The sequence below is a fragment of the Vibrio sp. 10N.261.51.F11 genome (assembly GCF_041471665.1).
GTDB classification, from domain to species: Bacteria; Pseudomonadota; Gammaproteobacteria; order Enterobacterales; family Vibrionaceae; genus Vibrio; species Vibrio crassostreae_C.
Window position 1 is genome coordinate 1 of sequence record NZ_JBFROW010000021.1, and the last position, 51,936, is coordinate 51,936.

General features: G+C 45.4%; 30 protein-coding genes. 17 read left to right on the forward strand and 13 right to left on the reverse strand.

The window, feature by feature from the left end; genetic code table 11:
- Nucleotides 1-98 precede the first annotated feature (98 nt).
- Nucleotides 99-1,625 (reverse strand): methyl-accepting chemotaxis protein, encoded by a 1,527-nt coding sequence (locus tag AB4351_RS07590; RefSeq protein WP_229649685.1) that lies wholly within the window; start codon nt 1,623-1,625, stop codon nt 99-101.
- A gap of 418 nt (nt 1,626-2,043) precedes the next feature.
- Entirely contained in the window at nt 2,044-3,099 is a 1,056-nt protein-coding gene (locus AB4351_RS07595) for a DUF1254 domain-containing protein (protein WP_372125547.1), read from the reverse strand.
- 403 nt (nt 3,100-3,502) lie between these two features.
- On the opposite strand from AB4351_RS07595, the gene AB4351_RS07600 reads away from it, so the two are divergent.
- From AB4351_RS07600 to AB4351_RS07630, 7 genes are read left to right on the forward strand one after another with little or no spacing between them, the layout of a single operon-like run.
- Nucleotides 3,503-4,471 (forward strand): MoxR family ATPase, encoded by a 969-nt coding sequence (locus AB4351_RS07600; protein WP_076645339.1) that lies wholly within the window; start codon nt 3,503-3,505, stop codon nt 4,469-4,471.
- A 14-nt stretch (nt 4,472-4,485) separates the two neighbouring features.
- Nucleotides 4,486-5,418, forward strand: a complete 933-nt coding sequence (locus AB4351_RS07605; protein WP_050648640.1) for a DUF58 domain-containing protein — start codon at nt 4,486-4,488, stop codon at nt 5,416-5,418.
- Nucleotides 5,419-5,437: 19 nt separating this feature from the next.
- The gene (locus AB4351_RS07610) at nt 5,438-5,977 is read left to right on the forward strand and encodes a DUF4381 domain-containing protein (protein WP_108155940.1); all 540 of its coding nucleotides are present in this window, start codon (nt 5,438-5,440) and stop codon (nt 5,975-5,977) included.
- Nucleotides 5,970-6,995, forward strand: a complete 1,026-nt coding sequence (locus AB4351_RS07615; RefSeq protein WP_372125549.1) for a VWA domain-containing protein — start codon at nt 5,970-5,972, stop codon at nt 6,993-6,995. The genes AB4351_RS07610 and AB4351_RS07615 overlap by 8 nt, the downstream gene beginning before the upstream one ends.
- Nucleotides 6,988-7,968 (forward strand): VWA domain-containing protein, encoded by a 981-nt coding sequence (locus AB4351_RS07620; protein ID WP_108099116.1) that lies wholly within the window; start codon nt 6,988-6,990, stop codon nt 7,966-7,968. The genes AB4351_RS07615 and AB4351_RS07620 overlap by 8 nt, the downstream gene beginning before the upstream one ends.
- Nucleotides 7,962-8,681 (forward strand): hypothetical protein, encoded by a 720-nt coding sequence (locus AB4351_RS07625; RefSeq protein WP_102453650.1) that lies wholly within the window; start codon nt 7,962-7,964, stop codon nt 8,679-8,681. Before AB4351_RS07620 ends, AB4351_RS07625 begins: the two co-directional genes overlap by 7 nt.
- Nucleotides 8,668-10,044 carry a BatD family protein gene (locus AB4351_RS07630; protein ID WP_372125552.1) on the forward strand — a complete coding sequence of 459 codons (1,377 nt, stop codon included), beginning with the start codon at nt 8,668-8,670 and terminating at the stop codon, nt 10,042-10,044. Before AB4351_RS07625 ends, AB4351_RS07630 begins: the two co-directional genes overlap by 14 nt.
- Nucleotides 10,045-10,088: 44 nt before the next feature.
- On the opposite strand, the gene AB4351_RS07635 is transcribed toward AB4351_RS07630, so the two are convergent.
- From AB4351_RS07635 to AB4351_RS07660, 6 genes are all read right to left on the reverse strand, one after another.
- Nucleotides 10,089-11,039, reverse strand: a complete 951-nt coding sequence (locus AB4351_RS07635) for a LysR family transcriptional regulator (protein ID WP_108180379.1) — start codon at nt 11,037-11,039, stop codon at nt 10,089-10,091.
- 141 nt (nt 11,040-11,180) lie between these two features.
- On the reverse strand, nt 11,181-11,807 hold the full coding sequence (locus AB4351_RS07640; RefSeq protein ID WP_371721820.1) for a LysE family translocator: 627 nt from the start codon (nt 11,805-11,807) through the stop codon (nt 11,181-11,183).
- A gap of 235 nt (nt 11,808-12,042) precedes the next feature.
- Nucleotides 12,043-12,906, reverse strand: coding sequence for a delta-class carbonic anhydrase (locus AB4351_RS07645; RefSeq protein WP_017072180.1), 864 nt, complete (start codon nt 12,904-12,906; stop codon nt 12,043-12,045).
- A gap of 356 nt (nt 12,907-13,262) precedes the next feature.
- Nucleotides 13,263-13,724 carry a hypothetical protein gene (locus AB4351_RS07650; RefSeq protein ID WP_372125555.1) on the reverse strand — a complete coding sequence of 154 codons (462 nt, stop codon included), beginning with the start codon at nt 13,722-13,724 and terminating at the stop codon, nt 13,263-13,265.
- A 226-nt stretch (nt 13,725-13,950) separates the two neighbouring features.
- On the reverse strand, nt 13,951-14,751 hold the full coding sequence (locus AB4351_RS07655; RefSeq protein ID WP_372125557.1) for a hypothetical protein: 801 nt from the start codon (nt 14,749-14,751) through the stop codon (nt 13,951-13,953).
- 254 nt (nt 14,752-15,005) lie between these two features.
- Nucleotides 15,006-16,337 (reverse strand): D-serine ammonia-lyase, encoded by a 1,332-nt coding sequence (locus AB4351_RS07660; protein ID WP_372125559.1) that lies wholly within the window; start codon nt 16,335-16,337, stop codon nt 15,006-15,008.
- A 133-nt stretch (nt 16,338-16,470) separates the two neighbouring features.
- Here AB4351_RS07660 and AB4351_RS07665 point away from each other — a divergent pair, with 133 nt between their 5' ends.
- Nucleotides 16,471-17,664, forward strand: coding sequence for a CynX/NimT family MFS transporter (locus AB4351_RS07665; RefSeq protein ID WP_136978136.1), 1,194 nt, complete (start codon nt 16,471-16,473; stop codon nt 17,662-17,664).
- 29 nt (nt 17,665-17,693) lie between these two features.
- Here the strand turns inward: AB4351_RS07665 and AB4351_RS07670 are convergent, their stop codons facing one another.
- Together AB4351_RS07670 and AB4351_RS07675 are read right to left on the reverse strand one after the other, a co-directional pair.
- Nucleotides 17,694-18,491, reverse strand: a complete 798-nt coding sequence (locus AB4351_RS07670; protein ID WP_372125561.1) for a helix-turn-helix transcriptional regulator — start codon at nt 18,489-18,491, stop codon at nt 17,694-17,696.
- Nucleotides 18,492-18,547: 56 nt separating this feature from the next.
- Entirely contained in the window at nt 18,548-19,081 is a 534-nt protein-coding gene (locus AB4351_RS07675; RefSeq protein ID WP_372125563.1) for a YbhB/YbcL family Raf kinase inhibitor-like protein, read from the reverse strand.
- 243 nt (nt 19,082-19,324) lie between these two features.
- On the opposite strand from AB4351_RS07675, the gene AB4351_RS07680 reads away from it, so the two are divergent.
- From AB4351_RS07680 to AB4351_RS07695, 4 genes are all read left to right on the forward strand, one after another.
- Entirely contained in the window at nt 19,325-20,734 is a 1,410-nt protein-coding gene (locus tag AB4351_RS07680; protein WP_372125565.1) for a DUF3404 domain-containing protein, read from the forward strand.
- Nucleotides 20,712-21,359 carry a response regulator transcription factor gene (locus AB4351_RS07685; RefSeq protein WP_372059019.1) on the forward strand — a complete coding sequence of 216 codons (648 nt, stop codon included), beginning with the start codon at nt 20,712-20,714 and terminating at the stop codon, nt 21,357-21,359. Before AB4351_RS07680 ends, AB4351_RS07685 begins: the two co-directional genes overlap by 23 nt.
- The gene (locus AB4351_RS07690; RefSeq protein ID WP_017060501.1) at nt 21,359-22,171 is read left to right on the forward strand and encodes a DUF2861 family protein; all 813 of its coding nucleotides are present in this window, start codon (nt 21,359-21,361) and stop codon (nt 22,169-22,171) included. The genes AB4351_RS07685 and AB4351_RS07690 overlap by 1 nt, the downstream gene beginning before the upstream one ends.
- 103 nt (nt 22,172-22,274) lie before the next feature.
- Nucleotides 22,275-24,623: a glycoside hydrolase gene (locus AB4351_RS07695; RefSeq protein WP_372125567.1), complete on the forward strand. Its 2,349-nt coding sequence runs from the start codon at nt 22,275-22,277 to the stop codon at nt 24,621-24,623.
- Between the two features lie 68 nt (nt 24,624-24,691).
- On the opposite strand, the gene AB4351_RS07700 is transcribed toward AB4351_RS07695, so the two are convergent.
- On the reverse strand, nt 24,692-25,594 hold the full coding sequence (locus tag AB4351_RS07700; protein WP_372125569.1) for a LysR substrate-binding domain-containing protein: 903 nt from the start codon (nt 25,592-25,594) through the stop codon (nt 24,692-24,694).
- Nucleotides 25,595-25,722: 128 nt separating this feature from the next.
- Between AB4351_RS07700 and AB4351_RS07705 the strand changes: the two genes are divergently transcribed.
- The 5 genes from AB4351_RS07705 (at nt 25,723) to AB4351_RS07725 (ending at nt 31,857) form a co-directional block, all read left to right on the forward strand.
- Nucleotides 25,723-26,787, forward strand: a complete 1,065-nt coding sequence (locus AB4351_RS07705) for an HlyD family secretion protein (protein WP_017072190.1) — start codon at nt 25,723-25,725, stop codon at nt 26,785-26,787.
- A 3-nt stretch (nt 26,788-26,790) separates the two neighbouring features.
- A complete protein-coding gene (locus tag AB4351_RS07710; protein ID WP_017060506.1) occupies nt 26,791-28,341 on the forward strand; it encodes a DHA2 family efflux MFS transporter permease subunit in 1,551 nt (516 codons plus the stop codon).
- 289 nt (nt 28,342-28,630) lie between these two features.
- Entirely contained in the window at nt 28,631-30,220 is a 1,590-nt protein-coding gene (locus AB4351_RS07715; RefSeq protein ID WP_017064673.1) for a response regulator, read from the forward strand.
- Nucleotides 30,214-30,546 (forward strand): Hpt domain-containing protein, encoded by a 333-nt coding sequence (locus AB4351_RS07720; protein ID WP_017060508.1) that lies wholly within the window; start codon nt 30,214-30,216, stop codon nt 30,544-30,546. Before AB4351_RS07715 ends, AB4351_RS07720 begins: the two co-directional genes overlap by 7 nt.
- A gap of 414 nt (nt 30,547-30,960) precedes the next feature.
- Nucleotides 30,961-31,857 carry an RNA polymerase sigma factor RpoD/SigA gene (locus AB4351_RS07725; RefSeq protein WP_372125571.1) on the forward strand — a complete coding sequence of 299 codons (897 nt, stop codon included), beginning with the start codon at nt 30,961-30,963 and terminating at the stop codon, nt 31,855-31,857.
- Between the two features lie 222 nt (nt 31,858-32,079).
- Here the strand turns inward: AB4351_RS07725 and AB4351_RS07730 are convergent, their stop codons facing one another.
- Both AB4351_RS07730 and AB4351_RS07735 read right to left on the reverse strand, forming a co-directional pair.
- Entirely contained in the window at nt 32,080-32,433 is a 354-nt protein-coding gene (locus AB4351_RS07730; protein ID WP_017060510.1) for a hypothetical protein, read from the reverse strand.
- A gap of 189 nt (nt 32,434-32,622) precedes the next feature.
- On the reverse strand, nt 32,623-51,936 hold a 19,314-nt coding region (locus AB4351_RS07735; RefSeq protein ID WP_372125573.1), incomplete at its 5' end, for a tandem-95 repeat protein.

Here is a 51,936-nt window from a genome sequence, read left to right on the forward strand (position 1 = left end):
CCATGCTCGGCGCACAAAAAATAGCGCTCATGTATGACATAAGCGCTATTAAATAACTGGAGGCTCAACACATCTCTTAAAGAGGTATGTTGGGAAACCTAGATTTTAAATGAACCGACATAACGATCGAGAACTTGTGACAACTCTGCCAACTGCTGGCTTGATTGCTCTAATTTCTCACTTGCGCTCAAACCGTTTTTGACTGAGCTATTAACCGTATCCATGTTCATATTAATTTCATTCGCTACCGCTGACTGCTGCTCCGTTGCCGTTGCGACTTGCGTATTAATATCAAGAATAGCCAAAACTTGCGTGGAAATTTTTTCCAAAGCTTGGCGAGCCATTTCAGTTTCAGTCGTACCCTCTTCAATTAAGTTCTTGCTATTACTCATCGAGCTAACAGCATTCTTAGCTTCGGTTTGAAGTTGGTTGATCATAGTGTCAATTTCATCGGTCGACTGTGCTGTTTTTGTCGCAAGGTTACGAACTTCGTCAGCAACAACCGCAAAGCCTCGACCTGCTTCACCAGCACGGGCAGCTTCAATTGCAGCATTAAGTGCCAGTAAGTTCGTTTGCTCAGAGATACCTCGAATAACGTCAAGAATAGTACCGATCGACTGAGTATTATCAGCAAGGCTCACAATGATGTCAGAAGCACTATTCATTTCGGCTTCAAGGTTCGAAATTGAAGTCGTGGTCTTCTCAATCGTCTTATGACCTTCTTGAGTTTCACTCGCTGCCATGTTTGCCGCACTTGCAGCACCAGCTGCGCTAGATGCAATTTCATTAACCGTGGCAATCATTTCATTCATAGACGTCACGACCAACATGGTTTGTTCGTTCTGTTCTTGCCCTCTTTGCAATGCTTGCTGCGACTGTTCACGAAGCCCAATAGCGGTCTTATTTAATTCGACACCCGTATTCACTGTTTGCGTAATTATCTCGTGCACCTTGCCAACGAACACATTGAAAGCCGATGAGATTTGAGCAACTTCGTCATTCCCTTTGATTGGCAAGCGTACTGATAGATCACCATCGCCTTCAGAAATATCATGCAATGTATTTTTCAATACCAAGAGAGGTTGCATCAGTTTGCTAAGAAGAAGTGATAGAACAACGAGACAAACAACAAAAATGAAAACCATTGAAGCGAGCTGGTAGCTAATAATACCGTTCGTTGCTTGGCTAACCTCTGTGATAGGAATGCCGATATCAAAGGTGCCGTACAGCTCACCGTTGACGTAGATAGGTGCCATGATGTCAAACACCCATACTTTTTGAACATCAGCGTACCATTTTGAATACTGTTGTACGCCTTGGGTTGCACCTTTAACTGTATAGCTATCTTCGTAAACCTTATTAAGTTTATTTTTATCGCTGTGAGCAATAGCACTTACGTTACTATCAATAACAATGGCATAAGTGACATCAGATCGCTGTTTCAGCTCACCCACCAGCTTTTGTAAATCTTTAACTGGATTATCCGAATTCTCTAAGATATACCCAGCATTTCCAGCCAAGAATTCAGCTTGAACTTGAGATTTGTTCAATATTATTTCATCGATTTTTTCGCTTGAAATGAAATAGGTTGACGCCATACTCGCAGCGACTGCAATGCCAAACATAATAAAAACGGCAAATAGGATTGTTTTCTTCATTTAGGTTGTCTCGACGCAAGTTTGTTAAAAATTCTCTGAAGGTTTCAATAACTGAAACCAAAGCTCGCACGTTCTGTCTCGTGTTAGAGCTCCCACTAATCCTTTATCTGTCAAAATCTCGATAACTTTAGCTAAATTATATGAGAAGCGTATGTTAGTCACACTTACATAACATATGGCGTATATATCGCGGAGTTTACACTGGGAAATCCGATCAACAACTAATGAAGTCGCTTAGACAAACACGTGTGAATACACAGCAATAGGCCAGAGACACTGCTATCGAATAAATAAAAAAGCGCGTTACTGCCGGTGGCAATAACGCGCTTCTTGAATCGATATTTTACGATATCGTTTTAAGCTATTCCGTTTAAGTTATATCGTTTTAATTAATCACTTTCACATAAGGAAGCACTCGGAATCCATCGCGTACTTTTTGGCTTGGAATGTAATGGCGGAAAGCCAAGTTAAACACACCAGAATCGTTCTCTGTTTTGATGTTGTTCACCGCATCTTCGCCACAACCAAAGCTTACAGTGTAAGTACCGTCTGCATTTTTCTCAGCCGTGTTTGAGCTTACGTTCGCCACTTCACCAAACATGAAACCTTGCTTGTTGTATACCGTTACCGACCAAAACGCTTGGTTCTTAGGATCATCAAAGGTTGCTTGATGACAAGTGTCTGCCGGGAAGTTGCCAGAGACTTCGTAGATATTGTCATCTAACTGCGCGCCACCCCAACCGATAGCCGCACCCACCGCGTACTTCTCTTTGGTAAACATCTCTTTTGAAGCATCTTCAGGGCTGGTAAACATACCAAACGTCGCCTGAGCACCATCGCGTTTCAGTAGTTTTGGCATTTCCATCTTAAGGTTTTTCTCTACCTCATCGAATGATTTCTCATCCACTTGCATTGCCATGAATTCGCCATCTGCTTTTGCATCTATGCTCATCTGATCTTGGATTTTATGAACTTCATCTTTGGTGAACGTCGCATCGGTACGAACGATGACATAAACGTGGTCACCACTGTGTGTAGAAAGATCAAACGTACCAGAACCGTATTGCATTGGCTGAATGCGGTGGTCTTCTGTAATCACCTCCATCGACATGTATTTACCTTCAGGAATCTCAGGTAGCGTAATCGTCGCGCCTTGCGAAACGTTAATCACAGCCATTGAGTAGTATGTGTCTCGGTTCATTCGAACCACAGGCTGTTTATCAGTTGGCGTTAGCTCGCGTTTGTGTAGGAATTTATTAACGCCAACAAGCTCTTGGTTTTTCAAATATTGGCGTGACGTTTCGTACACCGCGTAATTGTCGACGGTAGTCACTTCACCATCGGCATTGAAGAACTCTGTCAGAGTTGAAACTTCTTCAGCTGCGTAAGAAGAAAGAGAAACTGCGCTTAAACCTAAAACTACTAATGCTAATTTTTTCATTGTTGACCTCTAATAAAATCGATAACGCTAAATCAATACATAGTCCATTTGTTTTTGTTCGAACAGTTAGTTCGTTAACCGCTCAACTTGTGAACAATGTTATCAAGGCAGCATAAATTCACAAATGACATCGCCGTATAAGAGATATGCAGCGAAGTAATGTTACTTATCAACCTTTATTCTTGATTAAAATACAAACAATACAGTAGCCTATTTATAGACCATGCAATTCAGTATTTCCAAGGTGAGTCGTTAACAAAGATATGTTGATCGCGTATGTCGAAATTATTTTCGACTACCCTTAGCAAAGGTGATTTAAATAATTGCTTTAACTAACAATATTTATCTTTTCGCCATCTGGTGACCTGAATCTCACTTGATTAATTAGTCAATAGGTAAGCAAATGAACCCAACTTTAGACTCTATAAACCAACTAAAGCAGCAGATGGAATCCTCTGTAATTGGCCAACAACATATGGTTGACACATTACTGGTTGCACTACTTACAAATGGTAATGTTCTGCTTGAAGGATTACCCGGAACAGCAAAGACTCGTTCTATCAAATCATTAGCTTCTGCCCTACAAGTTGACCTTGGTCGTGTTCAATTCACTCCAGATTTGTTGCCTTCGGACGTAACAGGCACAGAGGTGTATCAAGATGTAGACGGCAAACCGACGCTTACCTTCCAACCGGGCCCCGTTTTCAACAATCTATTACTGGCCGATGAAATCAACCGCTCCCCAGCAAAGGTACAAGCTGCATTGTTGGAAGCAATGGAAGAGCGTCAAATCACTGTAGCTGGTAAGACTTACCAACTTCCTGATCTATTCATGGTTTTAGCGACACAAAACCCGGTTGAACAAGAAGGTACTTATCCGCTGCCAGAAGCGCAAATGGACAGATTTATCATGAAAATAAATCTCGATTATCCAGATGCGGATGCCGAAGAGCAGATCATTAAGATGGTTCGCAGTGAGGAAAAACCAAGCACTGAGAAGCCCGCCCCCATTGATCCGCAGTGTATTTTTGATGCTCGCGATCAACTGCGCGACATACATTGTAGCGACGCGGTTCTTAAATACATTGTCGCGATAGTGGTGGCAACAAGACAACCAGAGTTGTACCCAGAGTCACCCCTTTCACAATGGATTGGTGTTGGTTCAAGCCCGCGTGCAACCATCGCGTTAGACAAGTGTTCACGAGCGATGGCATGGCTAAACGGTAAGGACTTTGTCGACCCTGATGATGTTCGTAACGTGGTTCATGGGGTTCTGCGCCACCGCCTGATTCTATCGTACGATGCATTGGCTGAAGGCGTCAGTTCAGACAGAGTCATCGATGAGATTTTGTCTCAAGTTGCAGTAGCGTAACGCGAGAGGTCACCATGGAGACGAAACCAACACTTGATCCCGATATCTATACCGATCTAAAGGCATTGCGATTGTTGAAATACAAGGCGCATGGCTTTGACTTTCTACCTAATCAGCCAATCAACAGTGCGTTAACAGGTCGCCATGTTTCGAAGCTACGTGGGCGAGGATTGAACTTTGAAGAGATGCGTCACTATCAGATTGGTGACGATATTCGCACCATGGATTGGAAAGTGACGAATAGAACGGGCAAGCCACACGTCAAAATATTCTCTGAAGAGCGCGAGCGTAACGTTTATGTCATGGTCGATCAGCGCACGAGCATGTTCTTTGGCAGTACAGGTCGAATGAAATCTGTAGTTGCTGCAGAAATCGCAGCTTTGATTGCCTGGAAAGTCATAGACAGTACCGATCGTGTGGGCGCCATTATTTACAACGACAGCACTGCTCTGCCTATTTCACCGCAACGCAGCGCAAATCACGTACTCAAAATACTCAATGAGATTGCGAGTAAGAATCAGCAGCTCAAAGCGGGAAAGGCTCAAGACACCCAATCCAATTCCTTCGCTAAATTGTTTCATCAAGCGCAGAGGTTGGTTAAGCATGATGGGTTAGTGATCTTGATTACCGATGGCTACGGCTATAACGAGCGTAGCGAAGAGCAAATCAAGGCGCTCTGTCAGCACAACGATGTGGTGTTGTGTCATGTTACCGACCCTCTTGAGCATGATTTAGCCACGCTTAATAAGATGGTGCTCAGTGACGGGCAATTGCAATTATCCGTATCAGGCCAAGAAGCACAGTTACGCGATGCATTTGCCAAAGACGTGGTTCAAGCCATTGATAATTTCACGGCAGTGGCGAAGAAATATCGAATCCCTGTATTGCCTTTCAACACCGTCGATCCAACCGATGTTCAGCTTAGAAAAGCACTCGGCGCGAGTTAAATAACTGAGAATGCAGACTATGACGACTAACACTGGGCTTGAGCCTTTACAGCCAGAAAATGTGAATCCATTAATGGCCTCTTTGTCTGAGCCTTCTTTGCCAGAAAGTATCTCGTGGCTACCGAATGCTCCAGGCTGGTACTGGCTACTCTTGTTGCTGTTTTGTTTCGCTTTATATCGTGTCTATTTAGTTATTCAAAAGTACCTAGCAAACACATACCGACGCGCTGCTTTAGTAGAACTCGAGCAGCTCTCTTTAGAGGCTCAATCTGGTGAGTTTTCATCATTTCAAAAGCTACCACAACTGCTACGAAGAACCGCATTGTACGCCTTTCCTCGCGCAGAGGTCGCACCTATAACCGGTACAGATTGGGAAAAATGGTTAGACGACCATTGCACCAAGCGTCAATTTTCAACCGAGTTCTCTACATCAGAACTCTCAGGCGTACTTGCTCAGCTCGCCTACTCTTCAGCAGCGACATTAACGGGAGAAAAACGAAACGCCATCATGGAGAACGTTGCACTTTGGATAAAACATCACGAGGTGTCACATGATTGAATTTGAATACCCGATAGCGTTTACATTACTTTGTTTACCGTTTGCCGTGTATTGGTTATTGCCAGTTTACAAAGAGTCAAAAAGCGCGATTCAAGTGCCCTTTTTTGATCGCCTGATTGCCGTGTCTTCACAAGAGCCCTCTGAAACCGCGGTCAAGATGAGCCGTCGCAAAGTGCAATGGCTATTAGTCATTATCAGCTATCTCGCTTTAGTCGTCGCGATTGCTAAACCGATGTGGGTGGGAGAACCAATAGAACAAAAGAAATCCGCTCGTGAAATTATGGTCGCACTTGATCTGTCAGGTTCGATGTCAGAAGAGGATTTTGCCGATAAACAGGGCAACAAACACGACCGTTTAACGATTGCAAAGCAGGTATTGCGTGAGTTCGCGGCCCAGCGAGAACATGACCGCTTAGGGTTAATCTTGTTTGCCGACTCTGCTTATGTTCAAGCGCCATTTACTGAGGATATTAACGTATGGCAATCGCTGCTCGAAGACGTTGAACTTGGCTATGCCGGATTTCAAACCGCTTTTGGTGATGCGATTGGCTTATCAATTGCCGTATTCGAACAAGAGCAGAGCCGTCAAAGAGTGATGATTCTGCTTACCGATGGTGATGACACCCGCTCGAAAATGCCTCCTGTCAAAGCCGCGGAAATCGCCGCCAAATATGGCGTGAAGATTTACACCATTGCAATTGGTGACCCGAGTACCAAAGGTCGCTACAAGATGGATCTTCCCACTTTAGAGAAGGTATCAGCCGCAACTGGCGGGCAGATGTTTCATGCCATGGACCGAAAGCAACTCGAACAAGCTTACGCAACGATCGACGAACTAGAACAGCAAGAGTTCGAACTTTTATCTCATCGTCCGAAACACAGCTTGCACCACTATGCATTTGGCGTATGTCTGGTGAGCAACCTACTCGCCGCCTTAATCGTATTTGGTGCAAATCTGCGTCGTAAAAAAGAAATAAAACGCGTTATTCGCCGTAGAGAGGAGCTAACCAATGACTGATTTCAATACATTGTTTGGTGGCGATATCACCCAGTTTCATTTCATACGCCCATTATGGTTGTTAGCACTGGTCCCGTTCGTGTTGTTTTATCGCGCACTCGTTCAACAAGACGATTTGGTCGCACAGTGGCAGCCTGTGATGTCTAAAAACATGGTGGAACATCTGTCTCTCAACCAAAATCGAGCGCGTATGGTTTCTCCTAATCGATTGTTTTTGGTGTTTGCGGTTCTCGCCACGCTCATTATGGCGGGTCCAACGTGGCAGCAACAACCTTCACCATTTTTTGAAGACAATTCCGAGCTGGTGATCGCCTTGGATGTCTCTGATTCAATGAATAAAACCGATATTCAGCCGTCACGATTAGAGCGTGCTAAACAGAAGATCAATCAGCTTGTTGAACTGCGCGGCGACGCAAAAACTGGTTTAGTCATATACGGCGGCAGTGCGCATGTCGCTATGCCTGTCACCAAAGACAAAGAGTTAACGCGATACTTCCTCGATGTATTGGATGGAAGCTTGTTGCCAGATAACGAGAGCAAACCGGCTTCAGTGTTAAAGCCAACACTCGAGCTAATCTCACAAGCAAAAGCACCATCAACGGTTTTGATACTGACTGACAAGACCAATGACCAAGCGATAGAAGAATTCACTAAAGCGTTTGAACAACAGCAACACCAAGTGATCGTTTGGGCGATGGGCGAAAACCCACAAAGTGGCGGAAATGGCACGGCAGGTTTAACAGAAACTCAACTCGCTTCACTGTCACAACTGGCGCAAGCAGGTCATGGAAACATGGTTTCATTCACTCACGACGCTAGCGATGTAGAAGCGGTTTATCAAGGCATTCAAAACAACCTGTTTGCGGTCAGCGATAACGCCCTACCTTGGTTAGACGCGGGCTATTGGTTGCTGTTCTTGTTGCTGCCAATTCAATTGATGTGGTTTAGAAAAGGGTGGACGCTACAGTGGTAAATAATAAACAGGTAGTGAATCATAAGTTCGGTAATCTAACGAAGCCAACCTCTTCGACTCCGAACCAATCCAGTCGTTTAGCTTGGTTATCCAAACTTAAGCCAATGCACTTGTTGCTTGTGCTTATTGCAGGAAATCTGATTTGGGGAATAGCCGATAAGCACTCATTTTTTGATTTTTGGCTATCCAACGATCAACACGCTTATGTCGAGTTCAAACAAGGCAACTACGCGCAAAGTGCCGCTCTGTTCGATGATCCAACATGGAAAGCCTACAGTCGTTATTTATCTGGTGATTTCCTTGGCGCGATTGACCAATTAAGCACACAAGTAAGTAAACAAGGTGGCAAATCGGCAGCGCTGACTGATTTCGCTAAATTTATCGTCGCGAACAGCTACGCTCATACAGCCCAATTTGATAAAGCCACGGCGCTTTACAACAAACTATTGAACAACGAAAAGTATTTAGAACAAGCGACCAACAACCTAGCCGTTGTGGAAGCGGCGATAGAGAAGATCAAGAACACACCACCGACAAAACAAGATTCAGAAAAAGTCATTGATGATAGGAAATTGGTCGACGACGAACCAAAAGAAGGGAGTCAGAAGGAGCTGGTGATCTCTGACCAAGTCTGGCTAAAACAGGTCAGACAAAATCCATCTAAGTTTCTAAGACAAAAATTTCAGCAGGAATACAGCAATGAACAAAACTAAATCGACAGTCCGAGCATTCGACCTTCTGAAATATTGGTTTGCTGTCTTATCAGCGATGATGCTTTTAATTTCAATGCCTGCCAATGCTATTAATCTAGACCAGCTCGTCAGTGACGGTGAGTTGAAGCTGAATGTTGAAATTAAAGCTCAAGATGTCGCAGTGAAACAGCAAGTCGCACTCGACGTTGAAGTATTGAGTACCCGCCCCTTTCAAGAAGAGTTGGTATTACCTTACTTAGATATACCCAACACAGTCGTAAAGAAAGATGAGCAGAAAGTTGCTCGTTCAGCACGCACAATTGAAGGCATTAAGTGGTTTACACAAAAAGCACGTTACTACTTATACCCAATGCAAGCTGGCGAGTTTACCGTCCCTGAATTGAAGATTCCCGTTAGTGTAGAGCTGACCAGCGAAACAGTTGTTGAGGGCGTGATTCAATCGCAACCCATTAACTTTACATCCAAAATGCCCATAAGCAACATTGATGCAGACGCGTTGATTGTTAGCCCAAATGCTGAGCTTTCAATATCAACTGATCGTCCGTTAACCGACGAATTCGAAGTTGGCCACGCTGTCACTGCAACGTATACATTGAGCGTGGCAAACTCACACATGATGTTGCTACCGGAGATCAGCATCCCGGACATATCTGGCGTTGAGTTGTATCGCAAACCAGCAGTCAAAGAAAACGTGTTTAATCGCCTGAATAAAAGCAATACCGCGACACTCAAACAACAGGTAACGTTAATTCTTCAAGAACAAGGGAAAATCGTCTTACCAAAACAGACCATGACATGGTGGAACACCAAGACCAAACAGCTGCAATCGTTGACTGTAGAGCAGCAAACGCTTCAAGTCGGTGACGCAAAGTTATTAGACTCACTAAGCAACACTTTAGGATCGAACGACGGGGTTCAAACCTTATCGAATTGGCTAAGCCAATATTGGTATTACTTGGTCATTGCGGGAATATTCCTCGCTGCGATTGCTCGCCTAATCGGAAAGCATTTTATTGATTTAAAGCGTTATTTTGTCGCACGCCAGCAATTGAATACCAAAAAGTTGAATATTCAATTCTGTCGACACGTTGAAGAAAAGCAGTACAGCAAAGCGGTGCAAACTATCTATGAAATTACGGGGCGAACAACCTTGTCGAAAGGCACGCTTCAACTGCCTCTAGATTCTGAATCAAACGACATATGGAAGAAGTTATTGAAGCTTGGCTACGCAAAAAATACTGAAGGCTCGGTTTCAGCTTCCCTCTCAGTTTCGCTAGCAGAAGCAAAAACACTGTTAAAAGCCATCAATGACTCACCCAAAACCCGAAGAACACCTTTTAGGTTTAATTGGAATCTGAACTAAGCGGTGAACTTAACTTAGGCCGAGGGTTAACACAGACGTTGGGCTCAACTTTCACAAACAACGTCTTCAATCACGGACACGACTAAGTTCTTAAACCATTGGTGTGCTGGGCTGGTAACGGTTCTCTTATGCTCAATCAAAAACAGTTCGAACATTAATTCGGGAACATTATCTAGAGAGAATATCGGCACTATCTTGTCGCCTATTCCCTCTAGCTCCGTCAATTTGTGGGTCGCAACCAAAATTGTATCCGAACTCTGCATCACTTCCACCAGCGTAAGAAGCTGTCCGCTTTTAAAGGCAATATCTCTCTGCATTCCATTCTTAACTAAGTAAGTGTCTACAGGGTGTTGCAGCCCGTAATTCGAGCGAATATCGAGCGTGAGGTCAACAAAACGAGATTCGAGGCACTGCTCAAGTGTGACATTTTTCGCTTTCGCTAAAGGGTGATGTTCAGAAACATAAAATACCGGATAGATCTGCCCAAGACTCACGTATGGAAATTCGATTGGATTGCTAGGGGCTTCGATGTGAATAGTAAAATCTACATCTCGTGACAGCAGTTGACTGGTGGGCGTTTTCGCAATGGGATATTCGATAAGACTGGCGTTTGGAGCATCGTGCATGAAGCGTTCAGCAAGGGGAACAGAAAGCATCCGACTCATTAATGGCGGTACAGAGACAACAAAGGTTTGAACACATTCAGCAGGATCAAACGCAGATTTCGTTACTAGGCTTCGCATAGCCAATAGCAACTCTTCTAAAGGTGCTTGTAGCTCTAGCGCTTTTTGCGTGGGCACTAAGCCATTAGACTCTCGATAGAACAGTGGGTCATCAAACAACTCTCGCAAGCGACTTAAGGTACGACTCATCGCAGGCTGAGACAGATACAAGGTATTGGCAGCTCGCGTTACGTTCCTCTCTTTGATTAAAACACTTAACGACACCAATAAGTTTAGATCCAGCCGAGAAAGCTGTTGTTCGATAGTCATCATAAGACATGCATCTGAGTAATATCACTCCTTAAATAATTGCACCATTGTGACTAACAAACAAGTCTCTGTTTAAACGATGGCATTTATATCCAACTAAAAAGGCGAACCCATCGGTTCGCCTTTTTGTTTAAAGATTCGTATTTATCGATTGATCGCCAAATATGAGCCAGCAGCAATCATTATTCCACCAGCACTTTGATTTAGTCTTTTATGTGCGCGTGGCGTTTTAAGTAAACTCGCCATTCTGCCCGCACCCATCGCAATCAGCATTACACCAGACATCAAAGCAACAAATGCTAAAACGGAAACCAAGACGATATCTTGTGAGCGTAAAACCGTCAAATCAATGAAAGTCGGCAAGAACGAAATATAAAACAGAATCACTTTAGGGTTTGATGCTGAAATCAAAAAGCCTTGCGCGAAACTCGCGAGTTCGGATTTCTGACTCTGTTTGGCGGCGAGTTCAGCTGAGCCTTGCACTTCAGGTAAGATCTTAAACATCTTATAGCCCAAGTAAATCAAATAAGCTGCACCAACGTAGCGAATCACCTCAAACGCAATCGACCAATTCTCGGCAATCGTTGCTAGACCGAAACAGGCAAGCGCAAGGTAAATAAGATCACTGCATATCATACCTAACGAAAGCGTGACGCACTTTCGCCATCCTTGAACCATAGCACGAGCTAAAATGGCAAAGACGCCAGGCCCCGGAGTAATACCAAATACAAACATGGCAATAAAGAATGTAATCGCACTTTCTAATGACATTGGACTGTCCTTTTCTATAACCCAACATAATTGATCATGAACGTATCATGGAGCTTCGATTCTGGTAAAGAACGTTTTTGACTAAGTTCTATTTACACAACTCATGTTTTGAATAAGTGTCGCACGTAATTTACCCACCAGACTTAATTAAACCTAAAACCTAAGTGCTTTTCGTTAGGGCATAAAAAAGGCGAACCTATTGGCTCGCCTTGATCATTTTATTCGTCAGAACCGTTTAGTCATTACGAATAGGTGATAACAGCTCAGGGTTAACCACCAAGTTTCTCACACCGTGGGCGTGATCTTCGTTAAAGTCATTGCCTTCACACCAGCTACCTACTGTCGCGATATTTACTTTCGCGACTTGTGGTCTAACGCTCCATGTTACTTGGAAAGGTGAACCTTGCTCATTATAACCAGGACCCGTTGTAGAGCCTGCGTATTGGATCGCTGAGCCCGTATCTTGTGGGATGTTTGGTGCTTGGTGTAAGCCGTTCACTTTTGAATGTTTAGCGAGCGCTTCAAAGTCGGGTGCTTTGTCGTCATTCACTAATACGTAAACTTGGGTTTCTACACGCAGTTGCGGGTTGGTAATCGCATCGTTAAAACAAGCACCCAGTGTTTCACCCGGTTCAACTTGCGCCGTTGAATAAACATAGTGAACTTCAATGGTGTCACCCGAATGCAAAGAACCATGCTCGCTCGGACAAACCTTGCCCTCAAATGGTTTCAGCTCAGCAGAACTCAGCTTGCCTGTGTATTTAAAGCCACTCTGGAATCCCTTACCATCACCGTTACCAGCGTATTGAGTAAACTCTCCACCTTTATGCTCAGCATTTTTATGGAAGTGAATATTACATAAGTTCATCGCTGTTGAATCAGGGGCATCCGAGAACAGCCTAGTATTTTTACCTTCTAATGAACCCAAATCTCGTGGAGCTTGCGGTCCAAAACCTTGTCCTTGGGTATTTTCAGAAAGCTTCGCTCTTTGTTCTGCGATAACTCCATCTGATACAGACTCATGGTTCGCATCTGATGCATTTGCATGAGCTGACAACATCACCAATGCGGCACTTAAAAACACACTCTTATTCTTCATTTTTCTTCCCTAGAATATTGATAACTAAACCTAAACCTACTTAACAGCAAACATCTTACTATGCTCGTAAGTGAATATAAGAGTTGTCTTTGTAAGATTAGATTTCATTGCTTACTTTGGGATGAGTATTAGAACCCTTGATGCATATAACAAGTCAAACAGGGTAAATTCGGCGACTCCCTTCCAGAACTAATAATTCCTATTTTCGTTAACCGTCGCCTGACTCAGCGCTCAGATAAGTGAACACGATTCTTAGGAAGAATGGTGGCCAGATTTAGAAGACCAAAAAAGGCGAACCATCTGGCTCGCCTTCACGTTTCATTCTATCTATTAGGTTGTCGTTCTAGGTTAACGATTTAACCGTTACCGGTGGCAAATATCCCAAACGTCATGACGTTCAATGCATCTGTCACGCCCTCTAGTGATTTAATCACCGTCTTAGTCGGTTTATTATGACGAATAAAATAGCTTCCGATGCCTTTTTCACCGCCACTCTTAGCATCGCTTTCAGTTGTTTCTGTCGCTTCTATTTGAGGGGGCTCCACTGATTCTGGCTCTGCATTGGCGTGAGCTATCGTGTCTTTATTTGAATCAAGGTTAGTGAGTGGTTGATGATTAACGATTGAATCATGGGAAGAATCAACGCTGGTCTCAGCGTTTGTATCCTTTGAAGTCTCGAGATTACTCTCTCCCTCTATACTTTTCGACATAGCGTCTTCGTTGCTCAATGTCTCGTCGTCTAGCTGATGATTACTCGTTGAAGAACAGGCTGTTAAGAAGAACAGGCTAACGATGAATATGAGTAAGTTTCTCATCATAATGATAAAGCACGAATTAATAAAACATTGTTCGATTGTATTTTATTTGGCTGACGACATCCAGTGATAAGCGGAGTAAACACGAACAGTCACGGTCTTGAAGAGTAAACAAAAGCGTACGGGTTTAGTGCTTAAGAATAATAATTCGAGAGCTCAATTAGGTTGCCCGCCGCTTATCATCTGAAAGGTGGTGTCAGTTAGGCTTGGGGATTCACACGCTATAAGCTTAATCTTTACTGGAACACAGTTCAGAGATTCGGTCACACATGGCTTGGTTGACTGCGAAGTGGGTGTTGAGGAATGCTAGTTGGGCAAGTGCCGATTCAGCGGTGCGCTCGTAGCCTTGGGTAAAGGTTGGTAGCAATTGGGCAAACTTAGGGAAGCGTGCTTCTAGCCTTCTATCCGACATAAATTCATCAACGAATTCAGGCTCAGATTGTTCAGTTTGATCCACAAGATCAATCAAACGATCGAGTGCGTAAGATTGAACGAACCGACTGCCCGATAGCTTTTCGCCTCGGTTATAACGAGACATACCCACATAAAGATTGGTTAGTGCCTCACCAATGATCCACTCTTGGGAGTTTGCGTGTGCCTCCCCTTTTACTGGTGGGATACAGCACTGAGTATCAAATTCAGGTTGCTGCCAAACAATGCGCCCTTCAGCAAATGGAATATGCGCTAACTCGTGGGATTCAAACACCGCAAATTCGCAAAAGATTCCGTCAGCGTATAAGACTTTATAGCCATCGACGGTGTTTCTCACCGCGTAGTCGATTGGGTGAATATCAGATAGCCAATGCAAGCTGTCTAAGAAATACTGCTTATGCCCCGTTTGTACTATCGCGAAAAAATCGACATCTGAATACTGATCAAGTCGTTCTGTTTCAATACCTACCGAGCCCAATCCCAGTAAAGCATGAGCCTTACCCGATGCTTCCAAAGACTCCCCAATCGCATCTAAACGCTGTAGTAATTTTTCTGGTGTGTTTATATGTCTTGTCTGCATCACTTTATCCGTTTGCATTGCTAAACCCCTATCAAGTTGAATGCCACTCAACCTAACTGATAGTTAGAACATCTAAGAAGCTTAATTTATAAAATATGTGTTTTGGATAACGATCTGCGCAAGTTATTGTTTGAATAACAACAGGATTTCGGAGTAAAAAAGAGTGCGTTCAACCGATAAACAACACTCTTCTATCATGACTTACCTTTTTAACCGCTGATCTTTTTAACAGCATATATTTTAAAAAATCTTAGCCTATAAAATCTTTAGGGTTAAACCGATGACTTCGCTAAGTAAGCTGCCATTTCTTGTGGTGGCACCATGCCTCCGCCAGTCGCCCACACAAGATGCGTTGCATTCGCTAGCGTCGACTCATCAATTTTTAGGCGATCAAGATATTCTCTATTCTGCTCAACATGAATCACACCTGGCATACCCGCTAATGCTGAAGGTTCAAGTTGAATACCCTCCACTTGGTTCAGTTCGCCTAGCAATTGATACATACGTTCATCGGTTAATGTGTAATAACCATCAAGCAAGCGCTCCATAGCGCGACCCACGAAACCTGAAGCTCGACCCACCGCCAAACCGTCTGCGGCGGTGAGGTTATCGATACCAAGATCTTGCACCGCAATCTCATCATGCAATCCCGTATGAACACCGAGCAACATGCAAGGCGAATGGGTCGGCTCAGCAAAAATACAGTGCACGTGATCACCAAAAGCCATCTTCAATCCAAATGCAACACCACCGGGGCCGCCACCCACACCACATGGCAAGTAAACAAACAAAGGATGCTGTTCATTAACCACAATCCCCTGTTGCTCGAATTGCTTCTTAAGCCTTTCTCCAGCCACAGAGTAACCAAGGAACAGTGTTTGTGAGTTTTCATCATCTATAAAGAAGCAGCGTGGGTCTTGCTCCGCTTCTTTACGTCCTTGTTCTACCGCAACGCCATAGTCTTGTTGATACTCGACCACGTTAACACCGTGCTCTCGCAGTTTACTTTTCTTCCAAGCTCTCGCATCTGCCGACATATGAACAGACACTGTAAAACCTAGCTTGGCACTCATGATACCGATCGACATGCCTAGGTTACCCGTTGAACCTACCGCAATGCTGTATTGTTGGAAGAAGTCACGGAATTCAGGTTCGAGCAACTTGCTGTAGTCATCGCTCTCACACAGTAACCCCGCTTCAATCGCAAGCTTTTCGGCATGCGTTAGTACTTCATAGATACCACCGCGCGCTTTGATTGAACCGGAAATCGGTAAATGGCTGTCTTTCTTCATCATCAAACGCCCTTTTATTGGCTGCCGATAATGAGTTTCTAATGCTAACTTCATTGCAGGGATATCGATAAGCTCAGATTCGATGATGCCATTCGTCACATGAATTTCAGGGAATGCCTTCACCAGATAAGGGGCAAACCTTTGTAACCTCAAACTCGCATCATGAATATCTTGTTCGCCTAAACCCACATAAGGCAAACCGCGCTCCAGAGTCGTCACATTTGGGTTAAACCAAACCACTTCTTCCAATGCAATCAATTGTTGAAGCAGTGGGAAGTCCGAGATGAGCTTGTCGATATTTAATACAGTCATGGGTGACCTTTTCTGGCTAAGCGCGTACTGCGCAGGTTCAATCATTAGTAAACCTATTTAAACGGTATTTGTGTAATCATTCAATGATCTGTAGGCTAGCCTGTCTTCTCATAAGCAAACAGTAGAACAACCTATGAGCGCCTCTCTTCGTAATAGCATTTTCGTCATGTTAGGGATTCTATTCCTAGCACTTAACCTTCGTGGGCCTTTTACGAGCTTGGCTCCTGTGCTTTCTCAGGTTATGGAAGGCCTCAACCTTACGTCGTCGGCTGCTGGCTTCTTAACAGCTTTGCCACTGTTAACTTTTGCCTTATTTTCACCATTAGTCACCAAGATATCCCAACGAATTGGTCTAGAACCAAGCTTGCTCTTAGGCTTAGTTTTGATCACTACGGGTATTACACTGCGCTCTTTTGGAGCAATTCCGACGTTATACATCGGCACAGTAATGATTGGACTTGGTATCGCGATTGGTAATGTGTTGTTGCCTGTAGTAGTGAAAATTAGCTTCCCGACACGCATCGCTACTGTGACTTCTCTGTACATTTTTACGATGGGCATCGGTTCGACGTTAGGCTCAAGTTTGATGGTGCCGTTTTCAAATCTAACCTTATTTACGATCACGGGTTGGCAATTAGCGCTGTTAATGAACTTGGTATTTCCAATATTAGCTTTGATGATCTGGTTGCCTAAAATCAGAAAACGCTCATCTTCGGCCAGCAATAACAAGCAACAAGACAAACCTCTGCCGATGAAACAGATGATTAAAAGCGGCGTAGCGTGGCAAGTAACGTTAGCGCTTGGGCTTAACTCATTTACCTTCTACTCTTTGGCTGGCTGGTTGCCACAGATATTGAACGATCTTGGCTACAGCGAAATCGACGCGGGCTACATTTATGGATTTCTGCAATTTTCGACTATGGTTCCAGGGCTGCTGTTACTGCCATTCTTAGCCAAAAGTGACAATCAACAATGGCTCATCACTCTGTGTGCATCGAGTGTATTTGTTGGATTGATTGGTCTTCTGTATTTGCCTGAGTTTGCGATCTTTTGGGTGGGACTGTTTGGATTAGCCAACTGCTCGACATTTATTATCGCGCTCTCTTTTGTTGGCTTGCGTACATCGAATAGCAGCCAAGCCGCATCATTGTCGGGTATGGCTCAGGGAATCGGTTATGCGTTGGCAGCCACTGGCCCAACGCTGGTGGGTAAGCTTCATGCTCAGACAGATTCTTGGAGTGTGCCGATTCTGTTGGTCGCATCTGTTGCCTTTGCGTGCACGATTTTCGCGGCATTGGCAGCACGAGATAAGAAAGTGAGCGTTTAGGCAAACAGAATGATTATGGTATCGCGACTTTATTTGCTCGCGACTCTATGGCTGACGACGGTTTTGATGTATTCACTTGGCGACAAACCAAATTTGCCTTTAAAGCGCTGACTAAAACGCCCTTCCGATTGGTAACCGCAAGACTGAGCCAACATCGCCACATTCTGCTGTCCGTTTTGCATCAGATAAAGCGCGTGACTCAAGCGAACTTCAGCCAGTACCTCTCGATATTGCATGCCTTCCAGTTTGAGCTTCCGAATCAATGTCCCTCGGCTCATCGCAAATCGCTCCGCCACCGACTCTAGCGGATGCTTCTCATCTGGTGAATGAGAAAGGTAATGGCTGAGCTTTTGGCTAAACGAGACGTTGGCACTGGCAAACAATCGATGCAATACCCCTTTTTCGGCTAATTGCTGGTACAAGCCCTGCAACCAAAACTGTTGAGTCTCTTTGCTCATGCTCTGTGTATCAAAAGAGAACAGAGCATTGAGTGAGTCTTGTAAGTTTCGATCCACTTTTACTGTAGGCAGTCCCAGATCATTCGACCGTTCCTCACTTAAATCAAGCATCGCCTGAGAAGGTTGGAATTGAAAGCTGAACACTCGCGACAAGAAGCGCCCTTTGTGGGGCATGTTCTCAAAACTTAGTGAAGCTGATGCCTCACACAACAACAGCTCAGAATGTGAGAGCTCAGCCGCTGAATCTTTCCAAAACAGGCGCTTACTGCCTGTAATAATCTGAATGATACTAGGGGATAGAATCCTCACATTACGCAGTTTTTGTAACTGCTCTGCACGAAAGATCGTCACTTGATATTGATGATTCATCTCATCCCCTTGTTTACTTATTATGCACGTGTATAAGCTTTAACGTACATAAGCTATTAACGTGTATAAGTTGCGGTCAGTTTAGCTTTGTCTAAAGCCATGCTGTTCAACGTGAATCCAACCACAGCCGACGGCGTATTTTCGTCGAGGTTAAGTTTGTCCGCTGGTAATGCCCAAACCGTGAACTGGTAACGGTGCATACCATCTTTTTCTGGAGGACAAACGCCACCGTAGCCAACTGTACCGTAATCAATGCGACCTTCTTTGCCACCGACTTTAGAGATGTCGACACCGCGAGGTAGCTCGTTCACAGTTGCAGGGATATCAAACGCAACCCAATGCCAGAAGCCACTTTCAGTCGGTGCATCTGGATCATAAGCTGTGATAGCAAAGCTTTTGGTACCTGCTGGTGCATCTTTCCACATCAATTGTGGTGATTGATTATCGCCGTCACAACCCCAACTAGAGTATTCAAAAGTCTTTGCCATTGGGTGACCTTCTTGAATATCGTTGCTGGTTAATTCGAACGCATGAGCAGAGCCTGTAGCCAAAATACTGATTGCCAATACTGATTTGATGATGAGTTTCATGATGGTTCCTCTTATTAGGTATGAGCCCAGTATAGTCCCCACATTTCGCCCAATAATGACAGTAAGTACACAATTATCTATTTTATTTCAAATAAATGATACTTACTGTATTTGTACTTTATTATTTAAAAGCATGACCCACTCGACAATTTGTTGTTAAAAGAACACTTGTTGACATTCAGGTTACAAATCGCGCCCAAAACTCTTTAGACTCGCCCCACGACTTTTAACGAGAATGATTGGATGCGCAGGTTTACATTAGCTCTTTGCTTGATCTTTTGGCTCCCAACCCTAGTCAATGCCCAAAGTTTGCAAGATAAGTGGCAAACTCTGTATCAACTGAGCTGGCAATCATCCCCACTCTTAGTATCTCAACAAGAGTTGGCTCAGTATCCGAAAGTTCTGCTCCATGAAAATAGCCGCTATCCTGATTTCAACCAATTCAGTTGGGACGACATCGCAGCGTTAGCGTCAATACAAGATCACTGCCAAGCGATTGAAAGCAGTAACCCTTCATTACATGAAGCCATCGAGTTCGAGCTCGCTCTGTGTCAGCAACAAACATTGGATTCGATTTGGTTTGCAGCACACTCCAAACGTCACCCTGCCGGTGGCAGCTTTGCTGGTCGTTATTTAGCCGCTTACCCAGATGTGACCGAGCAGATACGCCCATTTTTGAGTCTTACCAACCCTCAGCACCCTTTATATAACAAGCTAGAAAACCTAAGCGCACAAGGCAGAGAAGCACTGCTCAGTGGATACCGTGCTTGGCAACAAGATGATGTGCTTTGGTTAAGTGGCGAACAAGGCTGGAAAGCCATTCCCTTAAATGTTTGGCAACCTATTGCAGAGCGACAAGAGGTATCTTTGACGGGTGAAACCTGTACTTTTCGTTACAGCAACGTGTGCTTAAGCGAGCCTAGCAATGACAATCTGATCATGAAAACCTTGATCTTTACATTGCTGTTAACGTTGCTTTCCGGGCTCGCTAGAGTCTTATACCTAAGAACAAAACAACGAAAAGAGAGGCAGTTCGTTTTACAGCTTCTTACTCATGAACTGCGCACGCCTATTACTAGCCTAGGCTTAACCGTCGAAATGTTTAGAAATCGCTACGATGACTTTTCTGATGAAACTCAAAGTGCGGTTTGGCGTTTAATATCTGACTATCAAAGGCTTTCTCAGCTCACCGAAAACAGCAAAGTGTACCTAAGTTCGGATCAGTCAGAGCCTTTGTTGAAGCAAAACGCTTCATTAGAAGAGTGGCTCGATCATGTCTGTGAAAAGCACAATATTTCTTATCAATGTGAAGCGCGTGAAGTTGAACTGAACCTTCCCTATTACTGGCTAACCATCTGCTTGGATAATCTAATCAAGAATGCCAAACAACATGGTAAAGGTGAGGTTTTGGTAAAGGTCGAACTCGGTGACAAGCTGACGATTGAGGTACAAGACGAGGGGCACTTCCCTTCACCGATACAACGGCTCATGTCTGGTGTCACGCCAAGTGAAACGCACGAACTGGATAACATGGGCATTGGCCTGACTATTGTCGAGCACTTGATGAAGCAAGCGAATGGCCGCCTCATTATTCTTCGTAACCCAACCCGATGTATTTTGGAAATTGCTTATGAACACCCTACTGCTGATTGAAGACGACCAACTGCTTGGACAAGGCCTCGTCAGCTTCTTTGAATCCAATGGTTACCAATGCCTTTGGGCGAAGGATTCAGAGAATGCCAGTAAGAAATGGTTTCGAGCCGATCTTGTGATACTGGATCGACAGCTTGAAGATGGGGACAGCTTGCAACACCTTCCAAACTGGTTGCTCCTCAAAGCGCTGCCTGTGATTGTGTTGACCGCTAAAGTAGAAGTTCAACAACGTGTTGAAGGTTTAATGGCGGGTGCCAAAGACTATGTGACTAAACCATTTTCGAACGACGAATTACTCGCTCGAGTCATTACCCAGCTACGTCCGTTAGGTGTGAGCCTCTTAACTTACGCAAATATCCAAATCAACTTGTCGGAACGGATCGCTTATCTGGATGAAAGCCCTGTAACACTAAAACCTAAAGAGTTTCAGCTATTGGTACTGTTTGTTCAGAACCAAAGTCGTGTGTTTCACCGAGATGAATTACTCAATAAGATTTGGGGATATCAGGCTTTTCCTAGTACCCGAACTATTGATAATCACATACTGCGCTTACGCCAGAAGCTGCCAACATTGAATATAGAAACACATCGTGGCGTTGATTACCGCTTGGCCGGGGAATCATAATGAAAGTTACTTCGTTAACCGCACTGATCTACACATTGCCGCTCGCAAGTCATGCGGCATGGTTTACCGACACGCCATTGCAGCACACCTATCAATCTCTACTTGATGACCAACCTCAAGTTGCGTGGCAAGAGCTGCAAATCGCACTCGATCACAAATCACTCGATAGTGAGCTTTGGCTGCCAGTCAAACAAGAGATCCTGAGCCAGACTCAATGTGGAACCTTACTCAAACAAAGTGCTGAGCCAAAACACCACATCCAAGTCAGCTTCATTCGACGCTATGGCCTGTCGTCGCACGGTTATCAAATCAAAGTCTCTGCCGAGCAACTCAGCAAAGGCTCAGAAACTCAAACTCTTTCTTTGGTATCGCCTAAAGGTAAAGTCCTTCTCGATGGACAACTCGCTTCCAATAATGAGTATCAAGAGATTGAAACCAATGAAATGTTCATCAAACCCGAATCTGGTGTTTATCAACTAAAGATAGGTTCAAATCACTACCCTATTATTGTCGCTTTAAATAACAGTAATCGATGGCTGACGCTCGAAAGTAAACTCAGCGAACCACATATCGTGCTCTCGCCTCCAAAGGTGATCGACAACTGCCCCGACGCTAACGTGAGTTGGCAATGGTTTGATGAAAACTACAACCTGCTGGGTTACAAAGTGCCAATCAAAACAGCGCAAGCACCCGTTCCCACAGAAAGTCCACTTGGAACCAAAGCCAAGCACTTGAGTGCTTCGGTTGAAATGTTTGAATACCAAGGCGCTATTGAAGTCCAATATGTGCAGCGCGTCGCCGTGCCTTTCTAATGGAAAACCACTAAAGCCAAACAGAAAATAGAGACATATAGGTGACAAAGCACTAGCGCTACTTAGGTGTAATAACCGTAGTTACCCTTTACGGAATCTAAATATGCTCAGCGTACGTCACCCACTCAATCTTTCTAATTTTGCCATTGTGGCTTTAACAACAGCTTGTCTGTTTTCATCCAACGCACAAGCGAGCCAAATAACGCTCACCAGTAACAACAATACCGTCGCTACCTCATCGAATACTTTAGAGGTCGATTGGAACGGCTTAAGCGTTAACAGTGCTGCTCTCACCGTTGATAGCCAACCACAGAAAGCGACCAATCTGGTCATTGGCTTTTCCGATAAAGCTGACTCAGCAAAAATCGCCACTTGGACCTTAGTACCCAGTGGAATAAACGTTAAGGCAGAGCTTAATCAAGACCAGCTCACTTTTCAGTTCAGCTTACCTTCAAATATACAGGTGAAACGAAACAAACCCATCGAATTGGCGTGGTTTGATCTTGCCGAACAACAAACTCAGACACTATTTCTTCCGTTTAGTGAAGGTATGCGCGTGCCTACTGACAACAAGCTTTGGGCAAGTTATCTCGTCGGTAACCATTCTGGAAGTAACACTACTCAAGACTTGAAGATGCCTTTTTGGACAGTACAGCAAAACAATCATTTCATTAGCTATCAAATGGTTAATGCAACCAACAATCAACTGCTCTTTTCAGATGCATCCTCTAATGCTTCCTCAAATACAAAAACCAAAATTGATATGAAGGCAGCACACCAATTTACGATGCTCAATCAGTCACAACCTTTTCTTGTTCGTATCACCCTCGGAGACTCGTGGTTAGATGGTGCCAAACAATACCGAGATTGGCGCATCAATAATGACCAGTCTGAAACGCTTGTAGCAAAGCAAAAGCGCAATCCAGATGTGACTAAGTTGATCGGCGCGAGCCACGTTTACCTATTTGGCAAAGACCCATTAAGCATCCAAGATGTGAGTGACTGGTGGGGATTGAAAACATGGTATCTAGAGGGCTCTAAACTCAATGTTTCTGCGGAAGCGAAAAGAGAGCTATCGTCACTCTCCAAGGGGAAAGATTGGTTCAGTCAGTACCACAAACAACTATTGTTGGACTCTATTAGCCAGTCATTGCAGGTGTTATATCCTGTTGGTAATCCGACACTCGAAGACAACACGATTAAAGCGCAATATAAAGCAGCACAGGATAAGAAGAACTGGTTGCTAGAGCACGCTTCCCCTTACCTAAACTCGTCAGAGACTTGGGGACAAGCGCTGTCTTCAGACATGGTCGCTAATCTAACTAAGGCAGGCTTAAACAAACTGTGGCTTGGATTCGATAATTGGATGCCAGCATTCTATCAACCTAACGCTGTGGGTCTGGCAAAACAGTCCGGATATCTGGTCGGTACTTACGATTCCTACAACACCGCAATTCCTGCGAAGCTCAATGACAACTGGCTAACCGCTCAATTACCAGAGCCGATGCGTCAAAGTTGTGCGATTGAACTAGCGGATGGGAGTTTGAAAAAAGGATTTCGTGGAAACGGCTTTTACTTAAACCCGAACTGCCATTTAGAATACGTAAAACAGCGTGCTCAAGACATTATGAGATTCGGCAACTTCAACAGCTTGTTCTTAGATGTTGATGCAACCGCCATGGCACGTGAAGATTACCGCGTCTCTATAGACAGTAATGGCAATACAAACGACGAATCAGACATGCTTTCTGCGTTCAACAACCGAATGAAGTGGCTTAGCGAGCAACCTTCGTTAGTATTAGGCTCTGAAGACGGCAACAGCCTAACAACAAAAGGCATCGCGTTTGCACACGGCTTAGAAACGGTTGGTTTTGGTTGGACAGACAAAGACATGAAAGAGAACCGCCAATCTCCCTATTACTTAGGTCGTTGGTACCCAGACCACAAGCCCGACTTCTTCTTTAAGCCGGCCGAGGTTAAAGAGCCCTATAAGTCGCTACTGTTTTCGCCTCAATATCGAATTCCACTTTACCAAGCCGTTTTCCATGATGAAGTAATCAATACGCACCATTGGCATTCAGACAGCCTCAAGTTCACTAATGTACAAGCAGAACGTGACTTAAACGCCATGCTGTACAACACACCACCGATGGTTCACTTGACCAGAGATGAAGCTTTATCAAGTTCAAGCCAGAGAATCAAAGCACTCAAACACTATCAAGATGGCTTTGAACCAATGCACGAACAGTTATGGGATAAACAGTTAGTCGATTCCGAATGGTTAGATAAGAGCGGCGATGTTCAACAAACTGAGTTCAGTGACGGGAGTAAGATCATTGCTAACTTTTCTAACAAGGCATTTCGTTACAACGGTGTCGATATTGCTGCCCTATCGGTCAAAGCTATATTGGCGAATGGGCAAGTCGTCGACTGGCAGCCCGATCATAGTTAGCTTCGATACGGTTTAGACAATAACGAATAATAGGAAGCCTAAGCACTTAACCGCTAAGGTTTTCCCCGTTACTTTTGCTTCCTATTTTGAAAAGCAGTCAGTAGATAGTCGATAAAGACCTTCTTACGTTTCGGCATCAACTGCCTGTCTGCATACACTAGGCTTACTGAAACTTCTGGCATCTCATATTCAGGTAACAGACGAATCAGCTTACCTGTCTTAAAGTGTTCCCGACAAATGAATTCAGGAAGCACCGCCAAGCCGAGCCCATCCACACACGCTGTTAGGCATGCCGTGATGGTATTCACCCGCAACTGACACGGCAGATCGATCAAAATCGACTCTCCGCCTTTTAATTGTAAATGCCACTTGGGTAGACGCGCGGCCTTGTTCACCACCTCAATCATTCTGAATGGCGGTTCAAGATCATCGGGTGAAGAGACGTCATCGAACTGCTCTAAATACTCAGGGCTGGCTGCCAATACACGCTTTGATGTTGTGAGGTAGCGAGAAACCAAGCTCGAGTCCACTAGCTCACCAATTTGTGCGTAAAGATCGATACCCTCCGCAATGATGTCGACTTCTCGATTCGACAGTTCTAAGTTCAAAGTCACGTTTGGGTGCTCTTTTAGGAAGCTGTGGATGTATTTGGCTAATACTTGATGCCCCAATTCGACAGGCAACACAACATTCAACTGCCCTCGGAGCAAATCCTGATTGGCTGAAACCTCTAGCTCAGCTTGGTTCATGATCTCTTGCATCTGCATGCTCGACTGATAAAAGCGCTCACCCTCTGGCGTTAAGACTAAACTTCGTGTCGAACGAGTGATCAACCTCACACCTAGATGCTGTTCCAGCTCGTCTAGCTTTCGGCTGACGGTCGACTTGGTCATGTTCAATGCTTCAGCTGCGTGCGTGAAACTCCCACAATCAACAACTTGTGTAAAAACAGTCACAGCATTTAAGTCCATCGTACTTCTCCCAAAGCGCCATTAGTTAGATTTTTGCAACAGTGTTTCCCTTTTTTCCTATCTTATCAATCAATCGAATTCATTTACAATTCGTTACATCTAAATAAAAACAAAATGAGAAAGAAAAAATGACAGAGAACAACAACGCTTCGCAAACAGTAAGCACAAAAAAACGTAAAAAAGCTCCGCTTATTGCTACTGCGATCATGCTGTCATTGGGTTTAGCCGGTGCTGGATACTGGTACGGCTATGGCCAGTACTTTGAATCTACCGACAATGCCTACCTACAAGGCGACATCACGAATATTAGCCCTAAGGTCTCTGGCTATATTGTTAAGTCTTATGTGAGTGATAACCAATCGGTTAAAGAAGGTGATTTGCTGGTTCAAATCGATGACCGTGATTACCAGTCAGCACTCGCTCAAGCAAACGCCCATTTAAGCGTCGTGCAATCAGACGTCAAAAATCTAGTGGCACAACAAACGTTACAACGTAGCAAGATCAATCAAGCAGAAAGCCGCGTTGATTCTGCACAAGCTGAATACGAACGCGCGATTCAACAAGTGGTACGTTCTCGTAGCTTACTAAAGCGTAACTACGCGTCTCAAGATGAAGTCGATAGCATGGTTGCACAACAAAAAGTAACTCAGGCAGATTTAGAAGAAGCAAAAGCAAACCTCGTTGCAACCAATGACCAATTAACCGTTATCGCTAGTGAGATTGAGCAAGCAAATGCATCCGTGACCGAAGCTCAAGCCCAGAGAGATCAAGCACAGCTTAACCTTGATTACACCAAAATTTACGCGCCAGCAGATGGCGTGATTGGTAAACGCAGCGTACGTGAAGGCTTGCTGATTCAAGCAGGCGCACCACTGATGAGCTTGGTACCAAACAACCAAGTGTGGATTGAAGCCAACTTCAAAGAGACACAGCTAAGTGGTATTCACAAAGGTCAGACGGTTGAAGTAGAGCTGGATGCGTTCCCGGGGCAGCCTCTTGAAGGTGTGGTAGACAGTTTCTCCCCTGCGACTGGCGCTAAATTTGCGCTCCTACCACCAGAAAACGCGACCGGTAACTTCACTAAAATCGTTCAACGTGTACCGGTTAAAATTACTATTCCAGATCAGCAAGAGTTGAAAGGTCGACTGCTTCCTGGTTTGTCTGTGGTAGCGACCATCGATAAACGAGGCTAGACCATGAGTAACGCTGGTGTTGTCACCCAAACAAATGATGATGACGAGGTTTCGAGACGCCATTGGATCGCCCTATTTGGCGGCTTGATTGGCGCGTTTATGGCGATCTTGGATATTCAGATCACCAACTCGTCTCTCAAAGATATTCAAGGTGCGCTATCAGCCACCTTGGATGAAAGCTCGTGGATCTCTACGTCTTACCTAGTCGCAGAGATGATCGCTATCCCACTCAGTGGTTGGCTTTCTAAAGCGCTCGGTAAACGCCGTTATATCACGTGGACGACAGCCATTTTCACCATTTCATCTTTGTTGTGTTCGTTCTCTTGGAACATGACCTCGATGATCGTGTTCCGCGCGATGCAAGGCTTCAGTGGTGGTGCTCTAATCCCGCTTGCTTTCTCGCTGGTGATTCAGTTATTGCCGGTCAACAAGCGTGCTGTAGGTATGGCACTGTTTGGTGTAACCGCGACCTTTGCTCCATCGATTGGCCCTACCTTTGGTGGCTGGCTGACGGAGAACTTCTCGTGGCACTATATTTTCTACATCAATATTCCGCCAGCTTTGCTTGTGATCACCATGATCCGATATGGCTTGGACGATGAAAAGCTCGACCTTGGCACGCTGAAAAAAGCCGATTGGTTTGGTATCGCCACCATGGCATTAGGGCTAGGTTGTTTGGAAGTGGTGTTAGAAGAAGGTAACCGTGAAGAGTGGTTCAGTTCGAGCTTTATTATTGGCTTGAGTATCGTGTCGGCGGTGAGTTTGGTTTACTTCGTGATAAACGAACTCCAACACAAGAAGCCATTGGTTAACCTGCGGCTATTGCGGGATGGGCAATTTGCGATGTCTTGTATCGCCTATTTGATTCTAGGAATGGCATTGCTCGGCTCTATCTATGTTCTACCGATGTATCTCACTCAAATTCAGCAATATAACGCGATGGAAATTGGTGAAGTGCTAATGTGGATGGGTTTCCCACAGCTTCTGATATTCCCAATTGTGCCAAAGCTAACACAGATCATTAAGCCTAAGTACTTGGTTACCTTTGGCTTCGCGATGTTCGGTTTTAGTTGTTACGTAAATACACACATGACAATCGATTTTGGCGGGCAACAGCTGATTTTATCTATGGTTCTGCGTGCTATTGGTAGTCCGTTCATCATGGTTCCGCTGTCTTTGGTTGCCATGAAGAACATCAGCAAAATGGACACGCCAGACGCATCAACGTTAACCAACGTAATGCGGAACTTAGGGGGCGCTTTCAGCATCGCGATTATCGCTACGCTATTGGATAACAAAACCCGTGAGCACTTAGCACACATCAAGGAGTCGCTACCTTCAGTGAGTCAACTTGGTTGGCAGACGCTTCAGCAACAACAAGCGTTTTTCATTCAGTCAGGAAGTGATGCCGCAACTGCGATGCAACAAGCACAAGCAAGTTTGCTCGGCACAATGCAACGTGACGCAGCCATCATGGCTTACAACGATGTGTTCTTAATGATGACGGCGTTCTTGGCTCTAGCGGCAGTATTGATTCTAAACATGCGTGATTAACGCTAGAGTTTCGGTAAATAAAACTTCAAGCAAAGAACAACATTTCGAATAAAAACTCGAACAATAAAACAGATAGGTGAGCTTATCGGCTTGCCTCTTTTTTATTTCTAAAACACGTATAACCCCACTAAAATCAGGTAAAAGTCACCTGCGTTTGAAGGCTTTCATAAATGTTATCTAATACTCTTTAATTACCAATAGTTTATTGAGTGTTTGTATGTGATATAGGCACCTTGACAATGTGCAACTTGACACCTAAATTAAAAAATAACATTTGGTATTAAGGAAAATGGATTTGACCTTACCAACAGACCTTCGAATTTTGATCGTCGACGACTCTAAAAGCGCAACAATACTTATTAAGCAGCAACTGGCTAGTTTGGGAGTTTCGCGCGACTGTATTTTTATTGCGACCGACTATCGAAAAGCCATTAAAGCGGTCGAGACACACTCTTTTCATGTACTCCTCATTGACTACCACTTAGAACAGTCTTTTACTGGCTTTGAGCTGTTGGGCATTCTGTATCGAAACCGCCTCATCGATCATACTGTGGCGACAATCTTGCTCTCTGGGGATATGCGTCAGGAAACAGTATTAACCGCCCTTTCAGGTGAAGCACACCACTTCGTTTCTAAACCGATTAATACTCAAACGTTGGGTAAAAAGATCCAAAGTGCCGTGTCCGTTTCAAAGAAACTCACCCAACTGAATGATTTGTATCCCATTGCCAGTCAAGAGAGATTAGCTCAAGCTTTGGCGATCTCCCCTAATGGTACTAGCGTTCAGTTCGAAGCGACATTGATTGAACATTTAATTGCAGGTAAGAAATGGCAGTTACTCTCTAGCGTCATTAACAACTCCAAAACCAACATGCACCCAACCAAATTGGTGGCTGAGGCGCTGATTCTCGACAGCTTAGGCAAGCCAAATTTAGCCATAGATAAGCTCCACAATTTTCTAATAGCACAGCCACTCTCATTGAGCGTGATTGACTGCTTAAGCTGTATCTATGAAAAACATAAAATGCTGCTGCCTGCTCTTAAATTAGCGATTCGTGCATTTGAGATGACTCCCAGCATCAGCCATCGTGCAATCAGGGCCATCGACTTAGCTGAGAACGCAGATAACACACATATGATCATAAAGTTAGGTGAGATGTATGCAACCCACATTTCAGCTGCTGACATTGATGTCATCCATTCCATTGGTGCGCACTTTAATTCCTTAAAAGCAACGTATCAGCGCGAGACGCAACTAAAGTACAAACGTATTTTGCTTGAGCACGCCAACCAATTCACCGAGTTGGTAAACCTGAAACTTCCGGTAAAACAACAGCAGCAAGTTTTGGCCAGCCTTGCCCTATTTCAGAGCAGCATATTGCTCATCGAAAATAGCCCTCAGATTGCCCACAAAAAAGTGATTAGAGCTTCGACACTGTTAGCGAACAATTTCCACAGCCAACCGACTTATTTGCTCACTCAGTTATTACCCATGCTCGCCCACTTTGGTGAGTACTCTCTTTATCATTTAACAGTGGAATGTCTCAAATCTCGTGGAGAAGCCATAAATCACCAACTTGAGTCCAAAAATGTCGACCCTTCAACGTGTATAAACATTGAAAATTTGGGTTCGATCCAAGAAATAAAGGACTACATTCACAGTTACCCATATTCAGTTGCCGCCAAACTTGACTATATATACGCCGTCAATAAAGCTCATATAGATGAGAAACTTAGCGACGACTATCTAGAAGAAATCTTACAGTTAGAACTTCCTCCAAAATGGAATCAATGGATTAGTGATTCATCAAGGTATGGTTTTTCCACTAAGCCGCCTAGCCCATTTTCAACATTCAGCCGACAGGAGTCCACATGCTAGACTTTGATGCTTTAAACGCCTATTTAGACAATGACAGAGACGTCATTTACGCCGTTTTGTCTACATATCAAGAAGACCATGGCAATTCGCTACAAGAGATCGAAGAGTTGGTTCAACAACAAGATTGGGGCAAGCTTCATTTTACCGTGCACACCTTAAAAGGCATTTTAGCCAGCTTTGGTGAAGAAACGGCCACAGTTGCATTGGAAAGAGTAGAACAAAACACACTCAATAAGCTTGCGCCGCAAGATGATGATCTTTCGGTTATCTACAGCGAAATGAAGATCATTAATCAGCAAATCGATGAGGTTCTTAGCACTTATTAGTCGATAGAATTAAAACGTGCATGGCGATACTTAACAGCCGACACAGCTAAAAGAGTTGAGGTGCTTGGAAACATTGAACCTCGACTCTTAACATTTTTCTCATCATTTCTCCTCTCAATTATAGTTCTAACCCACACCTATAAATTCACGTCATTTATCTAGATAAACCGATGTATAACACATGCTTTATAAACTATCCGTCTTAATGTTTTAAACGAAAAACCAACACACTTGATGAGATGCAAAATAGTTAAATATTTGTAGATCTTTTTGTGACATAAACATACGAAATTGCATTTTATTTATTGGTAAAGAAGAAATTGTTATCTACACTCTAATGAAACCAAGCGTTAATCACTTGGTGGCATAATAAAAAAAACTAAAACGTTCAGTCGGCTAGATAAGGACAAGGAAATGAACAACGATAGTTTTGCTGCGTTTCAGGGGCTCACGGATGAAACACCCATTACCGAATCATTTTCTACCAGTGCAGACCCTTATGCTCATTATCTGAAAGATATTGTTGGCATTGATCTGCTGTCGCGTGAAGATGAGGTGTATTACGCAAAATTGAATCGCGCGGGTGATAAAAAAGCGCGTGATGTCATGATCGAATCAAACCTGCGCCTTGTTGTGAAAATCGCAAAGAGTTACCTAAAACGTAAAGGCAATAATTTCACCCTGCTCGACCTGATCGAGGAAGGCAACATTGGCTTGATTAAGGCCATCGACAAATACGATCCAGAACCAGGCTATCGTTTTTCAACCTATGCTGTTTGGTGGATCCGCGAAAACATTGAAGCCGCACTCATGAACACGGGTCGAACCGTTCGATTGCCAGCCCACGTGTGTAAAGAAATAAACAGCCTCGCCTCAAAAAAGCTCGATGCAAGCAAAAAAATGAGTAAAGAGGTTTCAATTTCTGAGCTATCAGACAGTTCAGGTGTAAAGGCCGAACGCGTGAATCAACTGGTGGCGTTGAGCGGGTTTATTGACGTGACGACAACGGTTGGAACTAGCCATGCGCCTATGGTGCTTGATCAATGCGAAAGTGAATATATCCCAGACCCTCAACAAGATTGTGAGGATCAATCCTTTACCCAAGCTCTAGAACAAATCATCTATACACTTCCTCCAAAATTACAAAAGGTGCTCATCCACCGTTTTGGTTTCTTTGATAACAAGGTGAAAACGCTGTCTGAGGTCGGACAAATGTTGGATGTGAATGTTTCTAATGAACGTGTTAGACAAATGCAGAAAGAAGCGGTCGAAAGAATTCAAAAACGACTCAAATTTGATGGTTGGGTGTAAGTCGTAACCCAGTTGAGAATTAGTTGAAAATAACGTTAAGCCAAAACAAAGACCTTTAGGGTGAGCCTCCAAGCTTGCCCTTTTTGTTTGCTGATTCGTTAGAAAAATAAAAAGATCGTAAGCACACGAACCCTAAGTCGCTAATCCCTAATGCCTAATGCCTAATGCCTAATGCCTAATGCCTAATGAAAAATGAAAAATGACAAATGCCACACCATTAACTTACCTTAAAGAAGTGACTCGCTCACTGCGCAAAATGAGATAATTGATATAAGTGGTTTCAAGACAATCTTGTTCCCACACTGATAAAATCCGTTTAGCCGCAAAATAATAATCTTTGTTTCTCAACAACATCCCAACGGTGCGGCTAAGCTTTTCAAATCGAACGTGATCGCTCGCAGAGATGTAGTCATCGTCACTTTCAATAATGGGCGCTAAACCATCAGCAAACCAATTATTCAATATTTCTCGCATCTCTAATTCAGACTCAGGCACATCCACACTCGACAACTCTCGATGTTGAGGCGGTGGCACTATGTACTTCGACGCTTGCGGTGAACTGACATAACGATACATGTCGTCCCTCCTGTCTAACGGACCCTTCTAATAATTAAGGACATATTTACCTGTTCTCAAGTTTATTTAGCGAAACAAAAAAATAAATAAAAAAAAGCCATGTATCAATAACTCTACATGGCTTTAATGAGGGCAACTTTACGCTGCCCTATCTGCTTGTCGGTTTAGACTAAAACTAAGCCCTCTCGATTAAATCGAGCTTTGGTCGAAGTCGTTGCCTTGATCCGTTCCAGTTTGAGAATCTGAATCGAAGCTTCCAGAGTCGTCCGTGAAGTCAACACCTTGATCTTGACCACCTGAACTTGTCCAGTCGCTGCCACCAGATTCCATACCCGCCATGTCCGGTTGCTGTTCTTGCGTAGAACCTTGCATGGTGTATTGATCATCGACCTCAACTTCAACAGAACCGCTAGCACCGTCTATTGAGCTACCCAATTCGTCGTAACCTTGGAATTGGATCTCGCTAGTACCTTCGTAACCTTCTGGGAGTTCGACAGATACAGGCTGCTCTAGGTTGCCACTGATTGTGAAGCTACCATCACCGTTATCCAGTGCATTGCTCACAGTAGCGCCCTCAGGTAGACCAGACATATCAGCGTAATCAACCGATTCGTTACCACTCACCTCATCTGGAATCGAGATAGAGATAGTATCGCCCGGTGCCGCGGTTACATCTGCTGTACTGTCTTCAGTTTCAGCATCTTGAGCTTGGTCATCAGCTTGTTGAGCCACTTCCACTTGTTGCTCTTCTGTTGCTTGAGCAGCTTGGACTTGTGGTTCATCACTTTGTACTGAATCATCTTCAACTTGGATGCTTAAGCTGTGACTTGATACTTCACCGCCGTCGTTAACTTCAACATTCATCGCTAAATTGCCATCGAAGTCTTCGTTCGGCCAGTAAGTCCACTCACCTTCACCTGATTCGGCAAAGAAGCCAGCATCGTTCGCGTCTGCAACATCAACAACTTGTGCAGAATCACTGACGCCTAACTCATCCACCAGCTGTGCATCCGTGATAGTTAGTGAACCATCATCAGCTAAGGTATAACCTTCGCTCGCCGCTGCTTCATCGCCACTTTGGATATCCACATTGAAGAAGCTTTCGATGCGATTTTCGCCATCGGTCGCTATAAACCCAACTTGAACATCGCCGGTGTAGTCTTCAGCAGGAGTGAATTGATAGTTACCTTGGTTATCGCTCTCAATTACGCCCTGACCTTCCATCAAGCTTACTGACTCAATGCTCAAGCTGTCGCCTTCTGCATCGCTCAGATTCGCTAACATGTCTTCATCAGTGAACGACAAGGTGGCATCCGCTGCGATTTCCGTCGTTGTGATGCTGTTAACTTCTGGTGCTGCATTCCCTTGCGAGTCACCTTCTTTCACGACTACGCCAGTTTGCTCATCATGAAGCACGCCATCTTTATCAACTACGTACGCAATGTCTGCTTCGCCCGTGAAGCCTGGTGCTGGTGTGAACGTCCAAGTGCCATCGCCATTATCGACAATCTCACCTTGGCTGCGGTCGGCAAGATGAACCAGTTTCACTTCATCATCGCTGTCTGCATCCACATTCTCAGCCAAACCAATTAGGTCGTCCGCCGTTAGGATGATGGAATCACCCGCCACAGTTTCGAAATCACCTGAATCGATACCATCATCAAACGCTTCCGGCTCATCTCCGTAATCAACCGTTGTTGCGCTTACGGTTACGAAGAACTCACCATGGAAGTCTTCAGGCGGCGTCATTTGAATGTTTGAGATATCCCAGTCGAACAGGTCGATGTATTGACCCGGCTCGGTGATCATCACGGTATTCACACCATCTGTTACCTCGAATCCAACAGGGAAACCTGTCATCACCAAGTTACTTAGTGTTTCTGAATCATCGACTAGGCCAACGTTCAGTCCCAAGTGACCCGTTTCATCTTCGCCGAAGACTAATGGACCGTCATGGTCAGTTGAAATAACCGCGCCATCTGCGACAGGACGTACGTACACAGGAACATCGAGAACCGTTTCGAACTCACCGTCACTCACGACAACTTGTAGGTCAGAAACACCCGCAAAGTCGCCTGTTGGTGTGAATGTCCAAGTACCATCACCGTTGTCTGTAACTTCTCCGCCATCTTCACCGTCTGCGGTGATAATGCGAGAAACAACAAGGTCTGCGGTATCAATGTCACCGAACAAGTTCATCAAGTCGCCAGCATCGAAGGTGAACGCGCCATCTTCGTCTGTGGTCATCATTGCGTTGCCGACATTGAATGGTGCGTCGTTAACCGGAATGACATCCACATTCAGCGAGCCATCAACCACTTCTTCACCGTCAGTAGCTTGATAACCGAGTTCTACTAAGCCATTAAAGTCTTGAGTAGTCACTAAGTGATACATGCCGTCTGGTTGCTGAGTTAAGGTCGCATTCGCTGGTGCTCGTACTGTGATGCTCTCAATGCTGATCTCGTCGCCATCAAGGTCTGTCACTTGACCCGCGATGTAAGCAGGGTCAATCACCATGACCACATCTTCTTCGCCTTGCATCTCAATGGTTGGCGCTTCAGGTGCATCATTCACTGGCGTAACATCGATGTTGCCGTCGACTGAAATTGTCTCTTGGCCATCGCTAACGTTAAACGTCATTGGCACATCGCCATTGAAGTTTTCGTTTGGTGTAAATGACCAAGTACCATCTTCGTTATCTAGCAACTCACCCAAGCTAGGGTCGATTTGTAGACCAGAAGCCGACAGCTCGTCTGCGGTGTTATCGATGTCGGTAGCTTGAGCTAACAACATGTCTTGTGTGATAAGAATGGTGCTGTCTTCGGCTGTGGTTAGTTTCACATCCTCAGATTCAGGTCCATCGTTCACAGCCAGAACTTCGATACCTGCCGTTGTTGTTGCCGTTGCACCGTCATCATCGGTCACGACCACATCTAGGCTGATATCACCATTAAAGTTCTCGTTTGGCGTGAAGGTCACAGCCCCATTATCGTTTTGAACCAAGGTGCCGTCAGAGCCTGAGTAAGTCACGCTTTCAAGTGACACTTCACCATCAACGTCAGAGCTATTAGCAATTAACTGCTCAGGGCTGATTGTGATGGTGCCATCTTCGTTCATTTGGTAAGACGTAGAACCCGCTACCGGCGCATCGTTAACATCCGTTACCGTCACACCAATATTGGCATCGAGTGTCTCAGTGCCATCAGTCACTGTGAAGCCTAGGTTGACATCGCCATTGAAGTTCTCGTTCGGAGCAAAGCTATAAGTGCCGTCACCGTTATCAGTGAACACACCTTCTGCGCCCGTGTAAGACACGTCAACGATAGACAAGTCATCGCCGTCAATGTCTGCAGTACCTGCTAGTAGGTCTGCATCCGTGAAGATTAGCGTTCCATCTTCCTCAACAGTAAAGTTTTGGTCTTCTGCTGTTGGTAGGTCATTGACTGGGTTAACCGTTAGGTCGACTCCAGCTTGAACAGTTTCAAGGCCATCTGACACATCGAAGCTCAAATCAATGTCACCGTTGAAATCAGCATCCGGAGTGATAGTAAATGAACCATCTTCGTTCGCTGTTACGGTCGCATTGTCACCTGCAGATAGGTTGCTTGCGGTTAGTGCATCACCATCAACATCGGATGCGTTAGCCAGCAACTGCTCTTGAGATAGCGTAATTGAACCGTCTTCATCAACCGAGTAAGCCACGTTTCCGGCCACTGGTGCGTCGTTAACTGCAATAACTTCAATACCAGCGGTAGTCTGAGCCGTTGCACCGTCGTCATCAATAACCGTCACATCAAGGTTGATGTCGCCGTTAAAGTTTTCGTTTGGTGCGAACGTTACCGACCCATCTTCATTTTGAACCAAGATACCGTCTGCACCTGAGTAGCTCACGCTATCAAGCGACACTTCACCGTCCACATCGGAGCTATTAGCAATCAACTGCTCAGGGCTCAATGTGATGGTGCCATCTTCGTTCATTTGGTAAGACGTTGCGCCTGCCACTGGTGCATCGTTAACGTCTGTTACCGTTACGTCGATGTTAGCATCGACCGTCTCTGTACCGTCAGATACTGAGAAGTCTAGGCTTACGTCACCGTTGAAGTTCTCGTTCGGTGCAAAGGTGTAGGTTCCATCGCCATTGTCGGTAAACACACCCTCTGCGCCAGTGTAAGACACGTCGGCAACTGAAAGCTCATCACCATCAATATCAGAAGCACCTGCTAGCAGTTGCTCGTCCGTAAAGGTAAGCGAACCGTCTTCTTCAATGGTGTAAGCGACATCTTCTACAACTGCGATGTCATTCACTGGATTCACAGTAAGGTCAGCCGTTGCAACAACCGTTTCAGTACCATCAGAAAGGTCGAAGCTTAGGTCAATATCGCCATTAAAGTCAGCATCCGGGGTAATGGTAAATGAACCATCATCGTTTGCCGTAACGGTCGCGTTATCACCGGCGGTTAGGTTGGCAGCGGTAAGATCATCGCCGTCCACATCCAATGCTTGAGCAAGCAGCTGCTCTTGGCTTAGTGTGATTGAACCATCTTCATCCACTGAGTAAGCCAAGTCACCTGACACTGGCGCGTCGTTAACCGCGATAACTTCAATACCCGCAGTGGTTTCAGCCGTTGCACCGTCTTCATCAGCAACGGTGACATCTAGGCTGACATTGCCGTTGAAGTTTTCATTTGGTGCGAAGCTGTAAGTACCATCACCATTGTCAGTAAAGATACCGTCTGCGCCTGAGTAGGAAACGTCGCTAACGGATACATCACCTTCAATGTCTGAGCTGTTCGCAAGAAGCTGTGCTTCAGAGATGGTAATCACGTTATCTTCGTCAACGCTGTAGGTCGTTGAACCTGCAACTGGCAAGTCATTAACGGCAATGACGTCGATACCTGCGGTTGTTTCAGCGGTTGCGCCATCTTCATCCATAACAGAGACATCAAGACTGATGTCACCGTTAAAGTTTTCGTTTGGAGCAAAGGTGTAAGTACCATCACCATTATCAGTGAATACACCATCAGTGCCGCTGTAGCTTACATCGCTGACAAACACTTCCCCTTCAACATCCGAGCTATTCGCTAGAAGTTGTGCATCGCTTAGGGTGATACTGCCGTCTTCTTCAACACTGTAAGTCGTAGAACCCGCTACCGGTACGTCGTTGATTGGAACCACTTGAACATCAATATTCGCCGATACAACATCTGTACCATCACTCACATCGTAAGTTAGGTCGACATTACCATTGAAGTTCTCGTTTGGAGCAAAGGTATAAGTACCGTCGCCGTTATCCGTGAACACACCGTCTGTACCTTCGTAGTTAACCGACTCGACAGAAAGGTCATCGCCATCAATATCCGTTGCACCAGCCAATAGCTGTTCATCGGTAAAGGTCAGCGAACCATCTTCATTAATGGTGTAGTCGTGGTCGTAAATTACAGAAAGGTCGTTAACTGCTGTTACGGTCACGTCTAGTTCCGCTGGAGTAACCCCACCGTTGCCATCGTCTACGTTGTAGCTAATCGAGAATTCACCATTGAAGTTCTCTTCCGGTGTAATGGTGTAAGTACCATCACCATTGTCAGTGATAAGAGCGTTCTCAATGGAAACATCTCCAACACTTGGTTCGTTACCACCCGTTTCACCAGAATCATCACCTTCCTCGCCGGTTAGCAATTCAGAGATATCAATGCCGTTTTCATTCGCGAGCGCTTCTTCTGCCGTTGGTAAATCAAACGCATTCTCGCTGCCTACATCTTGGCTTGGAACAATAACGCCGTTCACGATATCAAATACATGCCAGTGGTCACCCGATGGGCTTTCAGATAAATCAGGGCTAAAGGTTTCAACCAATGTATCGCCAACAAATACCTGAACCTGTACATCTTCAACACCATCTACATCCCAACTTCTGCTGGTGTAGTTGTGTACTGAATAGTGCATGTCAGCATCTTGATAATTTGGAATAGTGATGGTTTCAGGACCACCGCCATTCGTGTCATCTACATCTTGCTGAACGACATTACCTTCACCCAAATCATGGCTCATGTCGCGATAGTAAATATGGTCTAGCTCACTGCCATTCTCTGTATCGTAGAGCCATAGGTGGTTGTCCATATCACGTGGACTGTCACCCCATGTGACCACGATACGCATATCTGTTTCTTCAAGGACTTCAGATATTGCAGTCACGCCACCATTGGTATCTTCGCCTGCTGGAACTAGGAAGCTGCTAGTAATTGAGCCTTCTTGTTCAATCGTAACGGTACCTTGGTCAACAACTGGACCGCTCACAGAGTAGTTACCAGATTGATCGGTCACCGCTGTGTAAGAATGACCTGCGTTGTCGGTTAGCGTAACATCCGCACCTGCGATTGGATTGCCAGTTTCAGCATCCAACACTGTACCGGTTACGGTTGTTTCATCGCCCTGCTCTCCGATAATTGCGGTCATGTCATCGTCTTCGATGTCAGTCGCGAATTGTAGGAGCTCTTCTTGAGTAATGGTGTATGAACCGTCTTCTTCAATGGTTATCGCCACATCAGCAGAAACAATTGGCGCGTCGTTAACTGGGTCAACGGTTAAGCCTAAGTTAGCGGCAATTGGTGTGTCGCCATCGCTGATGCTGTAGGCAACATCGATGTAGCCATTGAAGTTTTCGCTTGGAGTGATTGAGAACGTGCCATCGCCATTGTCGACAATCGTTGCATCGTCGCCCACTAAGGTTAAGTCGGAAGCGACAAGGTCATCGCCCTCAATATCAGCGGCATTCGCAAGTAACTGCTCCTGCGTGATAGTGATGACATTATCTTCATCAACGTTCGCATAAACATCAGATGTCGTTGGCAAGTCGTTGACTGGGTTTACCGTCAGATCGGCGTTCGCCACAATCGACTCGGTGCCGTCCGAAATATCAAAGCTTAGGTCGATATCGCCATTGAAGTTCGCATCTGGCGTTACCGTAAAGGTGCCATCGCCATTATCAACAACGGTTGCATTATCGCCTGCGCTTAAGTTGCTTGCGGTCAGATCATCGCCATCCACATCAGATGCTTGAGACAGCAACTGCTCTTGAGTCAGAGTAATCGAACCATCTTCATCAATGCTGTATGCCAAGTCACCCGATACTGGTGGATCATTAATTGGAAGAACATCAATACTTGCGCTGGTGGCTACTGTCGCACCGTCTTCATCTGTCACCACTACATCGAGGCTAACATCGCCATCGAAGTTTGCGTTCGGTGCAAAGCTGAATGTGCCGTTGCCGTTGTCAGTAAAGATACCGTCAGCGCCTGTGTAAGTAACACTATCAATCGCCACTTCACCTTCAATATCAGAAGAGTTCGCCAACAGTTGCTCTGCACTGATGGTGATAACTTCATCTTCGTTGACTGAGTAGCTGGTTGAGCCTGCGATTGGCGGATCGTTCACCTCAAGTACGGTGATTCCCGCGGTGGTCGCTTCTGTTGCCCCTTCTTCATCGGTAACAACAACCGCTAAGCTCACATCACCATTGAAGTTCTCGTTTGGCGAGAAGGTGTAAGTGCCGTCACCGTTGTCTTCGAACACACCGTCACTGCCAGTGTAAGTCACGCTATCAATCGCAACCTCACCTTCAATATCTGAAGAGTTGGCTAATAGCTGTTCGTTACTGATCGTGATTGAGTTGTCTTCATGCACAGTGTAAGACGTGCTACCCGCCACTGGTGGATCGTTCTCAGGCGTCACGCTCACATCAATGTTGGCTTGAACCGTATCCGTGCCATCTGACACATCAAAGCTGAAGTTCACATCACCATTGAAGTTCTCGTTTGGCGCAAAGCTGTAGCTTCCGTCACCATTGTCGGTAAGCACACCATCAGCACCCGTGTATGTCACACCTTCGACTGTTAGGTCATCACCTTCAACATCCGTTGCACCTGTTAGCAGGTCAGCGTCAGAGAAGTTAAGAACCCCATCTTCACCAATAGTGAATGCTTGGTCTTGTAGCTCTGGCGCATCATTGACAGGTGTTACCGTCAAGTCTAGGCCTGCAGCAACCATGTCTTCCCCATCGGTTACATCGTAACTAAATTCGATATTACCGTTGAAGTTTTCACTCGGTGTAATGGTGAAGCTGCCATCGTCGTTCATTTGAACGGTCGCATTTTCATCATTGGTAGTTAGGTTGATTGCTGATAGGTCATCACCATCAATGTCAACAGCGTGCTCTAGCAACTGCTCTTGAGTTAGCGTGATGCTGTTATCTTCGGCTGTCACGGCACTGATATCACCATCAACTTCTGGAGCATCGTTCGCTGGCGAAATGTGAATCGTCACATCTTGTGTTGCCGTTGCGGTGGTGCCCGTATCAACATCAGTCGACGTCGCATTCACGGTTAGAACCACATCCCCATTGAAGTCACCTGAAGGGATAAACTCTAGCCCTTCTAGCTCACCTGGTTGCAATGACCATGTACCATCACCGTTATCAGTACCTGCAGAAAGCGAGCTGCCTTCCGGCACATCTTCAATCAAAATAGCAAGGTTTTCTGAACCATCGGTATCGGTTAGAGCGGCATCAATATCGAGTGGTACAGGTGTATCTTCGGTACCAATGATTTGGTAATCCGCGTCAGACACTGTGATTTCGATGTTGTCGATACCAAACGACTCATCACTCACACCTTGGTTCAAGGTTGAACCGAAGCCTAACTCAAGTTGGCCGTCTTCAACGGGTACCGTTAGGTTGATTTGGTGCGCTTGGTCGTTCCAACCGCTGAAGCCTTCACCTTGCGACACGCCGTGAACAACTTCACCCACTTCATTGCCCGCTGAATCGTACAATGTTGTAGTGCCATCTTGAGTTTGGAACGCCGAGTTGTCTAACGAAGTTAGCTCTTCGCCGCCGACAAAGATTTGGAATGACTCACCATCCCAAGAATCAATTTCGTAGAAACTGAACGAGATATTAACTTCGCTCACATCACTTGGAATGTCGTAAGTTTTGCTGACTGCTTCATCGCCACCAGTGCCACCAATACGACCTAGCATGTCACCTGATTCGAAGCCTTGTGAGCTTTCAGTACCGGTATTCCAACCGTTTGATCCAGACTCGAAGTTGTCTGACGCAATCACTAGGTCAGACGCAATCGACAGCTCTGGCATATCAACCACAGATTGAACATCAATTGTCGCTTCTGCTGGTACTGTCGCTGTACCGTCATTCACGTCGAACGTCACATTTACATTGCCGTCGAAGTTTTCATTCGGTGCGAATGTGTAAGTACCGTCGCCGTTATCAACCAAAGTACCGCTATCTGAAGCCACATTTTCAACCGATAGGTTATCGCCATCAATGTCGCCCGCATTTTGCAGCAGTTGCTCTTCTGTGAAGGTAAAGCTGGTGTCTTCTTGAGTCACAAATTGTGGCTCACCTACTGTTGGCAAGTCATTAACTGGGTTAACCGTTAGGTCAGCTGTTGCTTGAAGCGTCGCATCACCATCGGTAATGTCGAAGTTCAAATCAATGTCGCCATTGAAGTTCGCATCTGGCGTGATAGTGAAACTACCATCATCGTTTGCAGTAACTGTCGCATCACCACCAACGGTCAGGTTAGCCGCTGTTAAGTCATCGCCGTCAACATCGCTCGCTTGAGCAAGTAATTGCTCTTGGCTCAAGGTAATTGAACCATCTTCGTCCACGCTGTACGCCAAGTCGCCCGATACCGGAGCATCGTTAACAGGCAGAACATCAATGCTTGCGTTGGTCGCTACGGTTGCGCCGTCTTCATCAGTAACGACAACATCAAGGCTTACATCGCCATCGAAGTTAGCGTTAGGTGCGAAGCTGAATGTTCCGTCACCATTGTCGGTAAAGATACCGTCTGAACCTGTGTAGTTAACGCTATCAATCGCCACTTCACCTTCGATATCAGAAGCATTCGCCAACAGTTGCTCTGAACTGATGGTTATAACTTCATCTTCGCTGACTGAATAGCTGGTTGAGCCTGCGATTGGTGGATCGTTCACCTCAAGTACAGTAATACCCGCGGTGGTCGCTTCAGTTGCGCCCTCTTCATCAGTAATGACAACATCAAGGCTAACTTCGCCGTTGAAGTTTTCGTTTGGCGAGAAGGTGTAAGTACCGTCACCATTGTCTTCAAAAACACCATCAGCGCCAGTGTAAGTCACGCTATCGACTGCCACATCACCTTCAATGTCCGAAGAGTTAGCAAGTAACTGTTCGTCGCTGATGGTAATTGAGTTGTCTTCATGAACGGTGTAAGACGTGCTACCTGCAACAGGTGGATCGTTCTCTGGTGTCACGCTGACATCAATGTTGGCTTGAACCGTATCCGTGCCATCTGACACATCAAAGCTAAAGTTCACATCACCATTGAAGTTCTCATTTGGCGCAAAGCTGTAGCTTCCGTCGCCATTATCAGTAAGAACACCGTCCGCACCTGTGTAAGTCACGCCTTCAACCGATAGGTCATCCCCATCAATGTCGGTCGCACCTGTTAGCAAGTCTTCATCTGTGAAGTTCAAGATGCCATCTTCGCCAATGCTGAACGTTTGATCTTGTGGTTGTGGAAGGTCATTAACTGGATTAACGGTTAGGTCAGCCGTCGCAACCAGCGTATCTGTACCGTCGCTAATGTCGAACGTTAGGTCAATGTCACCATTGAAGTTCGCATCTGGCGTAATGGTAAAGCTGCCGTCATCGTTAGCAACAACCGTCGCGTCTCCATCAACAATCAAGTTAGAAGCAGTCAGGTCGTCGCCATCTACATCGCTTGCTTGAGAAAGAAGCTGCTCTTGGCTCAAGGTAATCGAACCGTCTTCCTCTACGCTGTATGCCAAGTCTCCTGATACTGGAACATCATTGATTGGCAGGACATCAACCGTAATATGAGTATCAACTTGAGCGCCGTCTTCATCTTGAATGGTCACATCCAACTGCACTTGGCCGTTGAAGTTTTCATTCGGAGCGAAGCTACATGTACCGTCACCATTGATTGAGAAGATACCGTCTGGGCCATCGTAGTTGATCTCAACAAGCTCAACATCACCTTCAATATCAGAAGCGTTCAGCAGAACTTGAGACTCATTGAAAGTCAGTACTGAATCTTCATCGATGGTGTATGACGTTGGGCCAGCAACTGGCGGATCGTTCACTTCTAGAACCGTAATGCCCGCTGTAGTCGATACGGCTGCATCGTCTTCATCCACAACAACCACATCAAGGCTAACTTCGCCATTGAAGTTCTCGTTTGGAGAGAAGGTATATGTGCCGTCACCGTTGATTTCTAGAACACCGTCACTACCACTGTAAGTCACGCTATCAATCGCCACTTCACCTTCGATATCCGAAGAGTTCGCTAGCAGTTGTTCGTTACTGATTGTAATAGAGTTGTCTTCATGAACCGTGTAAGACGTACTACCCGCAACCGGAGGGTCATTCTCTGGCGTAATGTTCACATCAATGTTAGCGGTTACCGTATCGGTACCATCTGATACATTGAACGAGAAGTTCACATCGCCATTGAAGTTTTCGTTTGGCGCGAAGCTGTATGTGCCATCGCCATTGTCGGTTAGGACACCATCTGCGCCAGTGTAAGTTACACCTTCAACACTTAGGTCGTCCCCTTCAATGTCCGTTGCACCTGTTAATAGGTCTTGGTCATTGAAGGTTAACACGCCATCTTCGCCGACTGTGAATGCCTGGTCTTGTGCTTCTGGACCATCGTTCACTGGTGAAACCGTTAGCTCTAGGTTGGTAGAGACAACATCATCACCATCAGACACATCAAACGTAAAGTTAACATCGCCATTGAAATCAGCTTCTGGCGTTAATGTGTACGTTCCATCACCGTTATCGGTAATCGTAACGCTCTCATCATCGGTTGCTAAATTCAGAGCCGTCAGCTGATCGCCATCGAGATCACGAGCATTAGCTAACAAGTCTTCTTGCGTAATGGTGATAGAACCATCTTCTTCTACTGTTGCTGCAACAGGCAGCGCTTCAGGTGCGTGCTCAATGTGCGCGCCTGTCGCGTTAATGTAGATGGTTTGAGAGACCGTTTCAGAATCATCATTCGATAGCTCTGTTGCGGTTGCAGTTACATGAACTTCAAGCTGTTCGTTGAAGTCTTCTGGTAACTGGATTTGTAGTGAATTTTCGATAGCCGTTGTCGGTAAGTTCACCGTACCATCAGGGCCAACGGTCACTTCACCGCTGTAGATTTGGCTGTTCACTTCACCCACATCGATTGTGAAGTTGAAATCTGTGTAGTCAGCATCACCGCCGCCATACAAATCTTCAAAGCCGTAAACCAGCTCGCCGTCTTCATTAACCGTAGTGCGAGTATGTTCGATACCATCTTGGTTTAGCTGAGAGCTTGAACCACCATGGAAGATCGCGTCACCATTCTGGCCTTGAACCACGGTCTCAGTGCCATCTGCCGCAACAAAGACAAGTTGAGGATCAACCGTATCCATGTTCGCAGGCGAACCATCCTCAGCACGGAACTCGTACTGACCGTCTTGCATCGCATCAAAGTCGTTGTGCTGATGTCCGTTTGGAATTAAGAACAGGTTAAAGCTCTCACCTTCCTCGACTTGGAAGCTGAACTGATCTTGTCCAGGGACAAGGTCACCGCCGCCACCCACTTGTGATGCATTCTCGTAGACAACTTCAACACCTGTGATGTTGCCGTCTTCATCGACTTTGTAGTAACCCGCTGCGTTTTGGTATCCCGCGGTTTCGCCTTCAAACGTTACTGTGATTTCAGTATCGTTGTAACTGGTGATACCGTTTTCTTGGTCATTCAGAACGCCTTCGTTATCGTATTGGATAACCGACCCTTCTGGTACACCATCTACTGTTACCGTCAGTGTTTCTGATAGATCTTGGTCTACTAGCGCAGCCGCAATATTAAGCTCAACAATGCCGCCGGGCTCAACCAAAATAGCTTGGTCATCAACGTTAACGCCGTCGCCATCGGTTATCACAAGATCCGGCGCATCCGCGACTGCTTCAATATGAACGTTAAGGTCTTGTTCAACCTCATCCGTACCGTCTGTTACCGTAAAGCTGAACTGCAGATCACCACTGAAGTGCTCTTCAGGAACGAAGCTGAACGTGCCGTCACCATTGTCGGTGACTGTGCCTTCATCACCAGAGTAATTGATGCTAGTAACGCTTAGGTCGTCGCCATCAATATCAATCGCACCACTCAACAGATCTTCTTGAGTGAACAGGATGCTGCCATCCTCTTCGATGTGGTACATGCCTGGGGCAACAATTGGAATGTCATTCACCGGATTCACGGTCAATGTCATATCATTAGACGTGCTCAGCTCACCATCGCTCACCTCATAAGTGAATGCAATATCACCGTTGAAGTTTTCAGAAGGTGTCACTGTGTACGTGCCATCACCATTGTCTACAATGCTGGCGTTCGGATCATTGGTTTCAAGCGAAGAAGCAAATAGCTCATCGCCATCTTGGTCGCTCGCGTTCTCCAACAGCATTTCTTGTGTAACGAGGATTGAACCATCTTCGTCGACATCTGCCACCATCGGTGTCGCTTCTGGCGCATCGTTGACGAACTCAACTTTTAGGTCGATGTTTGCGGCAACCACATCAGTGCCATCGCTCACATCAAACGCTAAGTCAACATTACCGAAGAAGCCTTGCTCTGGTGTTAATGTGTATGTTCCGTCACCATTGTCTGTGACTTCTACCGTGTCGCTTGCGCTCGTTACATTCACAACTGACAGTTCATCACCTTCAACGTCTGTCGCTTGTGCTAATAGTTCAGCTTCGGTAATGGTAATCGCTTGACCGTCTTCCGTAGTGAAAGACATGTCAGGCACGTCTGGAGCATCGTTGATAGGGTTTACGGTTAGGTTGAGGTCAGCCGCAACAGTTTCGATCGCGTCAGTGACATCATAAGTAAACTCAATCTCACCAAAGAAATCTGCACTTGGTGTAATAGTGAAGCTACCGTCTGGGTTTTCTACAACAACCGCATTTGGATCGTTGGTCGCTAAGTTAACGGCTTCAAGGTTGTCGCCATCGACATCCGTCGCATTCGCTAACAGATCCTCTTGAGTGATAGTGATTGAACCATCTTCATCAACAGCGGCTTCAATTGGACCACCAACCTCTGGGCCTTCATTGACAATTTCAACGTCAACTCTTGCTGTACTTGGTGCGCTTGCTTGGCCATCACTGATATCGAAAGTCAGATTCACTTCACCGTAGAAGTCTTCTGCAGGTTCGAAGGTAAAGGTATTATCACCGTTATCCGTTAACGTACCTTGCGTTTGGTCTGCAAGTAATAGGTTTTCGACATGAAGAATGTCGCCATCAACATCGGTAGCACCAGACAATAGGTCTTTCGCTTCGATGATCATGGAGCCGTTTTCAAGCATTTGGGTGTGCAATGGTTCACCCGGAACCGGCACATCATTGACTGGTACGACCGTTAGGTCTAGATGCGTTGCAACTTCATCAGTTCCATCAAACACCTTGTAGTCGATGTCGATTTCACCATTGAAGTTTTCATTCGGCATGAAGGTAAACGTACCATCGCCGTTATCAACTAGCTCACCGTTATCACCACCGTAAGTGATGTCAGAAATAGACAGCGTATCGCCTTCCACATCTGTGGTGTTCGCTAGCAAGTCATCTGCACTGAACGTGATACCTTCATCTTCATCTGTCGATAGAACAATCGGGCCAGAAACGATTGGCGCATCATTTACTGATTCGAAATTGATATTGATGATATTGCTGTCTGTCAGCTCACCATCGGTAACTTGGTAACCAAGTTCGATTTCACCATGGAAGTTTTCATCCGGTGTTACCGTCCAAGTGCCATCACCATTATCGGTGAGTGTTGCATGCTCTGAGTTTTCACCCACTAGCTCTAGATTTTCAATATCAAGGTCGTCGCCATCAATATCAGATGCTTGCGCCAGTAGTTGCTCTTCGGTAATCACAACCGAAGCAAACTGGGCAGAACCATCGGTATCGACAGTAATATTCGGAAGATCAGCCGTTAACTCGATTTCGTTGTCACCCGCATGGATATTCAACTCAACCGTTTCAGTAATCTCTGAACCATCTACACCAATCGATGTAAACACCGCTTCATCATGACAAGTTTGTGACACTGTCATGTTTTGAACCACGTAAGTACCATTACCTTGCACGGTACCAAGCTCAAAGTAGGACACTGGTTGATCAACCGTTAGCGTGTAATCTGTCTCGAAAGTACCACGGTCTTCTTTGTGGTAAGTCATCGAGTCAATTAGGTCGCCATCCTCATTGAACGCTTTGATTTCTACTTCTGTAAAGTGACGAGACTCTTCCATGAACCAGCCACCCAAACCATCTAGGTGGAAACTGATTTCATTGATGTCTTGACCTTCAACTGAAACCGTCAGTTTCTCATCACCACTTAAGCCTTGGCGGTCAGTATCACCGATACCATGACCAATGTGGGTGTTGCCATTCCAGGCACCAAGAGGGTCATCGTTACTTTGAACAGTTACCGTTAAGTCACCATCTGAGAACTCACGCGTATAAGGGTCAACTTCTGTACCCCAATCATCCACACTCGCGTTATCGTCAAACGTACCGATTTGTGTGGTGTGTGTACCTTCAGCAAGAGCATCTTCACTTGGAACAAAGCGCACTTCGGTATCTGCAGGAACTTCTTGTCCTACTTCCAGTACCACCCATTCGTCATTCACATTTGCTTCAATGATGCCGTTTTCTGGCGCTTGGTCTAAACGTAGTGCTGGTTCTTCACGAAGTGTCACACCAACTGTTTGGTCTTCTTGCGCTTGGATGAAGATTTCATCGCCCGCTTCTGGCGCATCGTTGACAGGGTTAACCGTCAAGTCGAGTGTCGTCAGAACTTCATTCTCACCATCACTGATGCTGTATGTGAAGTCCAACTCGCCATTGAAGTTTTCTGTGTGCGTAATAGTGAATGAACCATCGTCATTAGTAACAATTGTCGCATCTGGATCGTTGGTTTGTAGGTTAGATGCCGTTAACTCATCACCTTCAACATCGGTCGCATTAGCGAGTAACTGCTCTTGAGTAATGGTGATTGAATTATCTTCATCGACTTCAGCCTGAATGCCCGAAGTTTCAGGTCCGTCATTCACAGCGATAACATCGATGCCAGCGGTTGTGGTTGCGGTTGCACCGTCTTCGTCAACGACAACAACGTCTAGTGAAATATCACCATCGAAGTTTTCATTTGGCGTAAAGGTGTAAGTACCATTGCCATTATCAACAAATGAGCCGTCATCACCGGAGTACGATACTCCAGACAGTGAAACATCGCCTTCTACATCGGAAGAGTTTGCCAATAATTGCTCATCACTGATCGTGATTTGCCCATCTTCTTGAACTGTGTAAGATGTCGAGCCCGCTACCGGTGGATCATTCTCAGGCGTTACGCTGACATCAATAACAGCTGATGTTGAATCAGTACCGTCAGAGACATCGAATGAGAATTGAACATCACCATTGAAGTTCTCGTTTGGAGCAAAGCTGTATGTGCCGTCGCCATTATCGCTAAGAACACCATCTGCACCTGTGTAGAGCACGTTTTCAATCGACAGTTCATCACCATCAATATCCGACGCGCCTGCAAGCAGGTCTGCATCGGTGAAGAGTAACGTACCGTCTTCTTCAATCGTGAACTGTTGATCTTGCGCTTGTGGCAAGTCATTAACCGGATTCACGGTAATGTCTAGGCCAACTTGAACTGAACCACCATCGTTATCGATGATATCGAAGTTCAGATCTAGGTCACCGTTGTAATCTGCGTTCGGTGTGATGGTGTAGCTGCCATCATCATTGTGTTGGATGGTCGCATTTTCATCAGTAGATAGATTGATAGCTTCTAAGTTATCGCTATCGATATCACCTGCTCTTGCTAGCAATTGCTCTTGGCTTAGCGTGATGGAGCTATCTTCATTGATGGTGTAAGCCAAATCGCCCGATACTGGCGCATCATTGATTGGCAATACATCAACGTTAATGTGTGTTTCAACCGTTGCGCCATCTTCATCTTGAATGGTCACACCCAGTTGAACCTGACCATTGAAGTTTTCGTTGGGTGCAAAGCTGCATGTACCATCACCATTTACAGTGAAGATACCGTCAGAGCCATCGTAGTTAATGCCAACAAGTTCTACATCGCCTTCGATATCCGAAGCATTCACAAGAATCTGAGATTCACTGAACGTCAGAACCGAATCTTCGTCAATGGTGTATGACGTTGGACCCGCAACTGGTGGATCGTTCACTTCAAGAACGGTAATACCTGCTGTGGTTTCATCAATTGCACCTTCTTCATCTGCAACAATCACATCAAGGCTGATATCACCGCTGAAGTTTTCATTAGGAAGGAAGGTATAGCTGCCATCGCCGTTATCTTGGAACACACCATCAGTGCCACTGTAAGTCACAGTATCAACCGACACCGCACCTTCAATATCCGAAGAGTTAGCTAGCAACTGTTCATCAGAAATTGTGATGGCATTGTCTTCATTGACCATGTATGAGGTTGAACCCGCAACTGGCGGATCGTTCTCAGGAGTCACACTCACATCAATGTTAGCGCTAACGGTTTCTGTGCCATCAGACACATCGAAACTGAAGTTCACATCGCCATTGAAGTTTTCATTTGGCGCAAAGGTATAAGTACCATCACCGTGGTCGGTCAGTACGCCATCACCACCTGTATAGCTAATACCTTCAACGGTTAAGTCGTCGCCATCAATATCGGTGGCACCGGTAAGTAAGTCGGCGTCTGTAAATTGAAGCGTACCGTCTTCTGCGATACTGAATTGTTGGTCTTGAGGAACCGGCAAGTCATTAACTGGGTTAACAGTAAGATCGGCGGTTGCTTGAACCGTGTCAGTACCGTCAGTGATGTTGAATTGAATATCAATGTCACCGTTGAAGTTTTCATCTGGCGTAATCGTGAAACTGCCGTCATCGTTAGCTACAACCGTCGCATCACCACCAACTGTTAAGTCACTTGCGGTTAGATCTTCGCCTTCTACATCGGACGCTTGAGACAACAGCTGATCTTGGCTCAGTGTGATTGAACCATCTTCGTTAACGTTGTAAGCCAAATCACCAGACACTGGCGCATCATTGATTGGTAATACGTCAACATTGATGACGGTTTCCACTTCTGCACCATCTTCATCACGAATGGTGACATCAAGCTGAACTTGGCCATTAAAGTTCTCATTTGGAGCGAAGCTGCAAGTGCCGTCACCATTTACTGAGAAGATACCCTCAGGGCCATCGTAGCTAATACCAACAAGATCAACATCCCCTTCTACATCTGAGGCGTTAAGCAACACTTGAGACTCACTGAAGGTAAGTACTGAGTCTTCATCAATGGTGTAAGACGTAGGGCCTGCAACCGGCGGATCGTTCACTTCAAGAACATTGATGCCCGCGGTCGTTGAGTCGGTCGCACCATCTTCATCAGCAACAACCACATCCAGTGCAATTTCACCGCTGAAGTTCTCATTTGGCGAGAAGGTGTAAGTGCCGTTACCATTGATTTCGAGGACACCGTCGCTACCAGAGTAAGTCACGCTGTCTATCGATACATCACCTTCAATATCTGAAGATGTTGCCAATAGTTGTGCATCAGAAATGGTAATCGAATTATCTTCATTCACCGTGTAGGACGTTAAGCCCGCAACAGGCGGATCGTTCTCAGGAGTCACGCTAACATCAATGTTTGCAGACACGGTATCGGTACCGTCTGACACATCGAAGCTAAAGCTCACATCACCATTGAAGTTTTCGTTTGGAGCAAAGCTATATGATCCCTCACCCAAGTCAGTCAGTACGCCATCAGTGCCTTCATAAGTGATGCCCTCAACCGTCAGGTTATCACCTTCAACGTCTGTCGCGCCTGTAAGCAGATCCGCGTCTGTGAACTGTAAAGTACCGTCTTCTGCAATACTGAACTGTTGATCTTGAGGGACTGGCAGGTCGTTAACTGGGTTAACCGTTAGGTCAGCTGATGCTTGAACCGTATTGGTGCCATCAGAGATATCGAAACTGATATCAATGTCGCCATTGAAGTTCTCATCTGGCGTGATGGTGAAACTGCCATCATCGTTAGCTACAACCGTCGCATCACCACCAACCGTTAGGCCGCTAGCAGTAAGGTCATCGCCTTCAACATCTGACGCTTGCGATAGCAATTGCTCTTGGCTTAAACGGATAGAACCGTCTTCATCGATTGAGTACGCTAAGTCACCAGACACTGGCGCATCATCAACCGCTGTAACACTCACATCGATGTTGGCAGAGACCGTATCGGTGCCATCTGACACATCGAAGCCGAAGTTTACGTCACCATTGAAGTTTTCATTTGGTGCGAAGGTGTATGTGCCATTACCGTTGTCGGTAAGAATACCGTCGCCACCGTCGTAGGTCACACTTTCAAT

What these genes read in the sequence shown, in the direction of transcription:
- AB4351_RS07640 (WP_371721820.1), bottom strand. Translation starts at nt 11,807, where the DNA reads ATGTCATTAGAAAGTGCGATTACATTCTTTATTGCCATGTTTGTATTT.
- AB4351_RS07725 (WP_372125571.1), top strand. Translation starts at nt 30,961, where the DNA reads ATGAACAACGATAGTTTTGCTGCGTTTCAGGGGCTCACGGATGAAACA.
- AB4351_RS07695 (WP_372125567.1), top strand. Translation starts at nt 22,275, where the DNA reads ATGCTCAGCGTACGTCACCCACTCAATCTTTCTAATTTTGCCATTGTG.
- AB4351_RS07715 (WP_017064673.1), top strand. Translation starts at nt 28,631, where the DNA reads ATGGATTTGACCTTACCAACAGACCTTCGAATTTTGATCGTCGACGAC.
- AB4351_RS07665 (WP_136978136.1), top strand. Translation starts at nt 16,471, where the DNA reads ATGAGCGCCTCTCTTCGTAATAGCATTTTCGTCATGTTAGGGATTCTA.
- AB4351_RS07675 (WP_372125563.1), bottom strand. Translation starts at nt 19,081, where the DNA reads ATGAAACTCATCATCAAATCAGTATTGGCAATCAGTATTTTGGCTACA.
- AB4351_RS07590 (WP_229649685.1), bottom strand. Translation starts at nt 1,625, where the DNA reads ATGTTTGGCATTGCAGTCGCTGCGAGTATGGCGTCAACCTATTTCATT.
- AB4351_RS07630 (WP_372125552.1), top strand. Translation starts at nt 8,668, where the DNA reads ATGAACAAAACTAAATCGACAGTCCGAGCATTCGACCTTCTGAAATAT.
- AB4351_RS07635 (WP_108180379.1), bottom strand. Translation starts at nt 11,039, where the DNA reads ATGATGACTATCGAACAACAGCTTTCTCGGCTGGATCTAAACTTATTG.
- AB4351_RS07690 (WP_017060501.1), top strand. Translation starts at nt 21,359, where the DNA reads ATGAAAGTTACTTCGTTAACCGCACTGATCTACACATTGCCGCTCGCA.
- AB4351_RS07680 (WP_372125565.1), top strand. Translation starts at nt 19,325, where the DNA reads ATGCGCAGGTTTACATTAGCTCTTTGCTTGATCTTTTGGCTCCCAACC.
- AB4351_RS07610 (WP_108155940.1), top strand. Translation starts at nt 5,438, where the DNA reads ATGACGACTAACACTGGGCTTGAGCCTTTACAGCCAGAAAATGTGAAT.
- AB4351_RS07615 (WP_372125549.1), top strand. Translation starts at nt 5,970, where the DNA reads ATGATTGAATTTGAATACCCGATAGCGTTTACATTACTTTGTTTACCG.
- AB4351_RS07620 (WP_108099116.1), top strand. Translation starts at nt 6,988, where the DNA reads ATGACTGATTTCAATACATTGTTTGGTGGCGATATCACCCAGTTTCAT.
- AB4351_RS07700 (WP_372125569.1), bottom strand. Translation starts at nt 25,594, where the DNA reads ATGGACTTAAATGCTGTGACTGTTTTTACACAAGTTGTTGATTGTGGG.
- AB4351_RS07705 (WP_017072190.1), top strand. Translation starts at nt 25,723, where the DNA reads ATGACAGAGAACAACAACGCTTCGCAAACAGTAAGCACAAAAAAACGT.
- AB4351_RS07685 (WP_372059019.1), top strand. Translation starts at nt 20,712, where the DNA reads ATGAACACCCTACTGCTGATTGAAGACGACCAACTGCTTGGACAAGGC.
- AB4351_RS07600 (WP_076645339.1), top strand. Translation starts at nt 3,503, where the DNA reads ATGAACCCAACTTTAGACTCTATAAACCAACTAAAGCAGCAGATGGAA.
- AB4351_RS07605 (WP_050648640.1), top strand. Translation starts at nt 4,486, where the DNA reads ATGGAGACGAAACCAACACTTGATCCCGATATCTATACCGATCTAAAG.
- AB4351_RS07730 (WP_017060510.1), bottom strand. Translation starts at nt 32,433, where the DNA reads ATGTATCGTTATGTCAGTTCACCGCAAGCGTCGAAGTACATAGTGCCA.
- AB4351_RS07670 (WP_372125561.1), bottom strand. Translation starts at nt 18,491, where the DNA reads ATGAATCATCAATATCAAGTGACGATCTTTCGTGCAGAGCAGTTACAA.
- AB4351_RS07595 (WP_372125547.1), bottom strand. Translation starts at nt 3,099, where the DNA reads ATGAAAAAATTAGCATTAGTAGTTTTAGGTTTAAGCGCAGTTTCTCTT.
- AB4351_RS07720 (WP_017060508.1), top strand. Translation starts at nt 30,214, where the DNA reads ATGCTAGACTTTGATGCTTTAAACGCCTATTTAGACAATGACAGAGAC.
- AB4351_RS07710 (WP_017060506.1), top strand. Translation starts at nt 26,791, where the DNA reads ATGAGTAACGCTGGTGTTGTCACCCAAACAAATGATGATGACGAGGTT.
- AB4351_RS07650 (WP_372125555.1), bottom strand. Translation starts at nt 13,724, where the DNA reads ATGATGAGAAACTTACTCATATTCATCGTTAGCCTGTTCTTCTTAACA.
- AB4351_RS07660 (WP_372125559.1), bottom strand. Translation starts at nt 16,337, where the DNA reads ATGACTGTATTAAATATCGACAAGCTCATCTCGGACTTCCCACTGCTT.
- AB4351_RS07645 (WP_017072180.1), bottom strand. Translation starts at nt 12,906, where the DNA reads ATGAAGAATAAGAGTGTGTTTTTAAGTGCCGCATTGGTGATGTTGTCA.
- AB4351_RS07655 (WP_372125557.1), bottom strand. Translation starts at nt 14,751, where the DNA reads ATGCAAACGGATAAAGTGATGCAGACAAGACATATAAACACACCAGAA.